Raw genomic sequence first — 57,671 nt, 5'->3', positions numbered from 1 at the left:
CTCGTCAATGCGCAGTTTCTGCTGTACCCCGTCACCACGCCGGCTTTCGGCAGCGAGAGCTACAACGCGTTTGCACAAGGCCCGGGCCTCACGCGCGATGAAATGCGCTGGTACTGGGAGAAATACATCGGTGCCGAAGCCCTGGCTAAGCCGCTCGCCGAGCAGGACCCCCGCATCTTCCTGATGGCACGCCCACCGGCCTATACGCCGCCCGACACCGTCGTCATCGTGGCGGCGCACGACGTGCTGCGCGACGACGGCCTGCAATACGCCGACTACCTCGTGCAGCACGGCGCGCAGGTCATCACCATCGAGGCGTCGGGCATGACGCACGGCTTTGCGCGTATGCAGTTCGAAGCCGAGCGCGCACGTGAATGGATGCGCCGCGCGGCGCATGCATTCGTCGGGATGATCAGCGAGGAATAAGCGGGGGCAGGGCTAACGCGTCGGCGTGCGGCGCGGGCGGAACGCGGCCAGCACGCGGCGTGTGACAAACAGCGAGAGGTAATCCTGCACGCGGGCGTCGGCTGCCAATGTGCGCATGGTCTGCATGTACTGCTCGCGGACGAGATCGGCCGGTGCGCCGGTGTCCTGTGCAATCTGGCGGATCTGCTCGTCCTGGTCTGCGATGGCGGTACCCATGTTTGCTTCCCGTCGTGGCTTTGGCAGTGACGCGCGGGGCTGACTTGCGCGGCGAGTGACCACTATAGGAAACGCGTCAGAACAATCCAGCCTTGTTGCAAAGCTTTCAGCAGACCACCTGCGCGGCATCAAAACGGTGCTGTTGCCCGTGCAGACACTGCACCGGCAAAGATCATTTGCCCCAGTTTGCAGGCATGCTCTGCAGGCCGATGGCGGCGCCCGACGTATCGGTCACGCGCGCCAGTTCACGATACGCAATGGCCTGCACGCGCTCGGGCAGCGGCACGAACTTCGCGCGCGCGGCCAGCTCGTCGCCGTGGAAGTAACCCCACGTCAAAAACTTCAGCGCAGCCAGCGTGCGCGGGCCCGACGCGCTGACTGCCGGCACGACGATGAAGGTGCCCATGGTGATCGGCCACGTCTCCGCGCCCGGCAGGTTGACCAGCGGCGCCGTGAAATCGCCCTTGCGGTTCCACGCGCTTTGCGTCACGGCCTCGCGGAAGCCGCTTACCTGTGCGCCGACGAAGCGGCCCGCCGCGTTGCGCAACTGCACGCCGCTCAGATCGTTGTCGAGGATGTAGTTGTAATCGACATAACCGATGGCGCCCGGCGTGGCCTGCACCGCCTTGACCACGTCGCCGCTGCCCTTTGCGGCGGTGAAGCCTGCCGGCCAGTTGATCGTCGACTTGGTGCCGTACGCGCTTTTCCAGTCGGCGCTGACGGCGCTCAGGTAATCGGTGAAGTGGTACGTCGTGCCCGAACCATCGGCGCGCACGACGGGATGGATCTTCAGCTTGGGCAGCGTCACGCCCGGGTTCAGCGCGCGCAGCTCGGGCGCATCCCAGCTCTCGACCTTGCCGAGGAAGATCTGCGCCAGCAGTTCGCCCGTCAATTTGAGCTGACCGCGCGGCACGCCCGGCACGTTCACAAACGGCACCGCACCCGTCACGACCGACGGCACGCAGACGAGGCCCGCCTTGGCGGCCTCTGCGCTGGAGAGCGGCACGTCGGACGCACCGAAATCCACGGCGCCTGCGCGAATGCGCTTGAGGCCTTCCCCCGAGCCCACCGCGTCGTAGCTCAGCGTCACGCCCGACGATGCGGCGTATCCCGCCGCCCAGACGCGATAGACCGGCGCAGCGGCGGTCGAACCCGCGCCGTGCACTTCCGCGCGCGCGAGAACCGGCATGCCCGCAGCCGCAACGGCCAGGGCGAAAACAACGTGCTTGAACATGGGAGACCTGCGGACTGCAGAAGACGCAAAGCGTGGGATTGTAGCGACGCCCGTGTGACAACGCGCCGTGCCCCGCAGATAGAGCCTATCTACAACATGGGGATGTGTTGTAAGACGTTCCGCAAACGTTGGGCGGAGTAGGGGGTGGGATCGGCGGTTTTGTTTAGGCGCCGCCGATCCCGGCTACCCGTTAGGCGACAGCGCTGGCTGCGTCAGCCTTGATCAAGCCTTCGGCCGTCAACGCTTCGATCACGTGCGGCCGCGCAGCCACGCGGGCCATATACGCCTGCACATTCGGATACGCGCCCATCGGCAGCGACAGGACGTTCGTCCAGTTCAGCACCGTAAAGGCATAGGCGTCGGCCACGCTGTAGGTGTCGGCCAGGTATGGCTGTTTGGCGAAGCGTGCGTCGAGTTCGGCAAAGCGCTTGGCCAGCTTGTCCTTGGCGCCCTGGCGGGTGGCTTCCGGCGTGTCCTTGTACCAGAGCGGGCCGAAACCTTTGTGCAGCTCCGTGCTGACGAAGGTGAGCCATTCGATCACAGCCAGGCGGCGCGCGCTGCCCGGCTTGCCGATCAACGCCTGCGTCGGGTCGAGGTCGGCCACGTACTGCAGCAGCGCGGCGCCTTCGGTGTGGCGCGAGCCGTCGGCCAGCTCCAGCAGCGGCACGTAACCGCGCGGCGAGATCGTGTAGAAATCCGTGCCATCAGCGGTGAGGTGCTTGGCTAGGTCGACGGCGGTCAGGTCAAACTGCGCACCGACTTCGCGCAGGGCGATATGGACGGCCAGCGAGCAGGCACCGGCGGAGTAATAGAGCTTCATGGTCTGGGTCTCGTGAACAGGTTGGGAAAGCCGCCAACGGCGGCGGTGACGACACTGTAGGATTGCGCCAGTGCCAATGAAATAGGCGGAGCAGCAAATCATGCTTGCACAAACGCAATACCGATTGAGCGCGGCAGACCTGGAGATCGTGCTGGCGATGGTGCGCACCGGCACGCTGGCGGCGGCCGGTGAACGGCTTGGGGTGGATGCGTCCACGGTGTTCCGGTCGTTGCAGCGCATCGAGCGCGGGCTGGGCGCCACGCTGTTTGCGCGCTCCCGCACGGGCTATCTGGCGGGCGACCTGGCACACGCGCTGGCGGAACAGGCCGAGCAGGTGGAGTCGGCCCTGGAGGCCGCGCGATCGGCGGTACATGCCGTGCCGGACCAGGTGTCAGGCACCGTGCGCATCACCACCACGGACACGATCCTCGTCGGCATGGTCGCGCCCGCGTTGAAGTTGCTGCAGGCAGAGCATCCGAACCTGAGCTACGACCTCCGTGTGAGCAACGAGCTGGCCAGCCTGACCCGGCGCGATGCCGACATTGCCGTGCGGGCCACGCGCCGTCCGCCGCAGCATCTGGTGGGCAAACACATCGGATCGATTCGCGTGGGGCTATACGCCGGGCGCACCAGCGGCATCACCTACGCCGATGTCGAAGCGGGCCGCACGCCGTGGGTGGCCGTTGACGATGCCATTCCGGATCACCCGTCGGTCAGTTGGCGCAAACGGCATTTCCCCAAGGTCATGCCCACGTACTTCGTCAACAGCCTGCAGATTGCGGCCGAGATGGTGGCGATGGGCGTGGGCGTCGGCATCCTGCCCCTGGTGATGGCGCAGGCGCGCAGCGATCTGGTGTCGCTGCGGGATCTGCAGGACGCCAATCAGTCGGAACTGTGGCTGCTGACGCATCCGGAATCGCGCCACTTGCGGCGGATTGCCGTGGTATATGGCCACTTGGCGCAGACGCTGCGCTTGCCGTAGTTCAGTTCGCAGCAACCGCCGGGGCGACGGCGGGCTCGCCAGGAATGAGCGCGGCGCGGCGACGCAGATCCTCCGTCGTTTCACCGTTGCCATCGGGCCGCCAGCCGGGCGGGCGGAAGAGGTAGCCAAACACTTCGCCGGCCGAGCGAGCCGTCTTGAGGTCTTGCCAGAGCGCGCGCCAGTGCGCGAATTCGATCACCAGCAGGTTGTACGTGCGCATCGGGTGCACGAGGCCGTAGCGGCAGGGCACGTCTTTGCGTTCGGGGATGTAGGTGCCGAACAGCCGGTCGAACACGATCAGCACGCCGCCGTAGTTGCCATCCAGGTATTCGAGGTTGGACGCGTGATGCACGCGGTGCGCCGAGGGCGTATTCAGCACCCATTCCAGCGGCCCCAGGCGGGGAATCCACGTGGCGTGGATCCAGAACTGGTACAGCAGATTGAGCGACAGCAGCATCAACACAATGCGCGGCGGCATACCCAGCAGCGGCGCCAGCGCAAAGAAGGCGAGGGTGCCGGTCAACCGGCCCGTCCAGCCGAAGCGGTAGGCGGCCGAGAGATTCAGGTCGTTCGGCGAGTGGTGGATGGCGTGCGTGCACCAGAACCAGCGTACGCGGTGCGCGGCGCGGTGGTACCAGTAGTAGCAGAACTCCTGGCCGAGAAAGCACGCGGCCCAGCCCGTCCAGTGGTCCATCGGCAGCGTCCAGAGGCGATGCTGGTAGACCCATTCCAGCCCCTGCGTCCAGAACGCCAGCGGCAGCAGCCAGCGTAGTGGGTACTCGCGTACCAGGAAATCGACCACCGACACGCCGGCGGCTTTCCAATCGTAGTTGGCCCAGCCGTTCCGCAGCGACAGCACGATTGCCTCGGCCAGTGACGACACCAGCACCAGCACGACGGCAATCTTCAGGATGGTGAACAGCACGGCCATGGCGCTGGCTCCCGGCTCCGGTGGGAATGCCAGCGACGGTACTGCAAACGGTGCCGGGGCGGCAATTCGGGCCGATGCCGGGGTGTCTTACAACCTATTCCACGTGTTCAACGCGCCCAGGTGTTGTTGCGGTTGTGCAGAAAGATGTGCACCCCACCGCTTTTGTCCTGCGCCACGCCGGCGCTGCCCCACGGATAGTCCGCCAGGCCGCCGGGGTCCTTGCCCAGTTTGCTGGCGATCCAGCGGCGGTGGCGTTGTTCCACCACGCCGATGTCGTCGTACGAAACCGGCTGCGCCAGCTCGACGAATACGCTGACGAGCGCATCGGCTTCAAACCGCAGGCTGACGGTGACGGGCGTGGTGTCGTCCAGCGCGGCCATCGTTGCGAACTGGCACGAGACCTCTTTGCCCTCGACACTGACCGGCCGCACCGGCCCGACGGCAAACCGCGGGGGCAGGTCGTCGGCCCGTGTTTCCGGGGTGATGCGGATGTCAGCGAACCGGATGTCGCCGGTGGCCGGGTCGATGTGGAGCGCGTCGTGCATGGGGTTGGGTTTTCAAGGTGTGAATTGCCTGGGCAATGATGCGAAACGTTTTCCTTTATAGCAGCCATCCCTTCGGGGGGACGGGGGTTTTGGCGCCTCAAGTTCGTCTGCGCACTGCCGTAGCAGCTTGGGTGGCCCCCGACAGCCAGCAGTCGGTTCTGGAGGGCGCTGCGGCAAATACCGTACGCAGTCAGATTCATGGAAAACGTTTGGCCTAGAAGAAACATGATCTCCTCTCTCCGCACCCGAATTCTCCTCATCTCATCGGCCACCGTGGTCGGGGCCCTCGCGCTGTCCGGCGCGGCTACCTATTCCATCGTGCGTTCGAACACGATGGAATCGATTGACCAGAACCTCGCCGCCATTGCCAGCGGCAACACGCTCGCCATCGACAAATGGGTCGCGGCAAAGGCGCAGGCCGTCAAGGCCACCGCACGCGTGATCGAGCATGGCGACCCGCAAGGCTTCGGCAAGCACATGGGCGACGCCAACGGCTTCCCCATCATCACGATCGGCTGGACCGACAAGAGCTTCATCTCCACCAGCGCCACCACGCCCAAGGACTACGATCCGACCGGCCGCCCCTGGTACAAGCAGGCCATTGCCGCAGGCCAGCTGCTCGTCACCAAGCCCTACGGCGACGTGTCGACCGGCGTGCCGTACGTTTCGTTTGCGGCGCCGCTCGTCAAGAACGGCGAAACCACCGGCGCGTTGTCCGGCGCCGTGCCGCTGGACGGCGTGCGCGAGGTGGTCGCGGCGGTCCACCCGACACCGTCGAGCCTCGCCTTCGTGGTCGCCAAGGATGGCCAGGTGATCGCCCACCCCGATGCAAAACTGATGCTCAAGCCGGCCACCGACGTGGCGGCCTCGCTCACCGCCGACACGCTCGGCAACCTGGCCAAGGCGACGTCGCCGCTGGAGGTTGAGCTGGCCGGTGCGCCGAAACTGCTCAAGGCGCAAGCCGTGCAGGGCACCGATTGGTACCTCGTGATTGCGCTGGACAAGGCCGAAGCCACCGCCGGTCTGCGCAACGTCGTCAAGGCGCTGGCCGTGGCCATGGTGCTGCTGACGCTGGCCGCCGTGGGCATCGCCGCGTTCTTCACGTCGCAGTCGTTCCGCCGCCTGTCGCAGGTGCGCGATGCGATGGACACCATCGGTTCCGGCGGCGGCGACCTGACGCACCGTCTGCCCGTGGTCGGCAACGATGAAGTCGCGCAGATCAGCGCGTCGTTCAACACCTTCATCGACAAGATCGGCGAAGTGCTGCTGGAAGTGCGCGCCAGCGTCGACAGCATGAAATCCGCCACCGGCGAGATCGAAGCGGGCAACCGTGATCTCTCCAATCGCACCGAGGTTTCGGCCAGCAACCTGCAGGAAACCTCTGCCGCGTTGACGGAGCTGACGACCAGCGTGAAGAACTCCGCCGATGCGGCCGTGCAGGCCACGCGCCTGGCCAGCGACGCCAGCAATGCCGCCACGCGCGGCGGCGAGGTGGTTTCCAGCGCCGTCAGCACGATGGACGAGATCGCCAAGTCGTCGGCACGCATTACCGAGATCATCGGCGTGATCGACAGCATTGCGTTCCAGACCAACATCCTCGCGCTGAACGCCGCGGTGGAAGCCGCCCGCGCCGGCGAGAACGGCCGCGGCTTTGCCGTGGTGGCCGGCGAGGTCCGCACGCTGGCGCAACGCAGCGCCACGGCCGCCCGCGAAATCAAAGACCTGATCCAGGCATCGGAAGCCAGCGTGAAGACCGGCGCGCAACGCGTGCAGGCCGCGGGCGCCACGATGCAGGAAATCGTGCAGGGCATCGAGCGGGTCGCGCGCATCATCGGCGAGATCGACGGCGCGATGCACGAGCAGAGCACCGGTATCAGCCAGATCGATCGCAGCGTCGCCGAGATGGACCAGGCCACGCAGCAGAACGCCGCGCTGGTGGAACAGTCGACCGCCGCATCGTCGATGCTCAACGAGCAGGCGCACGGTTTGGCACGCACGGTCGGGCTGTTCAAGCTGCGCAACACCTGACGCGCCGCACCCCTCTTCAACGCGCCCGGGCCGGGTGCTCCTTTGCCTAGAATGGAGCCCCGGCAACATCTCCGCCACCTTTCACCTTCGGCGGACGTTGCCTGACCTCAATGCTCCGCCCGTATGCCCAATGTGCTGATCCTCGGTGGCCGCGCGCCCGTGGCGCTCGACCATGCTCGCCGCTTTGCCCACCAGGGGTGGACGGTCTGCATTGCCGACAGCATTCCGTGCCAGATCAGCGGTGCCTCCAGGGCGGTTTCGGCAACCTTTCGCATTGCATCGCCGCGCCATGCATCGGCGCAGTTTGCGGCCGACCTCGCGCGCATCGTGCGCGAACGCTCCATCGATCTGCTGGTACCGACGTGCGAGGAAGTCTTCTTCGTATCGCGCTATCGGCATCACTTGCCGCATCACGTGCGGGTGCTCGCCGAAGACTTCGACAAGCTGCGCGCGGTGCACAGCAAATGGACGTTCCTTGAACTTGCGCAGGATTGCGGGGCCGATGTGCCGGTCTCCGCGCGGGTGCGAACGTTGGACGAAGCGCGCGCCTGGGCGGCGGGGCGGGCGGTCGTGCTCAAGCCGGAGTTCTCGCGCTTTGGCGTGCATGTGCGCCTGTATCGCAACGGCATCCCCGACGACGCGCCGCCGCTGGCCGACCTCGGCGCCTGGGTGGTGCAGACGTTGGTAGCAGGCCGGGAGTTCTGCTCGTACAGCGTCGCGGATCGCGGCCGGCTCGTGGCGCACGCGCTGTATCGGCCGGACTGGCGCATGTCGACCAGCGCGAGCTTCTACTTCGCGCCTGCGCGCATCGACGCGGTACGTCACTTCGTTGCCAACTTCGCACGCAAGCTCGACTTCACGGGGCAGCTCTCGTTCGACTGGATCCAGCAGGCCGACGGCCGCGTGAGCCCGCTCGAATGCAACCCGCGCGCGACCAGCGGTTGCCACCTGTTCGGCCTTGACGATGCGTTGCCCGCCGCGCTGGCCGGCGCGCTCGACGGCTGCATCGAACCGTCGCCCGGCGTGCCGCGCATGGCGGCTGCGGTGATGGCATCGGCAGGGCTGTTCGATGCGTTGCGCCACGGCACGCTGCGCCAATGGCGCCACGACTGGCGCGCCGCCACCGACGTCATCGCCACGCCGGGCGACCGCGGCCCGCTGTGGGGTGGTGTGCGCGATCTCGCCGCGTATGCGCGCATGGCCATCGCCCAACGTTGCAACATGCGCGAAGCCGCCACGCAAGACATCGAGTGGGACGGCCAGGCGCTGCCCGAGGTATGAACGCGCCCGGTGCGGTGCCGCATGCGTGCTTTGCCGACAAGGCCGGTGCGTTCCTGCACGTGCATCGCGGGCAGGCGTCGCAGCCGTTCGTCGCCAACTTGGTGACGCAGGTCGATGTGGTGGAGGCCGGTGGTCTGCCGCTGCCTGTGACCGTCAACGGCAGTGAGGACCGCGCCGACCCCGTCGAGAATGAGAACGCCTGGGTCTGCTCGCCTATTACCACATACGGCCGCTATGCGGCGGAAGAATCCGAGCGCTTGATGCCGCGCATGCTGCGTCCGGTGCTGCGCGGCGGGATCGGCCTGGCCGATATGTGGATGCGGCATGCGCAGCTCGATCGCGCGGTGGCCGTCAACAACTGGCTGGTCAGTACGAACCTCTATCCATCGGCGGCGGCGTTCGATCTGGACGCGCTGGCCCGAACATGCCGCGAGCGCTGGCCGGACCGCGCGATCTGGCTGCGTTCGCTCAACACGATCCAGCACGCCGACTGGCTGCGCGCCGCCACGGCTGCCGGCTTCGATTTGATCCCCACGCGGCAGGTCTATCTGTTCCTGCAGTTGCAGCGTGCGTCGCGCGCATCGGAACTGCGTCGCGATCTGCGGCGCGACCTCAAGCTGATCGACGCGACGCCGCTGACGTTCGTGCCGCACGACGCCTTCACCGACACCGACTTCGCCCAGGCCGAGCGGTTGTATGCGCAGCTCTATCTCGACAAGTATTCCGCGCTGAACCCGCGTTACACGGCAGCGTTTCTTCGCGCGTGGCATGCGGCGGGGCTGCTCGAATGCGCGGGTTTTCGGGATGCGCAGGGCGTGCTGCGCGGGGTGGTCGGCGTGTTTGGGCAAGGGTCGTTGCTGACCGCGCCCATCGTCGGCTACGACACGACGTGGCCGCAGCAGGCCGCGCTGTATCGTCTGCTGATGGCGCACGTGCTGCGCCTGACCATCACGCGCGATGCCGAATTGAACCTGAGCGCCGGCGCCGCGCATTTCAAGCGCCTGCGCGGCGGCGTGCCGGCCATCGAGATGAGCGCCGTCTACTGCCGGCATCTGCCACCCGCCACGCGTCGCGCCATCGCCGTGCTGCGCACCCTTACCACCCGGATCGGCGTGCCGATCATGCAACGCTTTCAGTTATGACTGCCTGGAACACCACGCTGCTGCGCGGTTGGTATCCCGTCGCCGAGGCGCACCGCCTGCGCGACAAGCCGATGCGCGTGACCGTGTTTGGCCGTGCCGTGGTGCTCGCGCGCTTGCCCTCCGGTGGCCTGCTCGCGCTGGACGATCGCTGCCCGCATCGGCATGTGCCGTTGTCCGACGGCCAGCTCGTTGGCGAGACACTGCAGTGCAAGTACCACGGGTGGACGTTCGGCGCCGACGGCCGCTGCACGGCCATGCCGGGCATGTGCCCAGGCGCCGCCGTGCCCGCTGTGCAAGTGAATGCGTGGCAGGTGTTCGAGCACGACGGGCTGATCTGGATGAGCGCACGGCCAGCGGGCGAAGCTGCCCCGGCTGCCTTGCCGGCATTCCTGCAGCGCTTGCCGCCCGGCAGCCGCCGCTTTCTGTGGAGCACGCTGTGGCAGGCACGCCCCGCCGATGCGCTGGAGAATTTTCTTGACCCGCTGCACACGCATCTCGTCCATCCGGGCCTCGTGCGCAGCCATGGCGCGCGCCAGCCGATGACGGTGACCGTCACCCAATCGGCAGATGGCCTGCAGGTCGACTACGCCGGCCAGCCGCAGCAAACCGGTCTGCTGTACCGCCTGTTCGAATCGCCCCGCACGATGGAGCGCGCGCATTTCGGTATCGTTGCGCCCGCCACCGCCCAGCTCGAATACCGCTACGCCAACGGCAGCGCGCTGTATTTCACGCTGCACTTCACGCCCGAAGACGAGATGCGCACGCGCCTGTTCGCCACGCTGCATGTGGAAAACCGCTGGGCGCCAGCCTGGGCCGTGCGCTGGTTCGTCTGGCCGTTCCTGTATCGCGTGGCGGAGCAGGACCGCCGCATCGTGGAAGCGCAGGCCGCCAACAGCGCACGCTTTGGCCGGCAGGACGGCATGTCGACCGAACTCGATCTCGTGCGGCCGATGCTGGACGCGGTGTGGATGCCGAACGGCAAGCCGGTGGAGGCTGGCGAGCGCGTGATGCAGATGTGGCTGTAGCCCACCGCGTTGCTACATCGACCGCCCGTCGAAGTGGGTGACCGGCACGCTCGCCAGATCGATGTCTTCCAGGCAGCGCACGTTGACGGCAATCATCGGCGTGCCGTCGGGCATGACGCCTTCGGCATACGGATGGATGCCGCAGGTCGGACAGAAGCGGTGCTTGATCACATGCTTGCGGAAGAGATAGGCGCTTGCGTTGTCTTCCGGCGTGAGCAGCCGCACCTTGTCGCGCGCCACGAACCACAGCAGCGAGCCCTTGCGCTGGCAGATCGAGCAGTTGCACGCCATCGCGTTTTCGGGGTGCCCATCAACTTCGAATGCGACGTTGCCGCAGTGGCAGCTTCCTTTATGCGTCATGCCGGTCTCCTGTGATGTCGTTTTGTGGTGGGCTTGGCGCCGTCCACTATAGGCGAGCCGTTTTGGGAGCGGCGCCCGGTTTCTCGGGAATCGCCCTAGGTCTACGCGGCCGCATGCCGATGCGACAATCGCCGCGAGCGCGCCAGACGAACGAGCCAACCAACGCGCCACGGACCGCCGCGCATTGACGGCGACCGCGTCTTGAGGAGGAGCCACCATGCATCGCCATCGTCCTGTTGCCATGATCCGAGCGATTTCTGCTGCCGCCATCTTTGCCGGTAGCGTCGGCGCGTTTGCGCAAGCATCGGAACCCGCTGCGGCTCCGGCCTCGGCACCGCCGCTTGCGGCACAGATCGTCAACATGGGCGGCATGACGCCGGACGAGATCGGCCCCGTCATCGCCGAGATGGGGTCGCTGCGCACCAAGACGCTGGTCACGGCGGCCAACGGCACCGTGGGCGTCCAGGTCGGCACCGTGGCCAAGCACACGCATACGTACGCCGACGAGATCCAGTACGTGATGTCGGGCACGGCCACCGTCTGGCTCGACAACGCGCCGCGCGAGGTCAGGGCTGGCGATCTGATCGTGATTCCGCGCGGTGTGGTGCACGGAACGCTGACCACCAGCCCCGACTTCAAGTCGATGGCGATCAAGCTGCCGCCGCAGCGTGCGGGCGATACGCACAAGGTGCCGTGATATCCGCGCCGTGATCTTCGGCATGTTGGCCTGGGTCAGGGCGGGATAAAAACACCATCCCTTACAATGGCGCCCTCCCAAAGAGTCCATCGCCATGTCCGCACCGCTCGCCAACGACACCTTCCTGCGCGCCCTGCGCCGCCAGCCGACCGACTACACGCCGCTGTGGCTGATGCGCCAGGCGGGCCGCTATCTGCCCGAGTACAACGCCACGCGCGCGCGGGCCGGCAGCTTCCTCGGCCTGGCCAAGTCGCCGGCGTATGCGACCGAGGTGACGTTGCAGCCGCTGGATCGCTACCCGTTGGACGCGGCAATCCTGTTTTCCGACATCCTGACCGTGCCCGACGCCATGGGCCTGGGGCTGTCGTTCGCGCAAGGCGAGGGGCCGCGCTTTGCCAAACCGGTGCGCACGGAAGCCGATGTGGCGGCGCTGTCCGTGCCGGACATGTCGTCGCTTCAATACGTGTTTGACGCCGTGGCGGAAATCCGCCGTGCGCTCGTCCAGGACGGCCGCCAGCGCGTGCCGCTCATCGGCTTCTCGGGCAGCCCGTGGACGCTTGCCTGCTACATGGTCGAAGGCGGCGGTTCGGACGACTTCCGCACCGTCAAGTCGATGCTCTACGCCCGCCCGGACCTGATGCACCGCATCCTGGAGATCAACGCGCAGGCCGTGATCGACTATCTGAACGCGCAGATCGATGCCGGTGCCCAAGCCGTGCAGATTTTCGATACGTGGGGCGGGGCGCTGGCAGACGGCATCTACCATGAGTTCTCGCTGGCCTACATGGCGCGCGTGGTGCAAGGCATTCGCGCCGGCGCCGACGGCCAGCGTGTGCCGGTCATCCTCTTCACCAAGGGCGGCGGCCTGTGGCTCGAAGCCATGGCCGAGACCGGTGCCGACGCGCTGGGTGTGGACTGGACCGTCAACCTGCAGCGTGCCCGCCAGCGAACGGCAGGCCGCGTCGCCCTGCAAGGCAACCTGGACCCGACCGTGCTGTTTGCCGAGCCGGAGGCGATCCGCGCGCAAGTGCGCCGCGTGCTGGAAGACTATGCAGCCGGCGGCGGCAGCGATGGCCACATCTTCAACCTCGGCCACGGCATCTCGCAGTTCACACCACCCGAAGCCGTATCGGTGCTGGTGGACGAGGTGCACAGCTTCAGCCGCGCGCTGCGGTCGAAAGCGAAGTAACACGATCAAGATCAATGCTGCAGTGCGATAGCGTTTGAATCGTGCCGCAGTAGTGCGTGAAGTCGGGGGCACGGGTGGAATCTTCGCCGCTTTGGTGCAGTAGGGGTGAGTGACTACTCGCGTGCCGGTGGCCCCATCTGGCCCCAGCGGGGTGTCAAGCGATTTATTTCGCGCTTTCTGGTGCGTAAGCGGGCTGTCAAGACTTGACTTATGCACAAAGCTGTCGCGGCTGATTCTTTCCGCGGCGCAACAGCGGCGGCTCTGTGCACGCAACGCATAAGTGTTTGATTTTTCTGAAAGAAAGCCGCGTGCGCGTAAATCGTGCAAGCTAGAAAAACGGCGCGTCTACCGGCCTTCGCGGCCGCAGCGGCCGACTTTTCAACAAAGTTATCCACAGGCCGTGTGGATAGGCCGGAAAACGGTCGCCGATCAGGGCGCCAAGGCATAAACCTCAAGTAGTACTTGAACATTGAACCGACCATGGCAATGGCTGTGAAGGCAAGGTGAGATGGGCAAGACGCATTTCCCAGGTGCACGATGCGCCGCTGCATCGCAACAATCTCTTTGCAATTCAACCGTTTGCGCCAAGCATGACCACCGCCCTCGTCGACGCCGCGTTCTCTGATGCCCAGGTGTCGGCTGCCATTGCGCGTGTGGTGATCGATACACCCCTCGATGCCGTGTTCGATTACCGGTGCGGGCAACCCGTGCTGCCTGGGCAACTCGTGGTGGTGCCGTTCGGCAACCGGCGCGTGGTGGCGTTGGTGGTCGAAACTGCCGCAACCACCGAGGTCCCGCTGGAAAAGCTGCGCGATGTGGAGCGGGTGCTGGACTGGGTGCCGCCGCTCGACGCCGAATGGCGGGCGCTCGCCGAATTTGCTGCCGGTTACTACCACCGTGCGCTCGGTGAGGTGACGTTGCCCGCGCTGCCGCCGTTGTGGCGCACGCCGGGCAGTTGGGACAACCTCGCCCGGCAGGCCAATGAAACCGTCTACGTGATGGTTGAACCGGCGCGGGCCGCGTTGCTCGACAGCGTTCCGAAACGTGCGTCCGGCGCCATGCGCCTGGCAGAAGCACTGACCGGCGATGGCGAGCTGTCCACCAGCGCGGCTGTCGAACTGCACGGGCAGGCCGTCGCCAAGCTGCGGGACTGGACGACCGTCGGCTGGCTGCGCGCAGAACTGCGGCCGAAGGCACTGCTGCCGCAACCGCTCGAACTGCCGCCGCCTTCCGTCGCCCCCGCCCTGAACGACGAACAGGCCGCTGCCGTGGCCGCCATTGCCCAGGCGGGAGCGGCCGGCACATTCAGCCCATTCCTGCTGTTTGGCGTGACCGGCAGCGGCAAGACCGAGGTCTACCTGCACGCCATCGCCGACGCCCTGGCGCGCGACCCCGCCGCGCAGGTCCTGATGCTGGTGCCCGAGATCAACCTGACGCCGCAGCTGGAGGCGCGCATTGCGGCGCGTTTTCCCGGCGTGCCCATGGCCGCGCTGCACAGCGGCCTGGCCGAACAGCCGCGCGCGCTGAACTGGCTGGCCGCGCATCGTGGCGAGGCGCGCATCGTGCTCGGCACGCGGCTGGCGATGCTGGCGTCGCTGCCCAACCTCGCGCTCATCCTCGTCGACGAGGAGCACGACACGTCGTACAAGCAGCAGGAGGGCCTGCGCTATTCGGCACGCGACCTGGCGCTGTGGCGTGCCAAGCAGCGCAACATCCCCGTGGTGCTGGGCTCCGCCACGCCGTCGCTGGAAACCTGGTGGCGCGCCGAGCAGACCGCCACCACGCGCCTGACGCTCTCGCAACGCGCGCAGGCTGAAGCTGTGCTGCCGCGCGTGTCGCTCATCGACCTGAACCTGGAACGCCGCGCCGGACGCCAGATTCGCGATGGATTGTCCAAACCGCTCGTCGACGCGATTGCCGATCGCCTGGCGCGCGGCGAACAAAGCCTGCTGTTCCTCAACCGCCGCGGCTACGCGCCAGTGCTGTCCTGCGACGCGTGCGGCTGGCTGTCGGGCTGTCCGCGCTGCTCGGCGTACCTGGTGCTGCACAAGCCGGAGCGGCGCCTGCGGTGTCACCACTGCGGGTACGAATCGCGCATTCCGCATCACTGCCCCGACTGCGGCAACGTCGACATCGCCCCGCTCGGGCGCGGCACCCAGCGCATCGAAGAGACCCTCGGCGAGCTGTTTCCGCAGGCCCGCGTCGCCCGCATCGACGCCGATTCCACCCGCCGCAAGGGCAGCGCCGAAGCGCTGTTCGACACCGTGCACGAAGGCAGCGTCGACATCCTGATCGGCACGCAGATGGTCGCCAAGGGGCATGACTTCCAGCGCGTGACACTGGTGGGCGTGGTCGCGCCCGATTCCTCGCTGTTCTCGCACGATTTCCGCGCGGGGGAGCATCTCTTTGCCTCGCTGATGCAGGTGGCGGGCCGCGCGGGTCGGGCGGGCTTGGCCGGCGAGGTGCTGATTCAGACGCGGTATCCCGACGCACCGGCGCTGCAGGCGCTGGTTCGGCACGACTACGACGGTTTTGCGCGCCAGCTGCTGCGGGAGCGCAAACAGGCCGGGCTGCCGCCGTTTGCCTATCAGGCGTTGTTGACCGCAGAGCACAAGGAAGTCGCGCGGGCGCTGGAGTTTTTGGGCGCCGCGCGTTCGGCTGGTGAAGCCTTGGCCGCTGAATTGGGCGCGCCGGTGTTTTTGCATGATCCGGTGCCCATGACGATGGTGCGCCTGGCCAACCGCGAGCGGGCGCAGTTGCTGGTGGAATCGGGTTCTCGGGCGGCTTTGCAGAAGCTTTTGACTGCCTGGACTGAGGGGTTTGCGGGGATTGGGAAGACGGTGAAGGGGGTGCGGTGGCAGTTGGAGATTGATCCTTTGAGGATTTGAGGGTTGGTGGTCCATCCCTGTTTCGTTCCCTGCCGGGACCGACTTACTTTTCTTTGTCTTGCCAAAGAAAAGTAAGCAAAAGAAAGGCGCGCCCGAGATGGCGACCCCCTCCTTGGATTTGTGTCGCGGGGAGGGGAAGGAGCCAAACTCGCTGCGCTCAGACAAGGCTCCTTCCTTGATCCTCCCCGCAACAAAAATCCAAGGCGCCATCAAGGGCTCAACGTCAAAAGAAAAAGGCCAACCCATCGCGCGGTTGGCCTTGTCGTTTGGGCGGGCGTCCCGAGGGTGTGGCTTTGTCCTTTGACTTTCCTGCCCTAGATGGCGCCTTGAATTTCTGTTGCAGGGAGGAAAAAGGAAGGGAAACTGTCTGAGCGCAGCGAGTTTTTCCCTTCCCCTCCCTGCGACATAAATTCAAGGAATCTTTCGCCATCTCGGGCGCGCATTTCTTTGCTTACTTTCTTTGGGCAAGACCAAAGAAAGTGAGTCAGCCCCGGCAGGGGATGAAACAAGGGACGCACCAAAAGCCAAAAAACCCGCCCACCAACACAATAAAACTCGCCCCAAAATCCCCCACCACCCCAGCGGTTGCACCCCAATCTACCCATTTCGAACCAAGGGGTTTCACTAGGTTGCACCTTCGGGATCGCCAGGCGTATGATCCGCCCAATTTGCCGGCCACAAGCCAGGCAATGGCAGCTCTGGATAGGAACCCACATGGCTACAACCACCCTCGGGGTCAAGCTGGACGATGCTTCGCGTGAACGCCTCAAGCGCGTTGCGCAGTCCATTGACCGCACGCCGCATTGGCTGATCAAGCAGGCGATCTTCACGTATCTGGATCAAGTGGAGCGGGGGCAGCTGCCAACTGATGCAAACGGCCCGGCGGCGGATGGCCTCCCGTCCGCCGCCGCAGCCGTCTCGGACGTGCACGAGGGTGACGAGCCCGCGGTGCAACCGTTCCTCGAATTTGCGCAAAGCGTGCAACCGCAGTCGGTCCTGCGCGCTGCCATCACCGCCGCCTACCGCCGGCCGGAAACCGAAGCCATTCCGATGCTGCTGGAGCAGGCCCGCTTGCCGGGCGCGCTCGCCTCGGAAGCCAAGCAGCTCGCACGGGACCTCGCCGGCAAGCTCCGCACGCAAAAGGTCGGCACCGGCCGCGAAGGCCTGGTGCAGGGCCTCATCCAAGAATTCTCGCTGTCGAGCCAGGAAGGCGTGGCGCTGATGTGCCTGGCCGAGGCGCTGCTGCGCATCCCCGACAAGGCCACGCGCGACGCGCTCATCCGCGACAAGATCAGCAACGGCAACTGGCATTCGCACCTGGGCCAGAGCCCGTCGCTGTTCGTGAACGCCGCCACCTGGGGCCTGCTGCTGACGGGCAAGCTGGTCGCCACGCACAACGAAGCGGGCTTGTCGCGCGCGCTCACGCGCATCATCGGCAAGAGCGGCGAGCCGCTGATCCGCAAGGGCGTGGACATGGCGATGCGCCTGATGGGCGAGCAGTTCGTCACCGGCGAAACCATTTCCGAGGCGCTGGCCAACGCGCGCAAGTTCGAGGCCGAGGGCTTCCGTTATTCCTACGACATGCTCGGCGAGGCCGCCATGACGGAGGAAGACGCGCAGCGCTACCTCGCGTCGTACGAGCAGGCCATCCGCGCGATCGGTCAGGCGTCGGGCGGGCGCGGCATCTACGAAGGGCCGGGCATCTCGATCAAGCTGTCGGCGCTGCACCCACGCTACAGCCGCGCGCAATACGACCGCACGATCAACGAACTGTATCCGCGCGTGAAGGGCCTGGCGATGCTGGCCCGCGAATACGACATCGGCATCAACATCGATGCGGAAGAAGCCGACCGTCTGGAGCTGTCGCTCGACCTGCTGGAACGCCTGTGCTTCGCGCCGGAGCTGGCCGGCTGGAACGGCATCGGGTTCGTGGTGCAGGGCTACCAGAAGCGTTGCCCGTTCGTGCTCGACTACATCATTGACCTCGCCCGCCGCAGCAAGCACCGTCTGATGATCCGCCTCGTGAAGGGCGCGTACTGGGACAGCGAGGTCAAGCGCGCCCAGGTCGACGGCCTGGAGGGCTACCCGGTCTACACGCGCAAGGTCTACACCGACGTGTCGTACCTGGCCTGCGCGCGCAAGCTGCTGGCGGCGCCGGAGGCGATCTTCCCGCAGTTCGCCACGCACAACGCCCACACGCTGGCCGCCATTTACCACATGGCCGGTCACAACTATTACCCCGGCCAATACGAATTCCAGTGCCTGCACGGCATGGGCGAGCCGCTGTACGAGCAGGTCGTCGGCAACAAGCCGGGCAAGCTGAACCGCCCGTGCCGCATCTACGCGCCGGTCGGTACGCACGAAACGCTGCTGGCCTACCTCGTGCGCCGTCTGCTGGAAAACGGCGCCAACACCTCGTTCGTGAACCGCATTGCGGACGAGTCGATTCCTCTGGACGACCTCGTCGCCGACCCGGTGGCGGTGGTGGAAAAGATGCACGCCGATGAAGGGACGCTCGGCCTCCCGCATCCGAAGATTCCGCTGCCGCGCGCCCTTTACGGTGACGTTCGCGCAAACTCGTCGGGCATCGACCTGGCGAACGAGCAGCGCCTGGCGTCGTTGTCGTCCGCCCTTCTTGCCGGCACCAGCACGGTCTGGACCGCCGAGCCGACCATCGGCGATGCGCCTTACGTGGGGGGGCCATCGCAACTTCGGCAGCCGGTGCGCAATCCGTCAGACCTGCGCGACATCGTCGGCCATGTGACGGAAGCTACCGAAGCCGACGTGGATGCCGCGCTGTCGGCCGCCACCGCCGCCGCCCCGATCTGGCAAGCCACGCCGCCGGAAGCGCGCGCCGCGCTGCTCGATCGCGCCGCCGACCTGATGGAAGGCGAGATGCAGCACCTGATGGGCCTGATCATCCGCGAGGCCGGCAAGACGCTGTCCAACGCCATCGCCGAGGTGCGCGAAGCCGTCGACTTCCTGCGCTATTACGCGGCACAGGTGCGCGGTGGGTTCTCGAACGACACGCACCGTCCGCTGGGCCCAGTGGTCTGCATCAGCCCGTGGAACTTCCCGCTGGCGATCTTCACCGGCCAGGTCAGCGCTGCGCTGGCCGCCGGCAACCCGGTGCTGGCCAAGCCCGCTGAACAGACCCCGCTGATTGCGGCGCAAGCCGTGCGCATCCTGCGCGAAGCCGGCGTGCCGGCCGGTGCCGTGCAACTGCTGCCGGGCCGCGGCGAGACCGTCGGCGCGGCGCTGGTGAAGGACGGGCGCACCAAGGGCGTGATGTTCACTGGCTCGACCGAAGTCGCGCGCATCCTGCAGCGCACGCTGGCCGGCCGCCTGGATGCCAACGGCGCGCCGATCCCCCTGATTGCCGAGACCGGCGGTCAGAACGCAATGATTGTCGATTCGTCGGCGCTGGCCGAGCAGGTGGTGGCGGATGTGCTGTCGTCTGCGTTCGATTCGGCGGGGCAGCGTTGCTCGGCGCTGCGCGTGCTGTGCTTGCAGGATGACGTCGCCGACCGCGTGCTGGCGATGCTCAAGGGCGGCATGGCCGAACTGGCGATGGGCAATCCGGATCGACTCGCCACCGACGTGGGCCCGGTGATTGACGCCGAGGCGCGCGACAACATCGTCGGCCACATCGAAGCGATGCGCGCCAAGGGCCGCCGCGTGCATCAGGCACCCGTGCCAGCTGCGTGCGCGCACGGCACGTTCGTGCCGCCGACGGTGATCGAACTCGACAGCCTGTCGGACCTGACGCGCGAAATCTTCGGCCCCGTGCTGCACGTGGTGCGCTGGAAGCGCTCGGCGGACAACACCGGCCTCACCAAGCTGATCGAGCAGATCAACGGTACGGGCTACGGCCTGACGCTGGGCATCCACACGCGTATCGACGAGACCATCGCGCACGTGGTCGACCGCGCGCACGTTGGCAACCTGTATGTGAACCGCAATATCGTCGGCGCCGTGGTGGGCGTGCAGCCGTTCGGCGGCGAAGGCCTGTCGGGCACCGGCCCCAAGGCCGGCGGCCCGCTGTATCTGCTGCGTTTGCTGTCGACCTGCCCGCAGGACGCCATGCGCACCGCGCTGCAACTCACCGCAGGTGCAGGTACGGAGGTCGATACCGACGCGCGCCGCGCGCTGCTGGCACCGTTCGACGCGCTGACGGACTGGGCGCGCAAGCAATCGGCAGAACTGGCGGCGCTGTGCGAGCGCCTGGCTGCGGCTTCGGCCACGGGCGCCACGGCCACGCTGCCCGGCCCGACCGGCGAGCGCAACACCTACACGCTGTTGCCGCGTGAAGCGGTGCTGTGCGTGGCGGCCGATCCGGCGGATTGGCTGCGTCAACTGGCAGCCGTGCTGGCGGTCGGCAGCGTGGCCGTTGTGCAGGAAAACCCTGCCATCGAAGCGGTACTTCGGGGCTTGCCGGCGGCAGTACAATCGCGCGTCCGCGTGGTCGGGTCGACCGACGAAGCGGCGTTTGATGCGGTGCTGCATCACGGCGATTCGGACCATCTGCGCGCCATCTGCGAAGGACTGGCACGACGTGCCGGCCCGATCGTGGGGGTGCAAGGCCTGCCGCACGGCGGGGAAGGGCTGGCGCTGGAGCGCCTGCTGATCGAGCGTTCGCTGTCGGTCAATACGGCCGCCGCGGGTGGCAACGCCAGCCTGATGACCATCGGCTGACGGGGAGCACGAGCAGGATTCGCGGTTCCATTCGCACGACGGGTGCGGATGGGATGCGAAGCGGGAGGAGGGCGGCGGTGATCCCGTCGCGCTATTGATCCAAATTGCGTTTGAACTAGGAGACGCACAAATGAAATTGAAGCAACTGTGGGTGGCCGCCGCACTGTGTGCGATGGGTAGCGCCGCATCGGCCCAGGAAGTCATCAAGCTGGGCTTTGCTGCCCCGATGTCGGGTCCGCAAGCGCAATACGGCACGGACATGAAGAACGGCGCGACGCTGGCCGTCGAAGAGTTCAACGCCACCAAGCCGAAGATCGCCGGCAAGGACGTCAAGTTCCAGCTGATGGCGGAAGACGACCAAGCTGACCCGAAGACCGGTACGGCAGTCGCCCAGAAGCTGGTGGACAGCGGCATCAAGGGCATGCTCGGCCACTTCAATTCGGGTACCAGCATCCCGGCGTCGCGCGTGTACAACCAGGCCGGCATCGCGCAGATCGCCATGGCAACCGCGCCGGAATACACCAAGCAAGGCTACAAGACGACGTTCCGCATGATGACTTCCGACACCCAGCAGGGTTCGGTGGTCGGCACGTTCGCCGTCAAGAAGCTGGGCTACAAGAACATCGCCATCGTTGACGACCGCACCGCTTACGGCCAAGGTCTGGCCGACGAGTTCGAGAAGGCCGCCAAGGCTGCCGGCGCCACCATCGTGCGTCGCGAATTCACCAACGACAAGGCCAGCGACTTCAAGGCCATCCTCACGCAGATCAAGAGCAAGAACCCGGACGCCGTGTTCTACGGTGGCGCCGAAGGCCAATCGGCCCCCCTGCTCAAGCAGATGCGCGAGCTGGGCATGAAGTCCACGCTGATGTCGGGCGAAATGTCCAAGACCGACGACTTCATCAAGCTGGCCGGCCCGCAAGCGGCGGAAGGCATGGTGGCATCGCTGGCCGGTCTGCCGCTGGAGCAGATGCCGGGCGGCGCTGGCTACAAGGCCCGCTATGAGAAGCGTTTCGGCACGCCGGTGCAGACGTACTCGCCGTACGCCTACGACGGCGCGATGGCCCTGATGAAGGCGATGGTGGCTGCCGGTTCGTCCGACCCGGCCAAGTACCTGCCGATCCTGGCTGCGACCAACACGCAAGGCGTGACCGCCAAGCACTACGCCTATGACGACAAGGGCGACCTGAAGGACGGCGGCATCACCGTCTACAAGGTCACCGGCGGCAAGTGGACGCCGCTGGAGAGCGTCGGCGGCAAGTAATCCGACCGGCTCTCAGCCATTCGCAGTATGAAAACCGCCCTCCGGGGCGGTTTTTCTTTGCTGGCGGCTAGCGACTCCAAACGCAGAGTTGTCGCCTTCTGCATCGAAAATCATCGATCTATTATTAAATATCGTGTAACGCGACTCTAACGCGTGTCAGTGCTTGGCTGACTTTCCCGGATGAGGGCTTCGGGTACCATGTCGGCCATGACAGGACTTCACGATCTCTTCCCTTCGTGGCCGCCCGCTCCTGGCGGCCTTTTCTGGATCGGGCTGGCGCTGGTTGGCGCGGCGTTGTGCGGCGAGTTTGCGCGCGCGGCGCTCAAGCTGCCGCGCATCGTCGGCTATGCGGTAGCGGGGCTGGTGGCCGGCGTGCTCGGCCGCCCGCTCATCGATGCCGACATGCTCGAGCAGACCCACATCCTGATCGAGATGGCGCTGGCGTTGGCGCTGTTCGAGCTGGGGCACCGATTGTCGTTCGAGTGGCTGCGTGCCAATCGTTGGCTCTTGCTCACCAGCGGCTTCGAAAGCCTGCTGACCTGGGGCCTGGTCACCTGGGTGCTGCAGCTGTTTGGCGTGGCGACGCCGGTGGCGGTGGCCGCGGGCGCCATCGCGGTGGCCACGTCTCCGACGGTGCTCCTTCAACTCAAGAACGAACTGCGCGCAGAAGGCCAGGTGACGGAGCGACTGCTCTCCCTGGGCGCGCTCAACAGCATCTACGCCAGCGTGCTGGTGCCGCTGACCGCCGGCTGGCTGCATAGCGAATACGGGCATTGGGCGGCTGCGCTGATCCACCCGCTGTACCTGCTGGCAGGCTCCGTGCTTCTGGCCTGGGTGGTCGGCAAGGTCGGCCACGCGCTGTATCACCGCATGGCCGGTGACGATCACTACGCGTTCCTGGTGCTCGTCGGCCTGGTGCTGTTTGCCCTGGCGATGGCCAAGCTGCTGAAGCTGTCGGTGCCGCTCACGCTGCTGCTGGCGGGCGTCGTGTTCAAGCACCAGGACGATCACCCGCGCGTGTGGCCGTCGCACTTCGGCAGCGCGGGCAGCATTCTGATCGTGGTGATGATCGTGTCGCTCGGCCTGCCGCTCAAGGCATCGGATTGGGCGATCGGTGGTGTGGCGGCGGTGGCGCTGGTGCTGTCGCGCTTCATTGCCAAGCTGGCGGCCACCACGGCGCTCGGCTCGTTTTCGGGGCTGTCGATGCGGCAGAGCATTGCGCTTGGCCTGGCGCTCGCCCCCATGTCGGGATTGTCATGGTTGCTGATGCACGATACGGCGGCGCTGTATCCGCAGACCGGCGGGCCGCTGGCGGCCATCATCCTGTGCACGCTGGCGATCCAGCAGATTGCTGCGCCGATCCTGACTGCACGGTCCCTGCGCTGGGCGGGTGAGGTGCGGCAAGACAACGAACACCGCTAAGAGGCTTCCATGTCCCTCGAACCGTTCTCGAAATCCGAAGCACTCACGTTTGGCGTCGAGCTGGAACTGCAGCTCGTCAATCGTCACGACTACGACCTCGCTTCGGCGTCGCCCGACCTGCTGCGCATGCTCAAGGGCAAGGAATATCCCGGCGACATCAAGCCCGAGATCACCGATTCGATGATCGAGATCTCCACCGGCATCTGCCACAGCCACGACGAGGCGCTCTGGCAGTTGCGCGAAATGCGCGACCGCATGGCCGAAGCCGCCACGGCGCTGAACATCGGCATCTGCGGCGGCGGCACGCATCCGTTCCAGCAATGGAGCCAGCGGCAGATTTCGCAATCGCCGCGCTATCAGTACATCTCGGATCTGTACGGTTACCTCGCCAAGCAGTTCACGGTATTCGGCCAGCACGTGCACCTTGGCTGCCCGAATCCGGACGATGCGCTGTATCTGCTGCACGCCATGTCGCGCTACGTGCCGCACTTCATTGCGCTGGCAGCGTCGTCGCCGTTCGTGCAGGGCGTGGATACGGGGTTTGCATCCGCGCGCATGAATTCGGTCAGCGCCTTCCCGATGTCGGGCCGCGCGCCGTTCGTGCTGACGTGGGACGCCTTCATCGCGTACTTCGACAAGATGCACGCCACCGGCGTGATCGAGAGCATGAAGGACTTCTATTGGGACATCCGCCCCAAGCCCGAATTCGGCACGATCGAAGTCCGCGTGATGGACACCCCGCTGACCGTCGAACGCGCCGCCGCCATCGCCGCCTATATCCAGGCGCTGGGCCGCTGGCTGCTGCTCGATCGCCCGTTCATGCCCGAGGAAGACGATTACCTCGTCTACACCTTCAACCGCTTCCAGGCGTGCCGCTTCGGGCTGGCCGGTGAATACGTCGACCCGGCCACGGGCAATCGCGGTGCGCTGGCCGATCACATCCTGGAGACGAGCAAGGTGCTGTCGGCACACGCCGAAGCGCTGTCGTCCGAAGGCGCGCTCGACATGGTGCGGGAGGTGGTGGAGGGGCGCGATGCGGATGCCGAATGGATCCGCGCGGCGCAACGTGAAACCCGCAACCTGCACGAGACCGTGCGACGCGGTTGCGGGCGCTGGACGCAGGCGGCAACGCAGCCCGCCTGACGCATCGAGATCGAGGAACGGTCAGTCGCTGCGGACCGTTCCGGGCGCTTCCAGCCAGCGCTGCATGAACACAAGGTCGAGCCACTGGCCGTGCTTGATGGCGGCCTCGGGCATGCGGCCCACTTCCTTGAAGCCGAGCTTTTCGTGCAGCCGGATCGAGCCTGCATTGGCGCCGTCGATGGCGCCCACCATGACGTGTTTGCCCAGCGCCGCGGCACGCTCACACAGCGCTTCGACCAGCCGGCTGCCCAGCCCCTTGCCGCGCCAGTCGCGGTGAATGTGCACCGAGTGCTCGACGGTGGTGCGAAAGCCCGGGTACGGGCGGAAATCCCCAAACGATGCAACGCCTGCGACTTGTCCGCCATCGTCAGCCACCAGCACCGGATATCCCTGCGTGGCACGCAAGGCCAGCCACGCAGTGCGGTCTTCCAGCGTGACCGGTGTTTCGGTGTAGATCGCATTGGAGTTGGCGATCACGTCGTTGTAGATGGCGAGGATGGCCGGCAGGTCAGCCTGCGTTGCGTCGCGGAGCAGCATGATGCGGGTTGGGGTCAGTGAGTCGGTCGCACCGCCAGCACGCGGCGCGCGAAGGCCCAGCATACCAAGGCGAACACGATCAGCCCAAGCCATTGCGCCGTGCCTTCAAACGAGGCACCGACGATCGCCAGCGGCGCATCCTTGCCCGTGCCGCCGATGATGGCCGCCATCAATACGCCCACCAGGCTTTCGCCGACGATCAGGCCCGACGCCAGCAGCACGCCGTGGCGGTTCGGCACCTCGGCATAGCGCTCGTACGGTACGCCTGCGGCCCGCGCGCGCTTGGCAAGCAGCTTCTCGATGATCCACGCCAGCACCGCGCCGGTCACCAGCACCGTGCTCACCGTCGGCGGCAGGTAGATGCCGATGCCGACCGCCAGCACGGGCAACCGTGCGACACCGCCACGCTGCTTGAGCGCCCAGTCGACGGCGATGAGCAGCACGCCGATGACGATGCCCGCAATCACCATGTTCCATTCCAGCTGGTGCGTGAAGATGCCGGTGGCGATGGCCGTCATGAGCGTCGCCTGCGGTGCGGACAGCGCCTGCGCGGCGTCCATGCCGGCACGCGGCAGCGCACCCGGGAAGCCATACGCGTTGTACAGCAGCTCCAGCACCGGCGAGATGACCGCCGCGCCCGCCACGCAGCCGATCAGCAGCGCCACCTGCTGGCGCCACGGCGTGGCCCCGACCAGCCAGCCGGTCTTCAGGTCCTGCAGGTTGTCATTCGAGATGGTCGCCACGGCCACCACGGCCGACGTGGTGAAGATCGCCAGCGCAATGCCGAGCTTGCTCGCTTCGGGAGAGCCGACGATGCCGTTGTCCGCGCCGATGGCCAACAGCAGCAGCGACACCAACGTGATGGCGATGATGCCGATGCCCGAAATCGGGCTCGACGACGAACCGATCAGCCCGGCCATGTAGCCGCACGCCGCCGCCACCAGAAAGCCGAACACCACCGCAAAGATCACCGCGCAGGTGATCAGCGTCCAGCGCGAGCCGGCCGACAGCATGGTCGGCGCCAGGAATGCGGCAAACGTGATCACCAGCACCACGACCATGGCCAGCGTCACCAGCAGGATCCAGCGCGGCGCCATGTCCTGCTCGGTGCGTAGCGCGCTATCGGTTTTCGGGCGCAGGCTGCCGAACGAGCGCTTCACGCCTTGCACCACCGGGCCGATCAGCGTGCCCAGCGTCCACACGGCCGCCACCGCAATCACGCCGGCGCCGATAAAGCGCACCTGCGTGCGCCACACATCCGTGCCGAACGCAGAGAGCGCCTTGCCGGCCGGCATCGGCGTGATGGAGGTCAGGTACGGCACGGCGATGCCCCAGGCGATCACCAGGCCCACCAGCATGGCCAGCCCGGCCACGATGCCAATCAGGTAGCCCGCGCCCAGCAGTGCCGTTGAAAAGCCCAGCGGGAAGCGCACCACTGCGGCACCGGCCGCAAACCACCAGCTCGCCCCTTCGCCCAGCAGGCGCAGGCCGCTGGTAGCAAAGGCCACGATGGCCGCAACGATGCCGCCCGCTGCCAGATCGCGCATGCCGGTGGCGGCGGGCACCGCGTCGTCATCGACGGCGTCCTCACCGTCCGCCGACTGGCCGCTGCCCACGCGCAGGATCTCTGCCGCCGCCACGCCTTCGGGGTATGGCAGATCGCTCTGCACGACCATCGCGTGGCGCAGCGGGATCGTGAACACCACGCCGAGCATGCCGCCCGCCATGCAGACTCCAAACGTTTGCCAGAACGGGAAGCCTTGCCAGTGCCCGATCATCACCAGGCCGGGCAGGATGAAGATGATGGAAGACAGCGTCCCGGCCGCAGACGCCTGCGTCTGCACCATGTTGTTTTCGAGGATGTTCGTGCCGCCGAGCATGCGCAGCACCGCCATCGAAATGACCGCAGCCGGAATCGCCGAAGAGAACGTCAGCCCGACCTTCAGGCCGAGGTACACGTTTGAAGCGGTAAAGATCACGGTGATGATCGCGCCAAGGATCATGCCGCGCAGCGTCAGCTCTGGCAGGGTCGCTGCCGGAATGTGCTTGGGAGGATGGAGGGATTGCATCCTGCGGGTCTCCAAAGAGGGTTCTCGTGGCGCGGATTATAGGAGTGGACGGGGGCGGGGGCGCGGTGGTTTTTTTTGGGGTGTCCTCTAGATTTGTTGTTTGTGGTCCATCCCCTTTTCGTACCCTGCCGGGCACGACCTACTTTTCTTTGTCTTGCCAAAGAAAAGTAGGCAAAAGAAAGGCGCGCCCGAGATGGCGACCCATCCCTTGAATTTCCGTAACCGTGCGGAGGCGGGGAAAACTCGCTGCGCTCAGACAGTTCCCCGCCTTTTTTCCGCCCGCTTACGAAAATTCAAGGCGCCATCAAGGGCAGGAAAGTCAAAGACCAAACCAACGCAGCGCCAGCGCAAACGACAAGGCCAACCTCACGACGGGTTGGCCTTTTTCTTTTGACGTTCCTGCCCTTGATGGCGCCTTGAATTTCTGTTGCAGGGAGGAAAAAGAGGGGAGGCTGTCTGAGCGAAGCGAGTTTGCCTCCCCTCCCTCCCTGCGACATAAATTCAAGGGGAAGTCGCCATCTCGGGCGCGCATTTCTTTGCTTACTTTCTTTGGGCAAGACCAAAGAAAGTGAGTCAGCCCCGGCAGGGGATGAAACAAGGGATGCACCACCAAGACCAAAACCCAAACCAAAAAATCAGCACTCCACAATATTCACCGCCAACCCCCCCCGCGCCGTCTCCTTGTACTTCGTCTTCATATCCGCACCAGTCTCGCGCATGGTCTTGATGACCGAATCCAGCGAAACATAATGCGTGCCATCCCCCCGCAACGCCATGCGCGCCGCATTCACCGCCTTCACCGACGCCATCGCATTGCGCTCAATACACGGAATCTGCACCAGCCCGCCGACCGGGTCGCACGTGAGCCCCAGGTTGTGCTCCATGCCGATCTCCGCTGCGTTTTCGACCTGCGCAGGCGTGCCGCCCAGCACTGCCGCCAGTGCCCCGGCAGCCATGGAACACGCCACACCGACTTCCCCCTGGCAGCCGACTTCCGCGCCCGAGATCGACGCGTTCATCTTGTAAAGCATGCCGATCGCGCCGGCGGTGAGCAGGAAATCCACGATGCCGTTGTCGTTCGCGCCGGGCACGAAGCGGTCGTAGTAATGCATCACGGCCGGGATGATGCCGGCTGCGCCATTGGTCGGCGCCGTGACGACGCGCCCGCCTGCGGCGTTTTCTTCGTTCACGGCAATCGCATACAGGTTCACCCAGTCGATCACCGACAGCGGGTCGGACAGCGTGCGTTCGGCCTGCACCGTGAGCCGTGAATACAGCTCCGCCGCGCGCCGGCGCACGTGGAACGGGCCCGGCAGTTCGCCCTCGGTGCGGCAGCCGCGCGCCACGCACGCCTGCATCACGTGCCAGATGTTGAGCAAGCCGGCGCGCACTTCGGCTTCGGTGCGCCACGTCAGTTCGTTTTCGAGCATCAGGCGGGCGATGGACTTGCCCGTCGATTCGCACATCGCCAGCAATTCCTTGCCGCTGCGGAACGGATGCGGCAACTGGTCGTGTGCGGCCAGCACTTGCGTATTCGGCGCACCGGCCGTGACGACAAAGCCGCCGCCCACCGACAGGTAGCGCGCCTCGCGCAGCCGCTCGCCGGCCGCATCGAAGGCGTGGAACTTCATGCCGTTCGGGTGCTCGGCCATCGCCTCGCGGCGATAGAAGGCGATGTGCTCCTTCTCGGTAAAGCGCACCGCGTGACGGCCCAGCAGCGACAGCGACTGCGAGGCGCGCAGCGCCGCCAGCTTGTCTTCAATGGTGTCGGGGTCGATGGTGTCCGGCGCCTCGCCCATCAGGCCGAGGATGACGCCGCGATCGGTGCCGTGGCCCTTGCCGGTGGCGCCGAGCGAGCCATACAGCTCGACGCGCACGCTGGCGACTTGCGGCATCAGGCCGTCGGCTTCGAGGCCCGAGGCGAACATCAGCGCGGCGCGCATCGGCCCGACGGTGTGCGAGCTGGACGGGCCGATGCCGATCTTGAAGAGGTCGAAAACAGAAACAGCCATGGGGTAAGGCTCCGGGGGGGCGTTTTGCAAAGGGGGCGAGTCGGCTTGTGGCCGCCCGCGCTCGGGTGGTTCAGATGCAAACGGCCGCCCCGTGGTGCGAGGCGGCCGCCTGAGGCGCGGCGCGATGGCAATCGCGCTGGGTCGCCGGCTTTAGTCCTGTGCGTACTCGCTCATCGGCACGCAGGCGCAGAACAGGTTGCGGTCGCCGTAGACGTTGTCGGCGCGGCCAACCGGCGGCCAGTACTTGCGTGCGCGCAGCGATGCCACCGGGTAGGCGGCCTGCTCGCGCGTGTACTTGTGCGACCAGTCGTCCGCCATCACCACGGCTGCGGTGTGCGGGGCGTGCTTGAGCGGATTGTCTTCGCGGTCGAATTCGCCCGAGATCACCTTGTCGACTTCGCCGCGGATGGCGATCATCGCGTCGATGAAGCGGTCGAGTTCCACCTTCGGCTCGCTTTCGGTCGGCTCGATCATCAGCGTGCCCGGCACCGGGAAGCTCATCGTCGGTGCGTGGAAGCCGAAGTCCATCAGGCGCTTGGCGATGTCCTCGTTGCTGATGCCCGATTCCTTCTGCAGCGGACGGATGTCGAGAATGCACTCGTGGGCCACCAGGCCGTGGGCGCCCGTGTACAGCACCGGGTAGTACGGCGCGAGACGCTTGGCCACGTAGTTGGCCGACAGGATGGCCGTCTCGGTGGCGGCGGTCAGGCCCGCGGCGCCCATCATCGCGATGTACATCCACGAGATCGGCAGGATCGACGCCGAGCCGAACGCCGACGCCGACACATTGCCGATGTTCTGGCTGGCATCTTCACCCGACGCCGCGCGGCCGGGCAGGAACGGCGCGAGGTGTGCGCCCACGGCCACCGGACCGACGCCCGGGCCGCCGCCGCCGTGCGGAATGCAGAACGTCTTGTGCAGGTTCAGGTGCGAGACGTCGCCGCCGAAGTGACCCGGCGCAGCGGTGCCGACCATGGCGTTCATGTTGGCGCCGTCCACGTAGACCTGGCCGCCGTGGCTGTGCACGATTTCGCAGACGCGCTTCACGCCTTCCTCGAACACGCCGTGCGTGGACGGGTAGGTGATCATGATCGCCGCGAGGTTCTTGCTGTGCTCGGCGGCCTTCTTTTCCAGATCGGCCAGATCGACGTTGCCGCGCTCATCGCACGCCACGACGACCACCTGCATGCCGGCCATCTGCGCCGATGCGGGGTTCGTACCGTGCGCCGACGACGGGATCAGGCACACGTTGCGATGCGCTTCGCCACGGCTGGCGTGGTAGGCGTGGATGATCAGCAGGCCGGCGTATTCGCCCTGCGAGCCGGCATTCGGCTGCAGGCTCACGGCGGCGTAGCCCGTGGCGGCGCACAGCATCTGCTCGAGCTGGTCGATCATCTCGCGGTAGCCGACGGTCTGGTCGGCCGGTGCGAACGGATGGATGTTCGAAAACTCGGGCCACGTCACGGGCAGCATTTCCGCGGTGGCGTTGAGCTTCATCGTGCACGAGCCCAGCGGGATCATCGTGCGGTCCAGCGCGAGATCCTTGTCGGCGAGACTGCGCAGGTAGCGCAGCATTTCGTGCTCGGAGTGGTGCGCGTTGAACACCGGGTGCGTCAGGTACGCGCTCTGGCGGATGAGCGAGGCCGGATACGCATCGGCGACGCCCGCTTCGGTCTGGTCGAAGTCCGGTGCGGCGGCGTGCGCGGCATGCGCGAAGACTTCCCACAGCGCCACGACATCGGCGCGCGTGACGGTCTCGTCCAGCGAGATGCCCAGTCGCGCATCGTCGATCTGGCGCAGGTTGATGCCGCGCGCTTGCGCCGCGATGTGCAGGTTGGCGGTGCGCGGGCCGGTGGCGACGGTCAGCGTGTCGAAGAAGGCGTCGGATTCCAGCGTGTAGCCGATCGCGCGCAGGCCGGCGGCCAGCGTGGCGGTCAGGCGGTGCACGCGCTGCGCGATGCGCTTCAGGCCTTGCGGGCCGTGGTAGACGGCGTACATCGATGCCATCACGCCCAGCAGCACCTGCGCGGTACAGATGTTCGAGGTGGCCTTCTCGCGGCGGATGTGCTGCTCGCGCGTTTGCAGGGCGAGGCGATAGGCCGGGTTGCCTTGCGCATCGATCGTTACGCCGACCAGTCGGCCGGGCATCGAGCGCTTGAACGCATCGCGCACGGCCATGTAGCCGGCGTGCGGGCCGCCGAAACCGAACGGCACGCCAAAACGCTGCGTGTTGCCGATCACGACGTCGGCGCCCCATTCGCCCGGCGCAGCCAGCAGCGTGAGCGCCAGCAGGTCGGCGGCGGCCACGACCAGGCCGCCGGCAGCGTGCACGGCATCGGTCAGCGCCTGGTACGTCGCCAGATCGCCCAGCAGCGCACCGTTGGCGCCCGGGTATTGCAGCAGCACACCGAACGCGTCGTGCTTGGCAGCATCCGCTGCCGGGCCCGTCACCACTTGCACGCCGATCGGCTCGGCGCGCGTGCGCACGACTTCCAGCGTTTGCGGCAGCACGTCGTCGGCCACGAAGAACACGGTCGACTTCGACTTGCCAATGCGCTGCAGCAGCGTCATGGCTTCAGCCGCGGCGGTCGCTTCGTCCAGCATCGACGCATTGGCGATGTCCATGGCCGTGAGGTCGATCACCATCTGCTGGAAATTCAGCATCGCTTCCAGGCGGCCCTGCGAGATTTCCGGCTGATACGGCGTGTAGGCCGTGTACCAGGCGGGGTTCTCGAGGATGTTGCGCAGAATGACGCCCGGCGTGTGCGTGCCGTAGTAGCCCTGGCCGATCAGGCTCTTGACCACGCGGTTCTGCCCGGCGATGCCGCGCAGCTTGGCGAGCGCCGCTTCTTCGGTCAGCGGCTGCGTGAATTCGCCCAGCGGCATGCCGTCCTGGCGGCGGATGGCCGGCGGGATCACGGCGTCGATCAGCGCGGCGCGGCTGGTGTAGCCCAGCGTGCCGAGCATGGCGGTCTGCTCGTCGGCAGACGGGCCGATGTGGCGGTGCGCGAAGGCGTCGCGCGCCTCCAGGTCAGCCAACGTCGGGCGTTCGGCGGCAAGCGCCGAGGAAGCGGGGTGCGGAGCGTTCATGGCAAGGGCTCGAAATTCAGGCGATGCAAGCAATGGCCGATGCGCGGCGCAGGTCAGGGCGCGCGCACCGGCCGGAGGACCGGCTTAGCCGATCTTGGCTTCGTAATCAGCAGCCGACATCAGGGCGTTCACGTCGTCGGCGTTGGTCGGCTTGATCTTGAACAGCCAAGCCTCGTAGGCGCCTGCGTTCACGGATTCCGGCGCGCCGGCGGCATCAGCGTTGTTGGCGACGATCTCGCCGGCCACCGGGGCGAAGATGTCGGATGCGGCCTTGACCGACTCCACCACGGCAATCGCTTCGTCCTTGGCGACGGCGCGGCCGGCTTCCGGCAGTTCCAGGAAGACGATGTCGCCGAGCTGTTCCTGCGCGAAGTCGGTAATGCCGATGGTCAGCGTGCCGTCGGCTTCAACGCGGATCCACTCGTCGTGTTCGGTGTACTTCAGATCGGCGGGGACGTTGCTCATGAAAGGTTTCTCCGGAAGATGGGTATTTGGGAATGCAGATTCGGTGTTCAGCTGACCAGCGCCTTGCCATTGCGCACGAACGGCAGTTTAACCACAGTCGCGGTCAACTTGCGGTCGCGAATTTCGACCTGTACGTCGGTGCCGATGGCCACGTCCTTGGGCAGGCGCGCCAGTGCAATGGACAGCGACAGGCTCGGGCTGAACGTGCCGCTGGTGATCTCGCCGTCACCGGCGGTGGTGATGACCTTCTGGTGGGCGCGCAGCACGCCGCCCTTGTCGCGCAGGATCAGGCCGACGAACTGTTCGCGCTGGCCGCCGGCTTGCAGCGCGGCCTTGCCGGTGAAGTCGCGTTCGCTTTGCAGATCGACCGTCCAGGCGAGGCCGGCGTCGAGCGGCGAAACGTGCTCGTCCATGTCCTGGCCGTAGAGGTTCATGCCGGCTTCCAGGCGCAGCGTGTCGCGCGCGCCCAGGCCTGCCGGACGCACGCCGGCCTGCAGGAGGCGCTCCCAGACGCCCGCGATCTGCGCGGCCGGCACCACCAGTTCGAAACCGTCTTCACCGGTGTAGCCGGTGCGGGCCACCATGATCTCGCCCACGTTTTCCACGGTGACGAAGCCGGCGTTGAACGGCTTGAGCGCGTCGCCCACGGCCTGCGTGCCGGGCAGCGCGGCGTAGGTCTTGGCACGCGCGTTCGGGCCCTGCACGGCCAGGATGCCGAGCGGCTCGGCGCCTGCGTTGTTGTCGGAGCGGCGCGGCGTGATGGTCACGTCGGTGCCGGCGGCGGCGTTCTGCGCGACGATCCACTCCAGGTCGGTCGGCGCCGTGCCGGCGTTGACCACCAGGCGGAACCAGTCTTCGCGGAAGAAATAGACGATCAGATCGTCGATCACGCCGCCCTTGGGGTTCAGCATGCAGCTGTAGAGCGCCTTGCCGGGCGTCTGGAGCTTGTCGACGTTGTTGGCGAGCAGCCCACGCAGGAAATCGCGCACGCGCGCGCCGGTGAGGTCGACCACGCACATGTGCGAGACGTCGAAGACGCCTGCGTCCTGGCGGACGGCGTGGTGCTCTTCGATCTGGGAGCCGTAGTTGACGGGCATGTCCCAGCCGCCAAAGTCGACCATGCGGGCGCCCAGCGAGCGGTGGATGGCATTGAGCGGCGTGTGTTGGAGCGTCATGGAATCTCTCGGCTGAGTGCGCCGCCGTGGCCTGGGCGCGGCGCATGGATCGGGAACCAGAAAAGCAAAAAGGCCATCCGCGCAGCCTGATGCCTCATGGTGACGCCATGAAGATCAACAAGCTGCGCAGATGGCCCCTCTGTCCTTGGTACCTGAGAGATTGCGAAGCGGTGCGCATAGCGGTGCGCGCCGTTCGTGAGCCCCTTCGGTGGGCGCCCGCAGTGGTCGTGCGGCGCCAGCTCTCCAGAGTGCGGTCGGACGCATGTCCGCCGATCCGCCCGGTCCTGGATGCCTGAGAGTTTTCGGGTGCTACCCCTTCGGCGGCGCCTTGCCGTGTACGGCGGGCACGCTCTCCCGGATGGATGGGCGGAATTTACGGAAGGGGGATGGGATTGTCAATTGGGGTGGACTTGGCGGTTTTGGGTTGGGGGGAGGGCTGGCTTTTTTGTGCTGGTGGTCCACCCCCCTTTCGTTCCCTGCCGGGACCGACCTACTTTTCTTTGTCTTGCCAAAGAAAAGTAGGCAAAAGAAAGGCGCGCCCGAGATGGCGAAAGATTCCTTGAATTTATGTCGCAGAGAGGGGAAGGGAAAAACTCGCTGCGCTCAGACAGTTTCCCTTCCTTTTTCCTCTCTGCAACAGAAATTCAAGGCGCCATCTGGGGCAGGACCGTCAAAGGCCAAAGACAACGGCCACACCGTCGGGGCGCGGGCGGGAGCGCCTTGTTCGGGTGTGGCCGGAGTGCGGGTGTGGCTGGTCTTGCTGGTCTTGCTTTGGCTTACTTGCCGATTTGGCGGCTGACCTGGTTTTCCTGCTGGTTCAGCGTGCGCTGTTCCTGTTTGGTGATGTGCCCACCGTTTTGGGCTGCCATGTCGCGCTCTTCCTGGCGAATCTGGCGGTCTTCCTTGTGCAGCTGGCGCGCCTGGCTCTTGGTGATTTCGCCTTCCTTCACTTCGTTGTGGATGCGCTTGTTCTGGTTGGCGAGCCGGTGGTTGACCTCGGCGCGGCGCGGGTGGTCCTTTTGCCATTGCGTCTGGGCGAAGGCGCCGGTGGTGGCAGACAGGGCGACGGCGCTGATGGCCAGGGCTTTGACGATGCGGTTCATGGTGCGTTCTCCGGTGGGCGACTGACCGATTCAGCCGCTGTCCCATCCATAACGGCGTGCTGAGGAGCGCCGTGTACGGTGTTCGTGTAACGGCGCGTAAGCGATGTAACGCCCCTGCGAAAAGGGAGGGGCGCAAACGCATGCGGTGCGGTATCGGGCACCTCCGCTGGCGCCCCGGTGAAGGGTTTGCCATCTGCTCAATCGACGCAAAAGCGCCGTGCTACCATCGCCCTCCGCTGTCGTTCCCGCCTGCTTTTTCTTCCGCCTGTCCCCATGTCTTCCGGTCTCGCCCACGGGCTCAATGCAGCCCAATCCGAAGCTGTGCACTACCTCGACGGCCCATGCCTGGTGCTCGCGGGGGCGGGCTCGGGCAAGACGCGCGTGATCACGCAGAAGATCGCGCACCTGATCCTCGACAAGGGCTTCGAGCCCAAGCACATCGCCGCCGTTACGTTTACCAACAAGGCGGCCAAGGAAATGCAGGAGCGCGTGGCCAAGCTGATGGACGGCAAGACACGCGAAGACGGCAAGCGCATTCCCATCAAGCAGTTGACGGTCTGTACGTTCCACTCCCTTGGCGTGCAGATATTGCGCGCCGAGGCTGAACACGTCGGCCTCAAGCCGCGTTTCTCGATCATGGATTCCGACGATTGCTTCGGCATGATCCAAGAGCAACTCGCGACGACCGACAAGCAGCTGATCCGCCGCGTGCAGAGCACGATCTCGCTGTGGAAGAACGGTCTCGTCGATCCGGACACCGCGATTGCCGAGGCGCTCGCCAACAACAACGTCGACGACCACCAGGCTGCGCTCGTCTACCGCAACTACGTCGCGACGCTGCATGCGTATCAGGCGGTGGATTTTGACGACCTCATCCGCATTCCCGCCGAGCTGTTCGCGCGCAATGAAGACGTGCGCCTGAAGTGGCAGAACCGCCTGCGCTACTTCCTTGTCGATGAATATCAAGACACCAACGCCTGCCAGTACCAGTTGCTGAAGCTGCTGGCGGGTGGCTCCCACCTGCGTGCGCCGGCCTTCACGGCGGTGGGGGACGACGACCAGGCCATCTACGGCTGGCGCGGCGCCACGCTCGACAACCTCAAGCTGCTGCAGACGGATTTTCCGAACCTGAAGGTCATCAAGCTGGAGCAGAACTACCGCTCCACCGTGCGCATCCTGAACGCCGCGAACGCAGTCATCGCGCAGAACCCGAAGCTGTTCGAGAAGACGCTGTGGAGCGAGCACGGCATGGGCGATGCCATCAACGTGACCAGCGCGAATGACGAAGAACACGAAGCCGAAAGCGTCGTCTTCAAGCTGTCCGCCCACAAGTTCGAGCGCCGCGCGCAGTTTCGGGATTACGCGATCCTGTATCGCGGCAACTTCCAGGCGCGCCTGTTCGAGCAGATCCTGCGCCGCGAGCGCATTCCGTATGTGCTCTCGGGCGGGCAGAGCTTTTTCGACAAGGCCGAGATCAAGGATCTGTGCGCCTATCTGCGGCTGATTGCCAATGCCGATGATGATCCTGCGTTCATCCGCGCCATCACCACGCCCAAGCGCGGCGTGGGCAACGCAACGCTCGAAGTGCTGGGCGCATTTGCGGGGCAGGCCAAGGTGTCGCTGTTTGAAGCGGCGATGATGGGCGGCATCGAAGCGCAACTCGCGCCGCGCCAGCTGGAGCCGCTGCGGGTGTTCTGCGAATTCATCGTGCGGCTCTCGGACCGCGCCGCCAAGGAGCCCGCCGCCACGCTGCTCGACGAGATGATGGAAGGCATCCATTACGAGGCCTACCTGTACGACACGTACGACGAGCGGCAGGCGCAGAACAAGTGGACCAACGTGCTGGAGTTTCTCGACTGGCTCAAGCGCAAGGGCACCAAGCCCGAGAAGGATGACGACGAAGGTGACGACAAAGAGGCCACCGGTTTCGACAACGCGGATGGCCTGATGGACGCCGGTAAAAACCTGCTGGAACTCACGCAGACCATCGCGCTGATCAGCATGCTCGAAGGCAAGGAAGAGGACCCGGATGCGGTGCGCCTGTCCACGCTGCACGCAAGCAAGGGGCTCGAGTATCCGCACGTGTTTCTGGTGGGCGTGGAGGAAGGCATCCTGCCGCATTGCCGCGAAGACGACGATCTGACGGACGAGAAGATCGAAGAAGAGCGGCGGCTGATGTATGTGGGCATTACGCGGGCGCAGCGCAGCCTGCATATCAGCTGGTGCAAGAAGCGCAAGCGGGCGCGGGAGACGGTGGTGTGCGAGCCGTCGCGCTATATCGCGGAGATGAAGCTTGGGGAGGATGCCGGGCCGACGCCGGAGGACACCATGCCGGCGATGTCGCCGAAGGATCGGTTGGGGGCGTTGAAGGGGTTGTTGGCGGCTAAGAAGACTGTGGCTTCTTGATTGGGTTTTTGATTTTTGCCTTGGTGGTCCACTCCCCTTTCGTTCCCTGCCGGGACCGACTCACTTTTCTTTGTCTTGCCAAAGAAAAGTAAGCAAAAGAAAGGCGCGCCCGAGATGGCGACTTCCCCTTGGATTTGTGTCGCGGGAAGGGAGGGGAGGCAAACTCGCTGCGCTCAAACAGGCCTCCCCTCTTTATCCTTCCCGCAACAAAAATCCAAGGCGCCATCTAGGGCAAGGGAAAAGCAAACCATCGAACACGAAGCGAGCCACCAAGGCTCGCTTTTTCGTTTGCACCGGCATACCGAGTGTTTGGCCGTTCCTGCCCTAGATGGCGCCTTCAATTTTCGTAAGCGGGCGGAAAAAAGACGGGGAACTGTCTGAGCGCAGCGAGTTTTCCCCGTCTCCGCCCGGTTACGAAAATTGAAGGAGTCTTTCGCCATCTCGGGCGCGCATTTCTTTGCTTACCTTCTTTGGGCAAGACCAAAGAAAGTGAGTCAGCCCCGGCAGGGGATGAAACAAGGGATGCACCACCAAGGCCAAGGCCAAGACCAAAACCAAAACCAAAACCAAAACCACCCCCCCCAAAACACCCGTCAAAGGCCAGCCCTGTTGTGCCGCCGTGACGCCCCGCGTGCAGCACACAACGCTTTGGAACACGCATTGACCGACGTTGACACACATCAACCCGGCGCTCACATCGCGGTTTTAGGATGAACCATCGCCCCCACTAGAACCGCCCCATGTTTCCGTTCGCCAAGCCGGCCGACCCTCCGTCCGCTGCCAACGACAGCGCTTTCCGCTGGTCAGCTCCCCAGGTGCGCGCGCTCGCGCAGCGTTTTGATACGCACGGCCCGCGCTATACCTCGTATCCGACGGCTGACCGCTTTCACAACCAGTTTGGCAACGCCGATTACCTCGACGCCTTGCACCGCCGCGCCGCGATCGCGCCTGCGCTGCACGCGCCGCTGTCGCTGTACATGCACCTGCCGTTTTGCGCGAACCTTTGCTACTACTGCGGCTGCAACAAGGTCGTCACCAAGGACCGCTCGCGCAGTGCCCGCTACGTTGAAACGCTCGCGCGTGAGATGGCCATGGTGGCCAACCAGATCGGCCCACTGCGCCGCGTGACGCAATTGCACTGGGGCGGCGGCACACCCACGTTTCTCGCGCACGACGAGATGCGCGCCGTGATGGCCGCGACGCGCGAGCATTTTGCGCTGACGGGCGACGCCGAAATCTCCGTCGAACTCGACCCGCGCCACGCCGACGACGCCACGCTCGAAGTCCTGGCCGAGATCGGCTTCAACCGTGCGAGCCTTGGCATCCAAGACTTCGACCCCGACGTCCAGCGCGCTGTTCACCGCATCCAGAGCGTGGAAGAGACACGCCGCGTGGTCGACACCGCGCGCCGGCTGGGCTTCGAGTCGATCAGCTTCGACCTGATCTACGGCCTGCCGTATCAGCGCACCGAAACGTTCAATGCCACGCTGGACCGCGTGCTGGAGATGGCGCCTGATCGGCTGTCCGTCTACAGCTATGCGCACCTGCCGCACTTGTTCAAGGCGCAGCGCCGCATCGACATGCTCACGCTGCCGACTGCAGACCAAAAACTCGACCTCCTTGCGATGACGGTGGAACGCCTTGTCGCCGAGGGTTATGTCTACATCGGCATGGACCACTTCGCGCGGCCCGACGATGCACTTGCCATCGCGCAACGCGAAGGGCGGCTGCAACGCAATTTCCAGGGCTACTCCACGCACGCCGATTGCGACATGCTGGCGTTTGGCGTGTCCGCCATCAGCCGGGTGGGCGATGTATATGCGCAGAACGAAAAGGATCTCGACGCGTACTACGCGCGCATCGATGCCGGCGAACTTGCCGTGCTGCGCGGCATGTCGCTCACGCCCGACGACCACGTGCGCCGCGCGCTGATTGGCGAATTGATGTGCGGATTTGAACTGAACATGCGCGCATTCGGCGTGCGCCACGGGCTGGACTTCAAGCGCACCTTTGCGAGCGAGCTGCGGGCGCTGGCGCCGCTGGAGGAAGCCGGCCTGGTGAGGGTGGGGGACGAGCGTATCGTCATCACGCCGCAAGGGCGGCTGCTCGTGCGCCGCATCGCGATGGTCTTCGATTCGCACCTGCGCCAGGCGGGCACGGAGGGCGCGGTGGAAGCCGAGGGCAAGCCCGTCACCTTCGTCCCGCGCTACTCCAAGGTGGTCTGATCCGCTGACCGACTCGAAGCCCCGTCAGACCGTTGCCGGTTCCGGCTGCAGCGCGGTGGTTTGCGCCTGAGCGCCGACCAACGTCTGCGGCCAGATTTCCGCCAGGCGCAGCAGGTTGGTCGAACCGGCCTGGCCGAACGGCATGCCCGCCGTGATGGCGATCTGGTCGCCCGACACGGCAAAGCCTTCACGCGCGGCGGCGCGGCACGCCGCATCCACCATCTCGTCGACATTGCTCACGTCCGGGCTGACGGTGCTGTGCACGCCCCACGCAATCGCCAGCCGGCGCGCGGTATCCAGTCGCGGCGTGATGCTGACGATGGGCGCCAGCGGCCGCTCGCGTGCGGCGCGCAGGCTCGTCTTGCCGCTGGACGTGTACGTGACGGTGGCCACTGCGCCGAGGATGTGCGTCACGTCACGCAAGGCCGCGCAGATGGCGTCCTGCCGGGTCGGCAGCGGCGGTTGGTGTTGCGCGTCGATCAAGTTGCGGTAGAGCGGATCGCGTTCGGTCTCGGCAATGATGCGGTTCATGATGCTGACCGCCGCCACCGGATGCTTGCCGCTGGCCGACTCGGCCGACAGCATCACGGCATCGGTGCCGTCGTACACGGCGCTGGCCACGTCGGAGGCTTCGGCGCGCGTCGGCACCGGCGCTTCGATCATCGATTCCAGCATCTGCGTGGCCACCACCACCGGCTTGCCGTGCTGGCGCGCCATGCGCAGGATGCGCTTCTGCACACCGGGCACGCGCTCGGGCGGCAGCTCCACACCCAGGTCGCCGCGCGCCACCATCAGCGCGTCAGACGCCTGCACGATGTCTTCCAGGTGCAGCAGCGCGGCGGGCTTTTCGATCTTCGAGAGCAGCCCAGCACGGTCGCCGATGATCTCGCGTGCGGCGATCACGTCTTCGGCGCGCTGCACGAACGACAGCGCAATCCAGTCCACACCCAATGACAGCGCGAAGTCCAGATCGCGCAGGTCTTTCTCGGTGAGCGCAGGGATGGGGATCACGGCATCCGGCACGTTCACGCCCTTGCGGTCCGACAGCGGGCCGCCATCGACCACACGCGTGACGATGGCCGTCGGGTCCGCGGCTTCCACGGCCAGGCGGATCTTGCCGTCGTCCAGCAACAGCGACTGGCCCGGCGCGGTCGCGGCGTACAGCTCCGGATGCGGCAGATGCACGCGCGTGACATCGCCCGGCGTCGGGTCGCGGTCGAGCACAAAGCGATCCCCGTTCTTGAGCACGACGCGGCCGTCGGCAAACGTGCCGATGCGCAGCTTCGGGCCTTGCATGTCAGCGAGGATGCCGATCGGCCGGCCGGTCTCGGCCTCCACCGCGCGCACGGTGTCGTAGCGCTTGCGGTGGTCTTCGTGCGAGCCGTGGCTGAAGTTCAGGCGGAAGACGTCTGCGCCGGCGTCGAAGAGGGCGCGGATGGTGTCTTTGTCACTGCTGGCGGGGCCGAGGGTGGCGAGGATTTTGGTGTTGCGGAAGCGGCGCATCGTTGATGGCTCCGGTGGGCTGGCTATTGCTTGCTGCGTTTGCGGACCTGGGTGGTCCATCTCCCTTTCACCCCCTGCCGGGGGCGACTCACTTTCTTTGTCTTGCCAAAGAAAGTAAGCAAAGAAAGGCGCGCCCGAGATGGCGACCCCTTCCTTGAATTTGTGTAACCGGGCGGAGACGGGGAAAACTCGCTGCGCTCAGACAGTTCCCCGTCTTTGTTCCGCCCGCTTACACAAACTCAAGGCGCCATCTAGGGCAGGAACGTCAACGGCCGAACCGTTGGTGTGCGGGCCCTGGTGGCTCTTGTTTGTTGCTGTTGCTGCTCGCTTTGCTTCGCGTTGTGCTGCTCGCTCCTGCTGCAGTCGTGTTCCGATGGTTTGGCCGTTGGGGCCCTAGATGGCGCCTTGAATTTCTGTTGCAGGGAGGAAAAAGGAAGGGAAACTGTCTGAGCGAAGCGAGTTTTTCCCTTCCCCTCCCTGCGACATAAATTCAAGGGGAAGTCGCCATCTCGGGCGCGCCTTTCTTTTGCTTACTTTTCTTTGGCAAGACAAAGAAAAGTGAGTCAGCCCCGGCAGGGGATGAAACAAGGGATGCACCACAAAACCAAAAACATCAATCCATCCCCGCATCCAAATCACTCACCCAGTAATCAAAATCGCCCGAAAGTCATTCACATTAGTCCGCGTAGGCCCAGTCACAATCAAATCACCAAGCGCATCAAAAAACCCATACCCATCGTTGTTGTCGAGCAGTTGCTTAGCCCGCAACCCAAGCGCTTCAGCACGCGCCAGACTATCCGGCGTCAACATCGCGCCAGCGTTGTCTTCCGAGCCATCGATGCCATCGGTATCGCAAGCAATCGCATGCACACCCGGCAAACCATCCAACGCCACGCCCAGCGCCAGCAGGAACTCGGCATTGCGCCCGCCGCGCCCATTACCGCGCACGGTCACCGTGGTTTCACCACCCGACAGAATCACGCACGGCTTGGTGAACGGCTGGTTGCGCGCCACGATCTGCCGCACGATGCCGGCATGCACTTCGGCCACATCGCGCGCCTCGCCTTCAATGCTGTCCGACAGGATGTGCGCCTCGTAACCGAGCGAGCGCGCCTGCGCGGCGGCAGCCTCCAGCGCGTGCTGGGCCGTCGCGATGACGTGGCTGCGATGGCCTTCGAAACGTGCATCGCCGGGCTTGGGCGTCTCGCCCGCGCCGCTTTCCAGATGACGGCGCACCGCTTCCGGCACGTCGATGCCGTATTTGTCGATCACGGCCAGCGCATCTGCGCAGGTGGTGGCGTCGGGCAGCGTCGGGCCGCTGGCGATGAGCGTCGGATCGTCGCCGGGAATATCCGAGATCAGCAGCGTCTCCACACGCGCCGGTGCGCACGCCAGTGCCAGGCGCCCGCCCTTGATCGACGACAGGTGCTTGCGCACGCAGTTCATCTCGCCGATGCTCGCGCCGCTCTTGAGCAGCGCACGGTTGACGGACTGCTTGTCGGCCAGCGTCAGGCCTTCGGCGGGTGCAGCCAGCAGGGCGGAGCCACCGCCCGAGATCAGGCACAACACGAGGTCGTCTTCCGTCAAACCTTCGAGCAGGCCGACCATGCGTTGCGCGGCGCGTTGGCCGGCTGCATCGGGCACGGGGTGCGAGGCCTCCACCACTTCGATGCGGCCCTGCGTGCCGGGCGCGCGGCCGTGCTCGTAACGCGTGACGACCAGGCCGGACAGCTCGCCTTTCCAGTGCTGCTCCACCGCCTCGGCCATCGCCGCTGCGCCCTTGCCGGCGCCGATGACGATGGTGCGGCCACGCGGCGGTTCCGGCAGGAATGCCGGCAGGCATTGCGCAGCGCTGACCGCAGCCACCGCGGTATCAAACAGGCCGTGCAACAGCGCGCGCGGCGACGGATTGGGCAAGGCGGCGCGCAGGGCGGCCTGGGCAGACTGGTCGTGGTGCATGGCAGAAAGCGGGGAAACAGCAAAAAGACTGCCGCCGCCCGAAGGCTGCGACAGTGCACACAACTTAGGCGCGCATTCAGGCGATGTCGTGGTTCGACATGATCTCGATCGCGCGGCACAGCGCCGAATGGTCCTGCTTGCCCATGCCGTTGGCGGCGCAGGTGTTGAACAGTTCCTGCGCGGTGGCCGTGTTCGGCAGGGCCACGCCCAGCGTCTTCGCACCTTGCAGCGCCAGGTTCAGATCCTTCTGGTGCAGCTCGATGCGGAAGCCCGGGTCGAACGTACGCTTGACCATGCGCTCGCCGTGCACTTCCAGGATGCGCGAGGCCGCGAAGCCGCCCATCAGCGCCTGACGCACCTTCGCCGGATCCGCACCGGCCTTCGATGCGAACAGCAGTGCTTCGGAGACGGCCTGGATGTTCAACGCCACGATGATCTGGTTGGCCACCTTGGTGGTCTGGCCGTCGCCGTTGCCGCCCACCAGCGTGATGTTCTTGCCCATCAGCTGGAACAGCGGTGCCACGCGATCGAACGCAGCCTGCTCACCGCCCACCATGATCGTCAGCGATGCGGCCTTCGCGCCCACTTCGCCGCCCGACACCGGAGCATCCAGGTACTGCGCGCCGGTCTTGTTGATGCGGGCGGCAAAGTCCTTCGTCGCGATCGGCGAGATCGAACTCATGTCGACGACGATCTTGCCGGCAGCAGCGTCCTTGCCGGCATCCTTCAGCGCCTTGGCGACGCCCTTCTCGCTGAACAGCACGGCTTCAACGTGCGGGGTGTCCGGCACCATGATGAAGATGATGTCGGCGCGCTTGGCGACTTCTTCTGCGCTCGTGCAGACCGTCACGCCGGCTTCCACCAGTGCGGCGGGCGCCGGGTTGACGTCGTGCACGAAGAGCGTGTGGCCGGCGGCGCGCAGGTGGCCTGCCATGGGGGCGCCCATGATGCCGAGGCCGATGAAACCGAGGTTGAGATTGTTTGCCATGGTGAGGGATCTCCTTGGTTTGAGTGTTGGTGATTTGGTTGTTTGAACCTTGGTGGTTCATCTCCCTTTCACCCCCTGCCGGGGGCGACTCACTTTCTTTGTCTTGCCAAAGAAAGTAAGCAAAGAAAGGCGCGCCCGAGATGGCGACACCCTCCTTGAATTTGTGTAACCGGGCGGGGAAGGAGGCAAACTCGCTGCGCTCAAACAGCCTCCTTCCTTTTTCCGCCCGCTTACACAAATTCAAGGCGCCATCTAGGGCAAGGTACGGCCACACCATCGGTGTGCTGTCCTCGGTGGCTCTTGTTTGTTGCGGTGTTGCTCGCTTTGCTTCGCGTTGTGTTGTTGGTTCCTACTGCACTCGTGGTCGATGGTTTGGCCGTTGACTTTGTTGCCCTAGATGGCGCCTTGAATTTCTGTTGCAGGGAGGAAAAAGGAAGGGAAACTGTCTGAGCGAAGCGAGTTTTTCCCTTCCCCTCCCTGCGACATAAATTCAAGGAATCTTTCGCCATCTCGGGCGCGCCTTTCTTTGCTTACTTTCTTTGGCAAGACAAAGAAAGTGAGTCAGCCCCGGCAGGGGATGAAACAAGGGATGCACCACCGAGGCAAAACCAAACAAAGAATCAGGCAACCTGGTGCGCGTCACGCCAGCCTAGACCCTCAACCGTCCCAGCCTTAGGCTTGTACTCACACCCAACCCACCCCGTGTACCCAATCTCATCCAACCAACGGAACAGGAACTGATAGTTGATCTCCCCAGTCCCCGGCTCATTGCGCCCAGGGTTGTCCGCCAGCTGCACATGCTTGATCTTGTCCAGATGGCGCTTCAGCGTGCTGGCCACTTCGCCTTCCATCCGCTGCATGTGATAGATGTCGTACTGCACGTACAGGTTGGACGCGTCCACATCGTTGATCAGGTCCAGCGCCTGCTGCGTGCGGTTCAGGTAAAAGCCCGGAATATCGAACGTGTTGATCGGCTCGATCAGCAGATCAATCTTCTCGGCCTTCAGTGCCTTCGCCGCAAACTTCAGGTTCTCCACCAGCGTCTTGCGCGCAGCGTCTTCGCTCACACCTTCGGGGCGGATGCCCACCAGGCAGTTGAGCTGTTTCACGCCGAGCACCTTGGCGTATTTGATGGCTTCGCCCACGCCGTCCTGAAACTCGCTCACGCGGTCAGGGAGGATGGCGATACCGCGCTCGCCGCCGTCCCAGTTGCCGGCCGGCAGGTTGTGCAGGACGAGGTCGAGCTGGAAGCGGTTCAGGCGATCGGCAATCTGGTCAGCATGAAACGCGTAGGGAAACAAGAACTCCACCCCGCGGAAGCCCGCACGCGCGGCGGCTTCGAAGCGGTCGAGGAAGGCCTGCTCGTTGAACAGCATGGTCAGGTTGGCTGCCAGCTTGGTCATGGTTTCTCCTTGTATCGGACGGTGAGGGAATGGCGCGCCGTCTTTATGCGGTGGCGCCTTCGGCTTCCGTGAGGGTGTCTTCCAGGTCGAGCACTTCTTCAAACTCGACCACGTTGTCGATCTCCGTGCCCATCGCGATGTTGGTCACGCGCTCGAGAATCACTTCCACCATCACCGGCACCGAGAACTCCGCCATCAGCAGGCGGGCCTGCGCAAAGGCGGGTTCGATGTCTTCGGGCTTGAACACGCGGATCGCCTTGCAACCCAGGCCTTCCACCACCTTCACGTGGTCGACGCCGTAGCCGTTCAGCTCGGGTGCGTTGACGTTGTCGAAGGCGAGCTGGACGCAGTAGTCCATCTCGAAGTTGCGCTGCGCCTGGCGGATCAGGCCCAGGTACGAGTTGTTCACCACCACATGGATGTACGGCACCTTGAACTGCGCGGCCACCGCCATCTCTTCGATCATGAACTGGAAGTCGTAATCACCCGAGATGGCCACCACGTCGCTGTTAGGCGAGGCCACCTTCACGCCGATGGCGGCGGGAATCGTCCAGCCCAGCGGGCCTGCCTGGCCGCAGTTGATCCAGTGGCGCGGCTGGTTGACCGACAGGAACTGCGCAGCGGCGATCTGCGACAGGCCGATCGTGCTCACGTAACGCACGTCGCGCGGGAAGTACTGGTTCATCTCGCGGTACACGCGCTGCGGTTTGATGGGCACGTTGTCGAAGTCGGAGCGACGCAGCATCGTGCGCTTGCGCTTCTGCACGTCGGCGTTCCAACTCTTGCGGCACGGCAGCTTGCCGGCGGCCTTCAGCTCGCGGGCGACTTCAATGAACTTCTCCAGCGCCGCCTTGGCGTCCGACACGATGCCCAGGTCCGGACCGAACACGCGGCCGATCTGGGTCGGTTCGATATCGACGTGAATGAACTTGCGGCCCTTGGTGTAGACGTCGACGCTGCCGGTGTGGCGGTTGGCCCAGCGGTTGCCGATGCCGAACACGAAGTCCGACGCCAGCAGCGTGGCGTTGCCGTAGCGGTGCGACGTTTGCAGGCCGACCATGCCGGCGTTGAGCGGGTGGTCATCGGCCAGCACGCCCCAGCCCATCAGGGTCGGGACGACGGGTACGTTCACCAGCTCGGCAAACTCGACCATCAGCTTGGCCGCATCGGCGTTGATGACGCCGCCGCCGCACACCAGCAGCGGGCGCTCGGCCTGGCACAGCATCTCGATGGCGCGCTCGGCCTGCGCACGCGTGGCCGCGGGCTTGTAGACCGGCAGCGGGCTGTAGGTGTCGGGATCGAACTCGATCTCGGCGACTTGCACGTCGAACGGCAGGTCGATCAGCACCGGGCCCGGGCGGCCCGAGCGCATCAGGTGGAACGCCTGCTGGAACACGCGTGGCACCAGCGCCGGCTCACGCACGGTGACGGCCCACTTCGTGACCGGCTTGGCGATCGATTCGATGTCGACGGCCTGGAAATCTTCCTTGTACAGGCGGGCGCGGGGCGCCTGGCCGGTGATGCAGAGGATGGGAATCGAATCCGCCCAGGCCGAGTACAGGCCGGTGATCATGTCGGTGCCGGCGGGGCCCGACGTGCCGATGCACACGCCGATGTTGCCCGGCTCGGCACGGGTGTAGCCCTCGGCCATGTGCGAGGCGCCTTCAACGTGGCGCGCCAGCACGTGGTCGATGCTGCCAGCCTTGCGCAACGCCGAATACAACGGGTTGATGGCGGCACCGGGCACGCCGAAGGCCGTGGTGATGCCCTCTTTTTCCATCACCGCAACTGCGGCATCAATCGCTCTCATCTTCGGCATGGGGGTCTCCAGGAAGGGGAAGGTGGGAATACGTTGGAGCTGATCCTATTCCCGCATGCCGATATGGATAAACGCAGCTTTCGTCATTTGATTGCTAACTCTGTATATCGAATCGTTTTGCGTGCTGCACCAATCGCGGGGCGATCAAAAAGCTGAAAAACCGCACCATGAAGCGGTTTTCCCGTGATTTTGTGCGGCGCAAAATATCGACGTGAGCTGGCTGCACCGATCACATCGTCCTTCGCCATTTTTGCCATTCGTCACAAGTGATATGCGCCAGAAAGCCGCAATCCGGGTACGGAATGCTCACTAAAATGGTCAGACATTGCGAACTGGAATGATGGAATGGACAAACTCAAGCAGATTGAGGCGTTCATCGCCGTGGTGGAACACGGCAGCATGGCCGCCGCCGCGCTCACGCAGGACGTGACGCCCGTCATGATCGGCCGCCGCATCAACGCGCTGGAGGCCCGGCTGGGCGTGAAGCTGCTGCACCGGTCGACCCGCCGCATTGCGGTGACCGAGCAGGGCGCGGTCTTCATGGAACAGTGCAAGAAGGCGCTGGGCGAGCTGGACCGCGCGGAGCTGCTCGTTGCCGAAGGCCGCCACAAGGCGACCGGGCACCTGATCGTCTCGGCCCCCGCAGCGTTCGGCCGCAAGCACGTCGCGCCGCATGCGCCGGACTTTCTGCGTGCCAACCCCGACGTGCGCATCTCGTTCAACCTGACCGACCGCGTGGTCGACCTCGTGCGCGAAGGCTACGACGTGGGCATCCGCATTGGCGGCGCGATCGATCCGAACTTCGTGGCGATTCGCCTGGCGTCGAACAAGCGCGTGGTGTGCGGCACGCCCGCGTACTTCGCCAAGCACGGCGTGCCGCGCACGCTCGACGACCTCGCGCGCCACAACTGCCTCGCCTTCAACCTGCAGGGCGGGCAGCAGCGCGGCTGGTATTTCCAGCAGAACGGCAAGGCCGTCACCGTGAAGGTGAACGGCAACCTCGACTGCAACGACGGTGAACTGCTGCACCGCTGGATGGGCGAAGGCCTGGGCCTGGGCTGGCGCTCAACGTGGGAGATCCAGCCTGAGCTGGAATCCGGCGCGCTGATGACGGTGCTGGACGACTATGCGCTGCCCGACTACGACATCCTTGCCGTGTACCCGCAGCAGCGGCCGGTGCCGGCGAAGATCCGGTTCTTTATCGAGCACCTGAAGTCGGTGTATGGGCAGGCGGGGTATTGGTCGCGCGGCGGCTGAGGCGCAACTCACAACGCGGAACTTGCAGTTCAGTCCGCGATGACAATGCGCCCTTGTGTCAGATCCCGCAACGCGACCCGCGCCGCCGCCTCGTCCGTCACCGGCAACCGGACCGTCAGCGTGACGCCCGCATCGTACGCAGCATCGACGAGCGTGTAGCCGCCATCGTCGATCCAGCGGCGGATGCGCGCCTCATCGGCGTAATCGGTGGAGAGGGTGAGCGTGGTGCTGGCGATGCGCTCCACGCGTTCGGCGTGCATGAGCGCGGTGGCGATGGCGTCCGTGTAGGCGCGCACGAGGCCGCCCGCGCCGAGCTTGACGCCGCCAAAGTAACGCACCACGGCGCCAAGCGTGCCGTCCAGATCGTGATGGCGCAGCACCTCCAGAATGGGGCGGCCCGCCGTGCCGGAGGGTTCCCCGTCGTCGGACATGCCGGACTGGCCGCCCGCCAGTAGCGCCCAGCAGACGTGCGTGGCGGCGGGGTGCTCGGCGCGCAGGCGTGCAATGACGTCCATGGCGGCCGCCCGGTCTTCCACCGGCACGGCCAATCCGATAAAGCGGCTTTTCTTGATTTCCAGCTCGGCCGAAACCGGCGCGCGCAGCGTATACGTCGGCACGCGCGGTCAGGCGAGGAGGGCGGCTACGAGATCCGTCGCGCGGCCGCCCGGCGATTCGAACTTGAGCGACGCCTCGGTGTGCGCCATGTGCTCTTCCATCAGGGCGATGGCGCCGTCCACGTCGCCGCGCTTGGCGGCATCCAGCAGGGCCGTGTGCTCCTCCGACGAGCGCACGGCGTCGTAGGTCGACTGGTACATCATCGTGATGACCGAACTGCGCGCGGAAAGCTCGTACAGCATCTCCTTGAGCACGCTGTTGCCGACCACGTCGGCCATCAGAAGGTGGAAGTCGGCCATCAGGCGATTGCGGCGCGGGACGTCCGACAGGTCGCCGCTGGCCGCCACCTTGTGCTCTTCGGCCAGGTGCTTCTCCAGCCGCTTGTAATCGGCGGGCGTGGCTTTGGCGATGAACTCGCGCACCAGCGCGACTTCCAGCACGCGGCGTACGGCAAACACTTCGCGCGCTTCGGTTTCATCCGGCTTGGCGACGAACGCACCGCGATCCGGCTCCATGCGGATCAGCTTGTCCTTTGCGAGCATCAGGAGCGCCGCGCGAATCTTGGTCCGGCTGACGTGGTAGACCCGCGCCAGCGCCTCTTCGCGCAGCTTGGTGCCCGGCGGCAGCCGATGCGCGACGATCGCCTGCGCGATGTCATCGGCAATGCCTTCGGAGGAGATGTCGGCGGCGGTGGTTTCGGTCATGGCGCCGATTTTACCGCCGTCCGACAACAGCGCGGCTTCAGGCATGCGGCAGCGTATGGGCTGCAGGTGCCGCCACGCCAAGGCCGTGCGGAATCGCTTCGCCTTCCTCGGTGATGTCGATCTTCCCGTCGAGCACTGCATTGGCGCGCACGCGGTCGATGTCTTTCTCCCACGCGGCGATGACCACCGTGGCGACGCAGTTGCCGATCAGGTTGCCCAGCGCACGGGCAATGCCGATGAACCAGTCGACGGAGAGCACCAGCACCAGGCCGATCGCCGGAATGGCCGGAATGACCGACAGCGTGGCCGCCAGAATCACAATGGCCGAACCCGGAATGCCGTGCGCGCCCTTGGAGGTGACGAGCGCCACGCCCAGGATCAGCAGCAGATCCTGCAGCGCCAGCGGCGTGTTGGTCGCCTGCGCGATGAACACGGCGGCCAGCGTCAGGTAGATCGAAAACGCATCGAGGTTGAACGAGTAGCCCGTCGGGATGACGAGGCCGACCACCGAGCGCTTGATGCCCATCTTCTCCAGCTTGTTCATGATGGACGGCAGCACCGCGTCGGACGATGCCGTGCCCAGCACCACCAGCAGTTCGGCGCGCAGGAAGCGGATCAGCTTGAAGATGTTGAAGCCCGCCACGCGCAGGATCGTGCCGAGCACCACAAATACGAACAGCGCGACGGCTGCGTAGAACAGCAGCACCAGGAAGCCGAGCTGCTTGAGCGAGCCGGCGCCGTACTTGCCGACGGTGAACGCCACCGCGCCCAGCACGCCCAGCGGCGCCAGGCGGATGATCACGGCCATCATGCGGAACAGCACATGCGAGAGCTGGTCGATCAGGTTGACCAACGGCTTGGTCCGCTCACCCAGCAGCGACAGCGAGCAACCGAACAGGATCGACACCAGCAGCACCTGCAGGATGTCGCCCTTCACAAAGCCGCTGACAAACGTATCGGGAATCAGCTTGAGGAAGAACGCCGCAACGCCGGTCGATTCCACCTGCTTGGCGGTGGTCATGTACGACGCCATGGCCGCCGGATCGAGCGATTTCGGATCCACATTCATGCCGTGGCCCGGCCCGAACACATAGGCCAGCGCAATGCCCAGCGCGAGGGCGATCGTCGTCACGATCTCGAAGTAGATGACAGCCTTGCCGCCTACGCGCCCGACCTTCTTCAGCTCGCCGGCACCGCAGATCCCGACCACCACCACCGAGAAGACGATCGGCGCGATCAGCATCTTGATGAGCTTCAGAAAACCATCACCGAGTGGCTGCAGCTTCTGCGCAAATTCGGGCGCCCAGATGCCCAGCGCGATGCCCACCGCCAGGGCAATCAAAACCTGCCCGAACAACGGGCGCGTAAAGCGTTGCATGGTGAATCCTCCTTTGGATTACTGGTGTCTCAAGCCCCGCTCAATCGTCTGATTTGGTCTGCTGCGATTGTCGTCAGGGCTTTGTTTCGCTCACTGCAGTGCAACAAATTGTCGCGATGAATTGTTGAGCGTTGACGGCATCATAGGCGATCCAATTTTTGTATGCAATTTTTGAATTCACATGCTAGGATCGACCCATGCAGTCCCGCGAAGCCTCGTGCTTCCGCCATTTACGCTGCACTTCCGGCGTTCCCATCGCCAGAGTTTCGAGTGTCCTGACTCGCCGTTTTTGTTCGATGGGCTGGCCGTATAACATCCAGAGACAAACACCAAGGAGTTCCACATGGCGATGCCTACGCTCGATCCGAACGCGCCGGATTTCACGCGCCGATATCCGAACCTGGCGGACCCCCGCCTCGGCGCAGAGGCCACGTTCGCGACCGACGAATTCTTCGCGCCGAAAGACCGCATGCTCAACCCCGAGCCGGCGGTGTTCATTCCGGGCAAGTACGACGACCACGGCAAGTGGATGGATGGCTGGGAAACGCGCCGTCGCCGCAACGGCGGCTATGACCACTGCATCGTCCGCCTGGCCCGCCCGGGCGTCGTGAAGGGTGTCGATCTCGACACGAGCCACTTCACCGGCAACTTCCCCCCGGCCGCCTCCATTGAGGCCGCCTACCTGCCGGATGGCGAGCCGACCGAGGCCACGCAGTGGACTGAAATCGTTCCGTCGACCACGCTGCAAGGCAACAGTCACGCCTACGTGGCCGTCGCCAACCCGCAAGCCTTCACGCACCTGCGCCTGAACATCTTCCCGGACGGCGGCATCGCGCGTTTGCGCGTGTACGGCCAGCCGCAAGTCGACTGGAAGGGCGCGGACCGCACCAAGCTGTTCGACCTGGCCGCCATGGAAAACGGCGCCTATGTGGTCGAAGCCAACAACGAACACTTCGGGCCGGCCTCGCGCATGCTGATGCCGGGCCGTGGCGTGAACATGGGCGACGGCTGGGAAACGCGCCGCCGCCGCGAGCCGGGCAACGACTGGTGCGTGATCGCCCTGGCCAACCCGGGCCGCATCCGCAAGATCGAAGTCGACACCGCGCACTTCAAGGGCAACTTTGCTGACCGCGTTTCCATCCAGGCCGCGCGCGTGGTGGGCGGCACCGACAGCTCGCTGAAGACGCAAGCCATGTTCTGGCAAACGCTGCTGCCCGAGCAGAAGCTGCAGATGGATCTGCAGCACTACTACGAAGCGGAAATCGCCGACCTCGGCATCGTCACGCACGTGCGCTTCAACATGTTCCCGGACGGCGGCGTGTCGCGTCTGCGCCTGTGGGGGGTGCTCGAATGAGCCAAGAGACCGCCGCACGCATTGCGCTGACCATCGAGCCGCTCACGCGCGAAGCCTTCGCGCCGTTCGGCGACGTGATCGAGCTGGAAGGGGCCAAGCAATTCCCCATCAACCAGGGCACGACCATCCGCTTTCATGACCTTGCCAACGTCGATGTGGGCGAGGGCGGCCGCGCGCTGATCAGCCTGTTCCGTGGCCAGCCGCGTACGCTGCCGTTCGAGGTGAAGATGCTGGAGCGCCACCCGCGTGGCAGCCAGGCCTTCATCCCGCAGAACGACAAGCCGTATCTGGTGGTCGTGGCCCCGGCCGGCGAGCTGGATCCGTCGAAGTTGCGCGCGTTCGTCTCGCGCGGCTGGCAAGGCGTGAACTACGCGCGCGGCGTGTGGCACCACCCGCTGCTGGCCCTGGGCGAGGTGAGCGATTTCATCGTCGTCGACCGTGGTGGCGAAGGCCACAACTGCGACGAGCAAGACCTGGCCGAATCGGTGTGGTTGACCGCCGAGGCCATGCAAGCCGCGCTGTAAGCATCGCGCCACCCGCGCCGATCCTGAGCCCCCGCACAACGGGGGCTCAGTCACTTTCAATCTCCGTCCCACCACCGTCAGCGAGACATCGACATGACCCAGGCCCAACTCGCCACCCCCGGCATCGATGCGGACATCCGCGCATTTGTCGACGCTGCGCATGCGCAGCAGATTGATTTCCTGCGCGAGCTGGTGAAAGTGCCGTCGGACAACCCGTCCGGCGATTGCGCCCCGCATGCCGCGCGCGCCAAGGCGCTGCTGGAGGCGCTCGGCCTGACGGTGGAAGCGCATGCCGTGCCGCAGGCGCAGGTGCACGCCGTCGGCATGGTCAGCGCCACCAACCTGATCGTGCGGCACACGTTCGGCAGCGGCGGCCCCACGGTCGCCATGAACGCGCACGGCGATGTCGTCCCGCCTGGCCTTGGCTGGACGCACGACCCCTACGGCGGCGAGATCGTCGAGACGGAACACGGCCCGACCATGTTCGGCCGCGGCGTGGCGGTGTCCAAGTCCGACTTCGCCACCTACACGTGGGCGCTGCTTGCGCTGATCGAAGCGGAAAAGCGCGGCGCCAAACTCAACGGCACGGTCGAACTGCACTTCACATACGACGAAGAAACCGGCGGCGACATCGGCCCCAAGTGGCTGCTGGATCAAGGCCTGAGCAAGCCCGATTACGCCATCTCCGCCGGCTTTGCGTACGGCATCACCTCGGCGCACAACGGCTGCCTGCACGTGCAGGTGACGGTGCGCGGCAAGCAGGCGCACGCCGCCATGCCGCACACGGGCATCGACGCCATCGAAGCGGCCACGCACATCCTGCAGGCCGTGTATGCGTATCGCGCCGAACTCGCTGCGCGCAAATCTGCCGTGCCGGGCATCGACCACGCAACGCTCAACGTCGGGTTGATTCAGGGCGGCATCAACACCAACGTCGTGCCTGATCTGGCGACGTTCCGCGTGGACCGCCGGATGATTCCTGAAGAAGCCGGGCGCGATGCCGAAGGCGAACTGCGTGCGGTGATCGAGCGTGCCGCGGCGGAACGGCCGGGGATCGAGGTTTCGGTGGAACGCATTCTGTTGGCGGAGCCGCTTGCCGAACTGCCGGGCGTGGATGCGCTGATTGGCGCGTTGCGACGGAATGCATTGGCGGTGTTTGGGGGCGATGTGCCGGTGCATGGCGTGCCGCTGTATACCGATGCGCGGCATTACACGGCGCATGGCGTGCCGACGGTTCTGTATGGCGCGGGCCCGCGGACGTTGATGGAAGCGCGGGGGCACAACACGGATGAGAACCTGCGGTTGAATGATTTGCGGGGCGCGACTGTCGTGGTGGGGTGTGCGGTGGGGGAGTTGTTGGGCGGGTGATTTGGGGGTGTTTTGGTTTTTGCCTTGGTGGTCCACCTCCCTTTCGTTCCCTGCCGGGACCGACTCACTTTTCTTTGTCTTGCCAAAGAAAAGTAAGCAAAAGAAAGGCGCGCCCGAGATGGCGACTTCCCCTTGGATTTGTGTCGCGGGGAGGGAGGGGAGGCAAACTCGCTGCGCTCAGACAGCCTCCCCTCTTTTTCCTCCCCGCAACAAAAATCCAAGGCGCCATCAAGGGCTCAACGTCAAAAGAGAAAGGCCAACCCATCGCGCGGTTGGCCTTTTCGTTTGGGCCTGCGCATAGATGGTTTGGCCTTTGTCTTTCCTGCCCTTGATGGCGCCTTCAATTTTTGTAAGCGGGCGGAAAAAAGGCGGGGAACTGTCTGAGCGCAGCGAGTTCTCCCCGCCTCCACCCGGTTATGAAAATTGAAGGAGTCTTTCGCCATCTCGGGCGCGCATTTCTTTGCTTACTTTCTTTGGGCAAGACCAAAGAAAGTGAGTCAGCCCCGGCAGGGGATGAAACAAGGGATGCACCACAAAAAACAAAAAAGCACGAATCCCCCCACAACCAACAACGAAACCCCCATCCAACCCCCACCCCTTAAGATTGCACCCCACCCCATCAAGCCAACACAAAAGCCCAAAAACCATGCAGATCTACCACAACCCCCGCTGCTCCAAATCCCGCACGGCCCTCGAACAAGCCCAATCCTTCGCCGCAAAAAACGGCGAACAACTCGAGGTCATCGAATACCTGGCTACGCCGCCGACGCTGGCTGACCTCAAAAAGCTCGCAGCGCAACTCGACACCCCGCTGCGCAGCCTGGTCCGCGAAAACGAAGACGAATACGCGCAGCTCAATCTGGCCGATGCATCGGACGACGCACTGCTCAAGGCCATCGCGGCCCACCCGAAGCTGCTGCAGCGCCCAGTGCTCGTGCGCGACGGCCGCGCCATCATCGGCCGCACGCCTGAAGCGCTCGATGCATTCCTGAAGTAATTCACCGCGCCCCACAAAGTTGAACGGCCTGCCGATTTCCATCGGACAGGCCGTTCAGGGGTGGCCGTATCTCGCTCTGCGCGAGGGCCGGGGCTGCGTCCGTCAAGACGCGCAAGGGCACCGGTTCATTCCAGGCCCATCCATCGGGCCATTTCTGACCCGAAACCAACGGCCAGCAGGGCGGCGAGCACCACTGCCAGCGCCGCCGCGGTCGAGACCATGGCGACTTTCATGACTTCTGCGTCGTGGTGCGCGCTGCTGTGCGTGTGATGCAAGTGCTGCAGATGCTGCGCACGCATGCTCAGCGGAACCGCCTTCGCAGAGGATTTGCGATGCCAATGCAAGCGCTCCGTCATCGCTCGCAAGTGTTGCGTGTCAAACGCGTCACGGGAAAATCGCACCGCGGTACCTCCCGTTGTTGGCTGATAGCCGACGCCGGCACGCACCGGCGTCGGGGGCACGTGCGGCCCGAAAACGATACGGCAAGCAAATGGCGTATGCGAGTGGCTTTGCTTGTCGGCGCCGGGTGGCGCAGTCGTCTGGTCGCTCGCACAAGCCCAGCGTAGACGCGGGTTTGCGAGCCCGCAAGTTGCGTTGCGGCATGGTGCGCGCATCACGCGGGCAAGAGGCAAACCGCGTGCGGATCTTCGTGAAATGCGTGACGCGTCCGGCGCTCAATCCTGAGCAGATTGCTGGGCCACTTGTGCGGCGGCGCGTTCGCCTTCGCGTTTGCGCAACTCGGCGAGCATGTTGCAGAAGAGGGCGCCTTGCTCCTTCGCGTCATCCAGCGCGATATGCGTGTGCGGCAGCGGGTCGTGCCAGTGCTCGGGAAAGGCCGCTTTGACGTTGCGCCGATACGGCATGCCTGTGAGCGCAAAGGCCAGCGTCTTGATGTCGAGCGCCGCCCAGCCAAACGGTGACCGCCCGGCAAAACGCATCATGTACCAGAACATGAACGTGAAATCGAAGCCCGCCGGAAACGCCACGAACACCGGCTTGCCGGGCAGGCTCTCGACCCACTCCACGTAGCGCGGCAGCGCCACCTCGGGCGCCTCAAGATTGGCGCGGCACGCGGCCCACGCCTCCGGCTGCGTCTTCCACCATTGCATCTGCACCGGATGGCCCTCTGCGCCCGGCAGCGTTTCCAGGTTCGCTTCAAACGTGCCGACGAGCGTCTTGTCGGCCAGGTACGCCGCGCTGGCAAAGCTCAGCATCGAGTGCGGTCCGGGGATGGGGCCGTCGGCCTCGATGTCGGTGCTGACGTAGATTTCGGGCCGCGTGTCGGGCGGCTGGTTGCCGCGCTTGCGGCGCGGTTTGTCGGCGGGTGCGACAGGTGCGGCCGGCGCGGTGTCGGCGAAGGTGTCGTCGCTGTCGTTGGCGCTGTCGTTGGTGTCTGTGCTCATGCCGAGCCTTCGTTGACAAACAGGCGATCTGCGACGTACGGGTTGCTGGCCCGCTCATCGCCAAAGGTCGAAACCGGTCCATGGCCTGGCACAAACGTGACGTCGTCGCCCAGCGGCCACAGCTTCGTGCGGATGGCGTTGATCAGGTCTGCATGGTTGCCGCGCGGGAAATCCGTGCGGCCGATCGAGCCTGCAAACAGCACATCGCCGACGATGGCGACGCGGTCTTCGGCGCTGAAGAACACCACGTGGCCGGGCGTGTGGCCCGGGCAGTGGAATACCTGCAGCGTGCGGCCGGCGGCTTCCACGGTGTCGCCGTCTTCCAGCCAACGATCCGGCACGAACGCCTTGGCCGGCGGAAATCCAAAGCGCTGGCTCTGCATCGGCAACTGGTCGATCCAGAACGCCTCGTCCTTCTGCGGCCCTTCGATGGGCACGCCGAGCTGCGTGCGCAGGGCATCGGCGGCGGCGCAATGGTCGACGTGGCCGTGCGTGAGCAGGATCTTTTCGATGCGGGCACCGTGCTGCTCGGCGGCGGCCAGGATGCGGTCGATATCGCCGCCCGGGTCGGTCACGGCGGCCGCGCCATCGTCGCCAATCAGCAGCGTGCAGTTTTGTTCAAACGGCGTAACGGGGACGACAACGACTTTCATGTGATCTTTGGTGCGCATTTGCACGTGGCAGGGATAACCCGATTGTATCGGGCCGAGCCCGCGCCAGCACTGGGCTCGCGGGGTGTGCTGTTACATCAGAAAGAAAATATTACAAAATTGGCGCGAGATGACAGCATGATGTGATCGTTTTAATAGGAAATGTAAATAAACGATCGAAGCATGCATGTTAGACTCGCGGCCATGCTCAAGTTGACCCATCCGATTTCCTGCCTTCCGGCCGGCCGCACGCTGCGTGCCTGGCTGACGCACGGCACCGCGCTGCTGGTGCTGGCGGGCTGTGCCGCCGTTCCTGGCGAGCCGCCCGCGGGTGGGCAATCCGGCCTTCAGGCCAGCAAGCCCACCGCACCCGCGTTGA

Annotated in this window: 45 protein-coding genes, 1 pseudogene and 2 riboswitches (2 of these 48 only partly in view); of the genes and pseudogenes, 21 read left to right on the top strand and 25 right to left on the bottom strand. The window is 65.2% G+C overall.

The genetic code is table 11. The annotated features are described in order from the left end of the window. A protein-coding gene (locus ABIC76_RS08670) for an alpha/beta hydrolase (protein ID WP_102064002.1) crosses the window boundary here: on the top strand, positions 1 to 426 show its end. 522 nt of this gene lie to the left of the window's left edge; 426 of the gene's 948 nt are visible here — the last part of the coding sequence; its start codon lies off the left edge, out of view; its stop codon occupies positions 424 to 426. Positions 427 to 438: 12 nt separating this feature from the next. Here the strand turns inward: ABIC76_RS08670 and ABIC76_RS08665 are convergent, their stop codons facing one another. The 3 genes from ABIC76_RS08665 to gstA form a co-directional block, all read right to left on the bottom strand. Continuing rightward, positions 439 to 642 carry a DUF3562 domain-containing protein gene (locus tag ABIC76_RS08665; protein WP_027678854.1) on the bottom strand — a complete coding sequence of 68 codons (204 nt, stop codon included), beginning with the start codon at positions 640 to 642 and terminating at the stop codon, positions 439 to 441. 172 nt (positions 643 to 814) lie between these two features. Further along, positions 815 to 1,876 (bottom strand): phosphate ABC transporter substrate-binding protein PstS, encoded by a 1,062-nt coding sequence (gene pstS / locus ABIC76_RS08660; RefSeq protein ID WP_354533701.1) that lies wholly within the window; start codon positions 1,874 to 1,876, stop codon positions 815 to 817. 190 nt (positions 1,877 to 2,066) lie between these two features. Next, on the bottom strand, positions 2,067 to 2,696 hold the full coding sequence (gene gstA, locus ABIC76_RS08655) for a glutathione transferase GstA (RefSeq protein WP_102064000.1): 630 nt from the start codon (positions 2,694 to 2,696) through the stop codon (positions 2,067 to 2,069). 100 nt (positions 2,697 to 2,796) lie between these two features. On the opposite strand from gstA, the gene ABIC76_RS08650 reads away from it, so the two are divergent. Continuing rightward, on the top strand, positions 2,797 to 3,678 hold the full coding sequence (locus ABIC76_RS08650; protein WP_102063999.1) for a LysR family transcriptional regulator: 882 nt from the start codon (positions 2,797 to 2,799) through the stop codon (positions 3,676 to 3,678). A 1-nt stretch (position 3,679) separates the two neighbouring features. On the opposite strand, the gene ABIC76_RS08645 is transcribed toward ABIC76_RS08650, so the two are convergent. Together ABIC76_RS08645 and ABIC76_RS08640 are read right to left on the bottom strand one after the other, a co-directional pair. Next, positions 3,680 to 4,609 carry a sterol desaturase family protein gene (locus ABIC76_RS08645; RefSeq protein WP_102063998.1) on the bottom strand — a complete coding sequence of 310 codons (930 nt, stop codon included), beginning with the start codon at positions 4,607 to 4,609 and terminating at the stop codon, positions 3,680 to 3,682. A 107-nt stretch (positions 4,610 to 4,716) separates the two neighbouring features. Beyond that, positions 4,717 to 5,154 carry a hypothetical protein gene (locus ABIC76_RS08640; protein ID WP_102063997.1) on the bottom strand — a complete coding sequence of 146 codons (438 nt, stop codon included), beginning with the start codon at positions 5,152 to 5,154 and terminating at the stop codon, positions 4,717 to 4,719. Between the two features lie 225 nt (positions 5,155 to 5,379). Here ABIC76_RS08640 and ABIC76_RS08635 point away from each other — a divergent pair, with 225 nt between their 5' ends. The 4 genes from ABIC76_RS08635 (at position 5,380) to ABIC76_RS08620 (ending at position 10,630) form a co-directional block, all read left to right on the top strand. Continuing rightward, positions 5,380 to 7,182: a methyl-accepting chemotaxis protein gene (locus ABIC76_RS08635; RefSeq protein ID WP_354533700.1), complete on the top strand. Its 1,803-nt coding sequence runs from the start codon at positions 5,380 to 5,382 to the stop codon at positions 7,180 to 7,182. Positions 7,183 to 7,305: 123 nt separating this feature from the next. Further along, a complete protein-coding gene (locus ABIC76_RS08630) occupies positions 7,306 to 8,463 on the top strand; it encodes an ATP-grasp domain-containing protein (protein ID WP_354533699.1) in 1,158 nt (385 codons plus the stop codon). Continuing rightward, on the top strand, positions 8,460 to 9,605 hold the full coding sequence (locus ABIC76_RS08625) for a hypothetical protein (RefSeq protein ID WP_354533698.1): 1,146 nt from the start codon (positions 8,460 to 8,462) through the stop codon (positions 9,603 to 9,605). Before ABIC76_RS08630 ends, ABIC76_RS08625 begins: the two co-directional genes overlap by 4 nt. Then, complete coding sequence (locus ABIC76_RS08620) at positions 9,602 to 10,630, top strand: Rieske 2Fe-2S domain-containing protein (RefSeq protein WP_354533697.1); 1,029 nt, start codon at positions 9,602 to 9,604, stop codon at positions 10,628 to 10,630. Before ABIC76_RS08625 ends, ABIC76_RS08620 begins: the two co-directional genes overlap by 4 nt. 12 nt (positions 10,631 to 10,642) lie before the next feature. Here ABIC76_RS08620 and ABIC76_RS08615 read toward each other — a convergent pair whose 3' ends face one another. After that, on the bottom strand, positions 10,643 to 10,990 hold the full coding sequence (locus tag ABIC76_RS08615) for a GFA family protein (protein WP_316875359.1): 348 nt from the start codon (positions 10,988 to 10,990) through the stop codon (positions 10,643 to 10,645). Between the two features lie 217 nt (positions 10,991 to 11,207). Here ABIC76_RS08615 and ABIC76_RS08610 point away from each other — a divergent pair, with 217 nt between their 5' ends. From ABIC76_RS08610 to ABIC76_RS08580, 7 genes are all read left to right on the top strand, one after another. After that, entirely contained in the window at positions 11,208 to 11,687 is a 480-nt protein-coding gene (locus ABIC76_RS08610) for a cupin domain-containing protein (RefSeq protein WP_102063992.1), read from the top strand. Positions 11,688 to 11,781: 94 nt separating this feature from the next. Then, complete coding sequence (gene hemE / locus ABIC76_RS08605; RefSeq protein ID WP_354533696.1) at positions 11,782 to 12,876, top strand: uroporphyrinogen decarboxylase; 1,095 nt, start codon at positions 11,782 to 11,784, stop codon at positions 12,874 to 12,876. Between the two features lie 590 nt (positions 12,877 to 13,466). Next, a complete protein-coding gene (locus ABIC76_RS08600; RefSeq protein WP_354533695.1) occupies positions 13,467 to 15,764 on the top strand; it encodes a primosomal protein N' in 2,298 nt (765 codons plus the stop codon). Positions 15,765 to 16,478: 714 nt separating this feature from the next. Next, positions 16,479 to 20,459, top strand: a complete 3,981-nt coding sequence (putA, locus tag ABIC76_RS08595; protein WP_354533694.1) for a trifunctional transcriptional regulator/proline dehydrogenase/L-glutamate gamma-semialdehyde dehydrogenase — start codon at positions 16,479 to 16,481, stop codon at positions 20,457 to 20,459. A 130-nt stretch (positions 20,460 to 20,589) separates the two neighbouring features. Next, positions 20,590 to 21,723 (top strand): branched-chain amino acid ABC transporter substrate-binding protein, encoded by a 1,134-nt coding sequence (locus tag ABIC76_RS08590; protein ID WP_102063989.1) that lies wholly within the window; start codon positions 20,590 to 20,592, stop codon positions 21,721 to 21,723. Between the two features lie 198 nt (positions 21,724 to 21,921). Further along, positions 21,922 to 23,145, top strand: a complete 1,224-nt coding sequence (locus tag ABIC76_RS08585) for a cation:proton antiporter (protein ID WP_102063988.1) — start codon at positions 21,922 to 21,924, stop codon at positions 23,143 to 23,145. 9 nt (positions 23,146 to 23,154) lie between these two features. Further along, complete coding sequence (locus ABIC76_RS08580) at positions 23,155 to 24,288, top strand: YbdK family carboxylate-amine ligase (protein ID WP_027680535.1); 1,134 nt, start codon at positions 23,155 to 23,157, stop codon at positions 24,286 to 24,288. A 21-nt stretch (positions 24,289 to 24,309) separates the two neighbouring features. Here ABIC76_RS08580 and ABIC76_RS08575 read toward each other — a convergent pair whose 3' ends face one another. From ABIC76_RS08575 to ABIC76_RS08545, 7 genes are all read right to left on the bottom strand, one after another. Continuing rightward, on the bottom strand, positions 24,310 to 24,825 hold the full coding sequence (locus ABIC76_RS08575) for a GNAT family N-acetyltransferase (protein ID WP_354533693.1): 516 nt from the start codon (positions 24,823 to 24,825) through the stop codon (positions 24,310 to 24,312). A gap of 14 nt (positions 24,826 to 24,839) precedes the next feature. Continuing rightward, complete coding sequence (locus ABIC76_RS08570; protein WP_354533692.1) at positions 24,840 to 26,894, bottom strand: OPT family oligopeptide transporter; 2,055 nt, start codon at positions 26,892 to 26,894, stop codon at positions 24,840 to 24,842. Between the two features lie 635 nt (positions 26,895 to 27,529). Beyond that, positions 27,530 to 28,906, bottom strand: a complete 1,377-nt coding sequence (locus ABIC76_RS08565) for an L-serine ammonia-lyase (RefSeq protein ID WP_102063986.1) — start codon at positions 28,904 to 28,906, stop codon at positions 27,530 to 27,532. A gap of 150 nt (positions 28,907 to 29,056) precedes the next feature. Beyond that, positions 29,057 to 31,996, bottom strand: coding sequence for an aminomethyl-transferring glycine dehydrogenase (gene gcvP, locus ABIC76_RS08560; RefSeq protein ID WP_102063985.1), 2,940 nt, complete (start codon positions 31,994 to 31,996; stop codon positions 29,057 to 29,059). 84 nt (positions 31,997 to 32,080) lie between these two features. Continuing rightward, positions 32,081 to 32,461 (bottom strand): glycine cleavage system protein GcvH, encoded by a 381-nt coding sequence (gcvH, locus tag ABIC76_RS08555; RefSeq protein WP_009239583.1) that lies wholly within the window; start codon positions 32,459 to 32,461, stop codon positions 32,081 to 32,083. A gap of 47 nt (positions 32,462 to 32,508) precedes the next feature. Beyond that, positions 32,509 to 33,636 (bottom strand): glycine cleavage system aminomethyltransferase GcvT, encoded by a 1,128-nt coding sequence (gcvT, locus tag ABIC76_RS08550; RefSeq protein ID WP_102063984.1) that lies wholly within the window; start codon positions 33,634 to 33,636, stop codon positions 32,509 to 32,511. A gap of 129 nt (positions 33,637 to 33,765) precedes the next feature. Beyond that, positions 33,766 to 33,893: riboswitch (glycine riboswitch) on the bottom strand. Between the two features lie 12 nt (positions 33,894 to 33,905). Next, positions 33,906 to 34,003: riboswitch (glycine riboswitch) on the bottom strand. A 409-nt stretch (positions 34,004 to 34,412) separates the two neighbouring features. Beyond that, positions 34,413 to 34,739, bottom strand: coding sequence for a hypothetical protein (locus ABIC76_RS08545; RefSeq protein ID WP_027678500.1), 327 nt, complete (start codon positions 34,737 to 34,739; stop codon positions 34,413 to 34,415). A 273-nt stretch (positions 34,740 to 35,012) separates the two neighbouring features. Here ABIC76_RS08545 and ABIC76_RS08540 point away from each other — a divergent pair, with 273 nt between their 5' ends. Beyond that, positions 35,013 to 37,145, top strand: coding sequence for a UvrD-helicase domain-containing protein (locus ABIC76_RS08540; protein WP_354533691.1), 2,133 nt, complete (start codon positions 35,013 to 35,015; stop codon positions 37,143 to 37,145). Positions 37,146 to 37,885: 740 nt separating this feature from the next. Then, complete coding sequence (gene hemN / locus ABIC76_RS08535; RefSeq protein ID WP_354533690.1) at positions 37,886 to 39,370, top strand: oxygen-independent coproporphyrinogen III oxidase; 1,485 nt, start codon at positions 37,886 to 37,888, stop codon at positions 39,368 to 39,370. A gap of 24 nt (positions 39,371 to 39,394) precedes the next feature. Here hemN and pyk read toward each other — a convergent pair whose 3' ends face one another. From pyk to ABIC76_RS08505, 6 genes and pseudogenes are all read right to left on the bottom strand, one after another. Then, entirely contained in the window at positions 39,395 to 40,873 is a 1,479-nt protein-coding gene (gene pyk, locus ABIC76_RS08530) for a pyruvate kinase (RefSeq protein ID WP_316891911.1), read from the bottom strand. Between the two features lie 639 nt (positions 40,874 to 41,512). Further along, complete coding sequence (locus tag ABIC76_RS08525) at positions 41,513 to 42,832, bottom strand: glycerate kinase type-2 family protein (protein ID WP_354533689.1); 1,320 nt, start codon at positions 42,830 to 42,832, stop codon at positions 41,513 to 41,515. A 76-nt stretch (positions 42,833 to 42,908) separates the two neighbouring features. Beyond that, positions 42,909 to 43,823 (bottom strand): annotated as a pseudogene (gene glxR, locus ABIC76_RS08520) (2-hydroxy-3-oxopropionate reductase); the annotation flags it as partial. 617 nt (positions 43,824 to 44,440) lie between these two features. Beyond that, positions 44,441 to 45,223 (bottom strand): hydroxypyruvate isomerase, encoded by a 783-nt coding sequence (hyi, locus tag ABIC76_RS08515; RefSeq protein WP_354533687.1) that lies wholly within the window; start codon positions 45,221 to 45,223, stop codon positions 44,441 to 44,443. A gap of 43 nt (positions 45,224 to 45,266) precedes the next feature. Continuing rightward, entirely contained in the window at positions 45,267 to 47,042 is a 1,776-nt protein-coding gene (gene gcl, locus ABIC76_RS08510; protein WP_354533686.1) for a glyoxylate carboligase, read from the bottom strand. An 83-nt stretch (positions 47,043 to 47,125) separates the two neighbouring features. Then, positions 47,126 to 47,290: a hypothetical protein gene (locus ABIC76_RS08505; RefSeq protein ID WP_354533685.1), complete on the bottom strand. Its 165-nt coding sequence runs from the start codon at positions 47,288 to 47,290 to the stop codon at positions 47,126 to 47,128. 97 nt (positions 47,291 to 47,387) lie between these two features. On the opposite strand from ABIC76_RS08505, the gene ABIC76_RS08500 reads away from it, so the two are divergent. Beyond that, positions 47,388 to 48,299: a LysR family transcriptional regulator gene (locus tag ABIC76_RS08500; RefSeq protein WP_102063977.1), complete on the top strand. Its 912-nt coding sequence runs from the start codon at positions 47,388 to 47,390 to the stop codon at positions 48,297 to 48,299. Positions 48,300 to 48,328: 29 nt separating this feature from the next. On the opposite strand, the gene ABIC76_RS08495 is transcribed toward ABIC76_RS08500, so the two are convergent. From ABIC76_RS08495 to ABIC76_RS08485, 3 genes are read right to left on the bottom strand one after another with little or no spacing between them, the layout of a single operon-like run. Further along, positions 48,329 to 48,916, bottom strand: a complete 588-nt coding sequence (locus ABIC76_RS08495; RefSeq protein WP_354533684.1) for an IMPACT family protein — start codon at positions 48,914 to 48,916, stop codon at positions 48,329 to 48,331. A gap of 6 nt (positions 48,917 to 48,922) precedes the next feature. After that, positions 48,923 to 49,663 (bottom strand): GntR family transcriptional regulator, encoded by a 741-nt coding sequence (locus ABIC76_RS08490; protein WP_442968591.1) that lies wholly within the window; start codon positions 49,661 to 49,663, stop codon positions 48,923 to 48,925. Continuing rightward, complete coding sequence (locus tag ABIC76_RS08485; RefSeq protein ID WP_027678489.1) at positions 49,656 to 50,996, bottom strand: C4-dicarboxylate transporter DctA; 1,341 nt, start codon at positions 50,994 to 50,996, stop codon at positions 49,656 to 49,658. Before ABIC76_RS08485 ends, ABIC76_RS08490 begins: the two co-directional genes overlap by 8 nt. Positions 50,997 to 51,339: 343 nt before the next feature. On the opposite strand from ABIC76_RS08485, the gene alc reads away from it, so the two are divergent. From alc to ABIC76_RS08465, 4 genes are all read left to right on the top strand, one after another. Then, on the top strand, positions 51,340 to 52,350 hold the full coding sequence (alc, locus tag ABIC76_RS08480) for an allantoicase (protein WP_343550221.1): 1,011 nt from the start codon (positions 51,340 to 51,342) through the stop codon (positions 52,348 to 52,350). Next, positions 52,347 to 52,874 (top strand): ureidoglycolate lyase, encoded by a 528-nt coding sequence (locus ABIC76_RS08475; protein WP_027678487.1) that lies wholly within the window; start codon positions 52,347 to 52,349, stop codon positions 52,872 to 52,874. The genes alc and ABIC76_RS08475 overlap by 4 nt, the downstream gene beginning before the upstream one ends. Before the next feature lie 93 nt (positions 52,875 to 52,967). Next, positions 52,968 to 54,242: a M20/M25/M40 family metallo-hydrolase gene (locus tag ABIC76_RS08470; protein ID WP_354533683.1), complete on the top strand. Its 1,275-nt coding sequence runs from the start codon at positions 52,968 to 52,970 to the stop codon at positions 54,240 to 54,242. A 646-nt stretch (positions 54,243 to 54,888) separates the two neighbouring features. Beyond that, complete coding sequence (locus tag ABIC76_RS08465) at positions 54,889 to 55,239, top strand: arsenate reductase family protein (protein WP_354533682.1); 351 nt, start codon at positions 54,889 to 54,891, stop codon at positions 55,237 to 55,239. Positions 55,240 to 55,364: 125 nt separating this feature from the next. Here ABIC76_RS08465 and ABIC76_RS08460 read toward each other — a convergent pair whose 3' ends face one another. From ABIC76_RS08460 to ABIC76_RS08450, 3 genes are all read right to left on the bottom strand, one after another. Next, on the bottom strand, positions 55,365 to 55,640 hold the full coding sequence (locus ABIC76_RS08460) for a hypothetical protein (RefSeq protein ID WP_009239603.1): 276 nt from the start codon (positions 55,638 to 55,640) through the stop codon (positions 55,365 to 55,367). A 273-nt stretch (positions 55,641 to 55,913) separates the two neighbouring features. After that, entirely contained in the window at positions 55,914 to 56,642 is a 729-nt protein-coding gene (locus ABIC76_RS08455; RefSeq protein ID WP_354533681.1) for a 3'-5' exonuclease family protein, read from the bottom strand. Beyond that, positions 56,639 to 57,295: an MBL fold metallo-hydrolase gene (locus ABIC76_RS08450; protein ID WP_102065080.1), complete on the bottom strand. Its 657-nt coding sequence runs from the start codon at positions 57,293 to 57,295 to the stop codon at positions 56,639 to 56,641. Before ABIC76_RS08450 ends, ABIC76_RS08455 begins: the two co-directional genes overlap by 4 nt. Positions 57,296 to 57,496: 201 nt before the next feature. Here ABIC76_RS08450 and ABIC76_RS08445 point away from each other — a divergent pair, with 201 nt between their 5' ends. Beyond that, positions 57,497 to 57,671 carry the start of a septal ring lytic transglycosylase RlpA family protein gene (locus ABIC76_RS08445; protein ID WP_354533680.1) on the top strand. The gene runs 557 nt beyond the window's last position, so only the first 175 of its 732 coding nucleotides appear in the window; its start codon is at positions 57,497 to 57,499; the stop codon falls past the right edge of the window.

The organism is Ralstonia sp. 1138, from assembly GCF_040544795.1.
Classification (GTDB): domain Bacteria; phylum Pseudomonadota; class Gammaproteobacteria; order Burkholderiales; family Burkholderiaceae; genus Ralstonia; species Ralstonia flatus.
Note: the sequence above shows the minus strand (reverse complement) of the source record. Positions and strands in the feature narration are given on the sequence as shown.

What these genes read in the sequence shown, in the direction of transcription:
- ABIC76_RS08665 (WP_027678854.1), bottom strand. Translation starts at nt 642, where the DNA reads ATGGGTACCGCCATCGCAGACCAGGACGAGCAGATCCGCCAGATTGCA.
- ABIC76_RS08485 (WP_027678489.1), bottom strand. Translation starts at nt 50,996, where the DNA reads ATGCAACGCTTTACGCGCCCGTTGTTCGGGCAGGTTTTGATTGCCCTG.
- ABIC76_RS08640 (WP_102063997.1), bottom strand. Translation starts at nt 5,154, where the DNA reads ATGCACGACGCGCTCCACATCGACCCGGCCACCGGCGACATCCGGTTC.
- ABIC76_RS08570 (WP_354533692.1), bottom strand. Translation starts at nt 26,894, where the DNA reads ATGCAATCCCTCCATCCTCCCAAGCACATTCCGGCAGCGACCCTGCCA.
- ABIC76_RS08455 (WP_354533681.1), bottom strand. Translation starts at nt 56,642, where the DNA reads ATGAGCACAGACACCAACGACAGCGCCAACGACAGCGACGACACCTTC.
- ABIC76_RS08450 (WP_102065080.1), bottom strand. Translation starts at nt 57,295, where the DNA reads ATGAAAGTCGTTGTCGTCCCCGTTACGCCGTTTGAACAAAACTGCACG.
- ABIC76_RS08470 (WP_354533683.1), top strand. Translation starts at nt 52,968, where the DNA reads ATGACCCAGGCCCAACTCGCCACCCCCGGCATCGATGCGGACATCCGC.
- ABIC76_RS08465 (WP_354533682.1), top strand. Translation starts at nt 54,889, where the DNA reads ATGCAGATCTACCACAACCCCCGCTGCTCCAAATCCCGCACGGCCCTC.
- pstS (WP_354533701.1), bottom strand. Translation starts at nt 1,876, where the DNA reads ATGTTCAAGCACGTTGTTTTCGCCCTGGCCGTTGCGGCTGCGGGCATG.
- ABIC76_RS08625 (WP_354533698.1), top strand. Translation starts at nt 8,460, where the DNA reads ATGAACGCGCCCGGTGCGGTGCCGCATGCGTGCTTTGCCGACAAGGCC.
- ABIC76_RS08635 (WP_354533700.1), top strand. Translation starts at nt 5,380, where the DNA reads ATGATCTCCTCTCTCCGCACCCGAATTCTCCTCATCTCATCGGCCACC.
- ABIC76_RS08545 (WP_027678500.1), bottom strand. Translation starts at nt 34,739, where the DNA reads ATGAACCGCATCGTCAAAGCCCTGGCCATCAGCGCCGTCGCCCTGTCT.
- hyi (WP_354533687.1), bottom strand. Translation starts at nt 45,223, where the DNA reads ATGACCAAGCTGGCAGCCAACCTGACCATGCTGTTCAACGAGCAGGCC.
- ABIC76_RS08630 (WP_354533699.1), top strand. Translation starts at nt 7,306, where the DNA reads ATGCCCAATGTGCTGATCCTCGGTGGCCGCGCGCCCGTGGCGCTCGAC.
- hemE (WP_354533696.1), top strand. Translation starts at nt 11,782, where the DNA reads ATGTCCGCACCGCTCGCCAACGACACCTTCCTGCGCGCCCTGCGCCGC.
- ABIC76_RS08490 (WP_442968591.1), bottom strand. Translation starts at nt 49,663, where the DNA reads ATGCCTGAAGCCGCGCTGTTGTCGGACGGCGGTAAAATCGGCGCCATG.
- gcl (WP_354533686.1), bottom strand. Translation starts at nt 47,042, where the DNA reads ATGCCGAAGATGAGAGCGATTGATGCCGCAGTTGCGGTGATGGAAAAA.
- ABIC76_RS08590 (WP_102063989.1), top strand. Translation starts at nt 20,590, where the DNA reads ATGAAATTGAAGCAACTGTGGGTGGCCGCCGCACTGTGTGCGATGGGT.
- ABIC76_RS08525 (WP_354533689.1), bottom strand. Translation starts at nt 42,832, where the DNA reads ATGCACCACGACCAGTCTGCCCAGGCCGCCCTGCGCGCCGCCTTGCCC.
- alc (WP_343550221.1), top strand. Translation starts at nt 51,340, where the DNA reads ATGGCGATGCCTACGCTCGATCCGAACGCGCCGGATTTCACGCGCCGA.
- ABIC76_RS08650 (WP_102063999.1), top strand. Translation starts at nt 2,797, where the DNA reads ATGCTTGCACAAACGCAATACCGATTGAGCGCGGCAGACCTGGAGATC.
- ABIC76_RS08575 (WP_354533693.1), bottom strand. Translation starts at nt 24,825, where the DNA reads ATGCTGCTCCGCGACGCAACGCAGGCTGACCTGCCGGCCATCCTCGCC.
- ABIC76_RS08620 (WP_354533697.1), top strand. Translation starts at nt 9,602, where the DNA reads ATGACTGCCTGGAACACCACGCTGCTGCGCGGTTGGTATCCCGTCGCC.
- hemN (WP_354533690.1), top strand. Translation starts at nt 37,886, where the DNA reads ATGTTTCCGTTCGCCAAGCCGGCCGACCCTCCGTCCGCTGCCAACGAC.
- ABIC76_RS08500 (WP_102063977.1), top strand. Translation starts at nt 47,388, where the DNA reads ATGGACAAACTCAAGCAGATTGAGGCGTTCATCGCCGTGGTGGAACAC.
- gcvH (WP_009239583.1), bottom strand. Translation starts at nt 32,461, where the DNA reads ATGAGCAACGTCCCCGCCGATCTGAAGTACACCGAACACGACGAGTGG.
- ABIC76_RS08615 (WP_316875359.1), bottom strand. Translation starts at nt 10,990, where the DNA reads ATGACGCATAAAGGAAGCTGCCACTGCGGCAACGTCGCATTCGAAGTT.
- ABIC76_RS08610 (WP_102063992.1), top strand. Translation starts at nt 11,208, where the DNA reads ATGCATCGCCATCGTCCTGTTGCCATGATCCGAGCGATTTCTGCTGCC.
- ABIC76_RS08580 (WP_027680535.1), top strand. Translation starts at nt 23,155, where the DNA reads ATGTCCCTCGAACCGTTCTCGAAATCCGAAGCACTCACGTTTGGCGTC.
- ABIC76_RS08645 (WP_102063998.1), bottom strand. Translation starts at nt 4,609, where the DNA reads ATGGCCGTGCTGTTCACCATCCTGAAGATTGCCGTCGTGCTGGTGCTG.
- ABIC76_RS08505 (WP_354533685.1), bottom strand. Translation starts at nt 47,290, where the DNA reads ATGGCGAAGGACGATGTGATCGGTGCAGCCAGCTCACGTCGATATTTT.
- pyk (WP_316891911.1), bottom strand. Translation starts at nt 40,873, where the DNA reads ATGCGCCGCTTCCGCAACACCAAAATCCTCGCCACCCTCGGCCCCGCC.
- ABIC76_RS08475 (WP_027678487.1), top strand. Translation starts at nt 52,347, where the DNA reads ATGAGCCAAGAGACCGCCGCACGCATTGCGCTGACCATCGAGCCGCTC.
- gcvT (WP_102063984.1), bottom strand. Translation starts at nt 33,636, where the DNA reads ATGACGCTCCAACACACGCCGCTCAATGCCATCCACCGCTCGCTGGGC.
- ABIC76_RS08585 (WP_102063988.1), top strand. Translation starts at nt 21,922, where the DNA reads ATGTCGGCCATGACAGGACTTCACGATCTCTTCCCTTCGTGGCCGCCC.
- ABIC76_RS08600 (WP_354533695.1), top strand. Translation starts at nt 13,467, where the DNA reads ATGACCACCGCCCTCGTCGACGCCGCGTTCTCTGATGCCCAGGTGTCG.
- putA (WP_354533694.1), top strand. Translation starts at nt 16,479, where the DNA reads ATGGCTACAACCACCCTCGGGGTCAAGCTGGACGATGCTTCGCGTGAA.
- ABIC76_RS08540 (WP_354533691.1), top strand. Translation starts at nt 35,013, where the DNA reads ATGTCTTCCGGTCTCGCCCACGGGCTCAATGCAGCCCAATCCGAAGCT.
- gstA (WP_102064000.1), bottom strand. Translation starts at nt 2,696, where the DNA reads ATGAAGCTCTATTACTCCGCCGGTGCCTGCTCGCTGGCCGTCCATATC.
- gcvP (WP_102063985.1), bottom strand. Translation starts at nt 31,996, where the DNA reads ATGAACGCTCCGCACCCCGCTTCCTCGGCGCTTGCCGCCGAACGCCCG.
- ABIC76_RS08565 (WP_102063986.1), bottom strand. Translation starts at nt 28,906, where the DNA reads ATGGCTGTTTCTGTTTTCGACCTCTTCAAGATCGGCATCGGCCCGTCC.